Source organism: Sphingobacterium sp. MYb388 (assembly GCF_037479535.1).
GTDB lineage: Bacteria > Bacteroidota > Bacteroidia > Sphingobacteriales > Sphingobacteriaceae > Sphingobacterium > Sphingobacterium anhuiense.
The window spans coordinates 57,672-115,342 of record NZ_JBBGYV010000011.1 but is presented as its reverse complement, the minus strand read 5'-3'; the positions used below and the strand labels follow the sequence as shown (position 1 = coordinate 115,342).

At 39.2% G+C, this 57,671-nt stretch carries 43 protein-coding genes and 2 pseudogenes (1 of these 45 only partly in view); 28 read left to right on the top strand and 17 right to left on the bottom strand.

All coding sequences use genetic code 11. The features are described from left to right. Positions 1 to 377, bottom strand: partial view of a helix-turn-helix domain-containing protein gene (locus WH188_RS24080; RefSeq protein WP_339424751.1) — the start only. Its footprint begins 418 nt before the window's first position; the window shows 377 of its 795 coding nt (coding positions 1-377); the start codon lies at positions 375 to 377; its stop codon lies beyond the left edge, outside the window. A 474-nt stretch (positions 378 to 851) separates the two neighbouring features. Further along, the gene (locus tag WH188_RS24075; protein ID WP_339424750.1) at positions 852 to 1,961 is read right to left on the bottom strand and encodes a hypothetical protein; all 1,110 of its coding nucleotides are present in this window, start codon (positions 1,959 to 1,961) and stop codon (positions 852 to 854) included. Between the two features lie 184 nt (positions 1,962 to 2,145). Between WH188_RS24075 and WH188_RS24070 the strand changes: the two genes are divergently transcribed. Continuing rightward, positions 2,146 to 2,448, top strand: coding sequence for a DUF5675 family protein (locus WH188_RS24070; protein WP_339424749.1), 303 nt, complete (start codon positions 2,146 to 2,148; stop codon positions 2,446 to 2,448). A gap of 248 nt (positions 2,449 to 2,696) precedes the next feature. On the opposite strand, the gene WH188_RS24065 is transcribed toward WH188_RS24070, so the two are convergent. After that, positions 2,697 to 3,119 carry a winged helix-turn-helix transcriptional regulator gene (locus tag WH188_RS24065; protein ID WP_339424748.1) on the bottom strand — a complete coding sequence of 141 codons (423 nt, stop codon included), beginning with the start codon at positions 3,117 to 3,119 and terminating at the stop codon, positions 2,697 to 2,699. Positions 3,120 to 3,221: 102 nt separating this feature from the next. On the opposite strand from WH188_RS24065, the gene WH188_RS24060 reads away from it, so the two are divergent. The 3 genes from WH188_RS24060 to WH188_RS24050 all read left to right on the top strand — a co-directional run bounded on the left by WH188_RS24060 (position 3,222) and on the right by WH188_RS24050 (position 5,307). After that, positions 3,222 to 3,383, top strand: coding sequence for a hypothetical protein (locus tag WH188_RS24060; RefSeq protein ID WP_339424747.1), 162 nt, complete (start codon positions 3,222 to 3,224; stop codon positions 3,381 to 3,383). A gap of 151 nt (positions 3,384 to 3,534) precedes the next feature. Then, positions 3,535 to 4,302: an SDR family oxidoreductase gene (locus WH188_RS24055; protein ID WP_339424746.1), complete on the top strand. Its 768-nt coding sequence runs from the start codon at positions 3,535 to 3,537 to the stop codon at positions 4,300 to 4,302. A gap of 3 nt (positions 4,303 to 4,305) precedes the next feature. After that, positions 4,306 to 5,307 carry an NADP-dependent oxidoreductase gene (locus tag WH188_RS24050; protein ID WP_339424745.1) on the top strand — a complete coding sequence of 334 codons (1,002 nt, stop codon included), beginning with the start codon at positions 4,306 to 4,308 and terminating at the stop codon, positions 5,305 to 5,307. A gap of 46 nt (positions 5,308 to 5,353) precedes the next feature. On the opposite strand, the pseudogene WH188_RS24045 reads toward WH188_RS24050, so the two are convergent. Continuing rightward, positions 5,354 to 5,611 (bottom strand): annotated as a pseudogene (locus tag WH188_RS24045) (transposase); the annotation flags it as partial. Positions 5,612 to 5,742: 131 nt separating this feature from the next. Between WH188_RS24045 and WH188_RS24040 the strand changes: the two are divergent. From WH188_RS24040 to WH188_RS24030, 3 genes and pseudogenes are all read left to right on the top strand, one after another. Beyond that, on the top strand, positions 5,743 to 6,459 hold the full coding sequence (locus WH188_RS24040; protein WP_339424744.1) for a hypothetical protein: 717 nt from the start codon (positions 5,743 to 5,745) through the stop codon (positions 6,457 to 6,459). A gap of 24 nt (positions 6,460 to 6,483) precedes the next feature. Next, positions 6,484 to 6,834 (top strand): annotated as a pseudogene (locus WH188_RS24035) (HNH endonuclease); the annotation flags it as partial. Between the two features lie 17 nt (positions 6,835 to 6,851). Continuing rightward, the gene (locus WH188_RS24030; RefSeq protein ID WP_339424743.1) at positions 6,852 to 7,178 is read left to right on the top strand and encodes a hypothetical protein; all 327 of its coding nucleotides are present in this window, start codon (positions 6,852 to 6,854) and stop codon (positions 7,176 to 7,178) included. Between the two features lie 348 nt (positions 7,179 to 7,526). Here the strand turns inward: WH188_RS24030 and WH188_RS24025 are convergent, their stop codons facing one another. Both WH188_RS24025 and WH188_RS24020 read right to left on the bottom strand, forming a co-directional pair. After that, positions 7,527 to 8,441 (bottom strand): helix-turn-helix domain-containing protein, encoded by a 915-nt coding sequence (locus WH188_RS24025; protein WP_339424742.1) that lies wholly within the window; start codon positions 8,439 to 8,441, stop codon positions 7,527 to 7,529. A gap of 58 nt (positions 8,442 to 8,499) precedes the next feature. Then, positions 8,500 to 9,501, bottom strand: a complete 1,002-nt coding sequence (locus WH188_RS24020) for an aldo/keto reductase (protein ID WP_339424741.1) — start codon at positions 9,499 to 9,501, stop codon at positions 8,500 to 8,502. Between the two features lie 661 nt (positions 9,502 to 10,162). On the opposite strand from WH188_RS24020, the gene WH188_RS24015 reads away from it, so the two are divergent. The 3 genes from WH188_RS24015 to WH188_RS24005 all read left to right on the top strand — a co-directional run bounded on the left by WH188_RS24015 (position 10,163) and on the right by WH188_RS24005 (position 12,542). After that, positions 10,163 to 11,023 (top strand): AraC family transcriptional regulator, encoded by an 861-nt coding sequence (locus WH188_RS24015; protein ID WP_208697071.1) that lies wholly within the window; start codon positions 10,163 to 10,165, stop codon positions 11,021 to 11,023. 84 nt (positions 11,024 to 11,107) lie between these two features. After that, entirely contained in the window at positions 11,108 to 11,914 is an 807-nt protein-coding gene (locus WH188_RS24010) for an inositol monophosphatase family protein (RefSeq protein ID WP_208697072.1), read from the top strand. A gap of 1 nt (position 11,915) precedes the next feature. Continuing rightward, entirely contained in the window at positions 11,916 to 12,542 is a 627-nt protein-coding gene (locus WH188_RS24005) for an NAD(P)-dependent oxidoreductase (RefSeq protein ID WP_339424740.1), read from the top strand. Between the two features lie 272 nt (positions 12,543 to 12,814). On the opposite strand, the gene WH188_RS24000 is transcribed toward WH188_RS24005, so the two are convergent. After that, positions 12,815 to 15,277, bottom strand: coding sequence for a TonB-dependent receptor (locus tag WH188_RS24000; RefSeq protein WP_339424739.1), 2,463 nt, complete (start codon positions 15,275 to 15,277; stop codon positions 12,815 to 12,817). Between the two features lie 136 nt (positions 15,278 to 15,413). Here WH188_RS24000 and WH188_RS23995 point away from each other — a divergent pair, with 136 nt between their 5' ends. From WH188_RS23995 to WH188_RS23910, 18 genes are all read left to right on the top strand, one after another. Further along, positions 15,414 to 16,454 (top strand): sensor histidine kinase, encoded by a 1,041-nt coding sequence (locus tag WH188_RS23995; protein ID WP_168126230.1) that lies wholly within the window; start codon positions 15,414 to 15,416, stop codon positions 16,452 to 16,454. Further along, complete coding sequence (locus tag WH188_RS23990; RefSeq protein WP_232789247.1) at positions 16,448 to 17,170, top strand: LytR/AlgR family response regulator transcription factor; 723 nt, start codon at positions 16,448 to 16,450, stop codon at positions 17,168 to 17,170. Before WH188_RS23995 ends, WH188_RS23990 begins: the two co-directional genes overlap by 7 nt. A 315-nt stretch (positions 17,171 to 17,485) precedes the next feature. Then, positions 17,486 to 18,451: a hypothetical protein gene (locus tag WH188_RS23985; RefSeq protein WP_168126231.1), complete on the top strand. Its 966-nt coding sequence runs from the start codon at positions 17,486 to 17,488 to the stop codon at positions 18,449 to 18,451. Positions 18,452 to 18,949: 498 nt separating this feature from the next. After that, positions 18,950 to 19,615 (top strand): fructose-6-phosphate aldolase, encoded by a 666-nt coding sequence (gene fsa, locus WH188_RS23980; RefSeq protein WP_339424738.1) that lies wholly within the window; start codon positions 18,950 to 18,952, stop codon positions 19,613 to 19,615. Positions 19,616 to 19,620: 5 nt separating this feature from the next. Then, positions 19,621 to 20,478 (top strand): transketolase, encoded by an 858-nt coding sequence (locus WH188_RS23975; protein ID WP_339424737.1) that lies wholly within the window; start codon positions 19,621 to 19,623, stop codon positions 20,476 to 20,478. Positions 20,479 to 20,486: 8 nt separating this feature from the next. Then, positions 20,487 to 21,464: a transketolase family protein gene (locus WH188_RS23970; RefSeq protein WP_339424736.1), complete on the top strand. Its 978-nt coding sequence runs from the start codon at positions 20,487 to 20,489 to the stop codon at positions 21,462 to 21,464. Between the two features lie 137 nt (positions 21,465 to 21,601). Then, positions 21,602 to 22,444, top strand: coding sequence for an alpha/beta hydrolase (locus tag WH188_RS23965; RefSeq protein WP_339424735.1), 843 nt, complete (start codon positions 21,602 to 21,604; stop codon positions 22,442 to 22,444). 109 nt (positions 22,445 to 22,553) lie between these two features. Continuing rightward, positions 22,554 to 25,007, top strand: a complete 2,454-nt coding sequence (locus WH188_RS23960; protein ID WP_339424734.1) for a glycoside hydrolase family 95 protein — start codon at positions 22,554 to 22,556, stop codon at positions 25,005 to 25,007. A gap of 82 nt (positions 25,008 to 25,089) precedes the next feature. Beyond that, positions 25,090 to 26,571, top strand: a complete 1,482-nt coding sequence (locus WH188_RS23955) for a xylulokinase (RefSeq protein ID WP_339424733.1) — start codon at positions 25,090 to 25,092, stop codon at positions 26,569 to 26,571. 6 nt (positions 26,572 to 26,577) lie between these two features. Next, positions 26,578 to 27,906 carry a xylose isomerase gene (xylA, locus tag WH188_RS23950; protein ID WP_021190371.1) on the top strand — a complete coding sequence of 443 codons (1,329 nt, stop codon included), beginning with the start codon at positions 26,578 to 26,580 and terminating at the stop codon, positions 27,904 to 27,906. 236 nt (positions 27,907 to 28,142) lie between these two features. Then, positions 28,143 to 29,996, top strand: coding sequence for a sialate O-acetylesterase (locus WH188_RS23945; protein WP_339424732.1), 1,854 nt, complete (start codon positions 28,143 to 28,145; stop codon positions 29,994 to 29,996). 80 nt (positions 29,997 to 30,076) lie between these two features. Beyond that, positions 30,077 to 32,164 carry a hypothetical protein gene (locus WH188_RS23940; protein ID WP_339424731.1) on the top strand — a complete coding sequence of 696 codons (2,088 nt, stop codon included), beginning with the start codon at positions 30,077 to 30,079 and terminating at the stop codon, positions 32,162 to 32,164. 34 nt (positions 32,165 to 32,198) lie between these two features. After that, a complete protein-coding gene (locus WH188_RS23935; protein ID WP_339424730.1) occupies positions 32,199 to 33,782 on the top strand; it encodes a glycoside hydrolase family 43 protein in 1,584 nt (527 codons plus the stop codon). Positions 33,783 to 34,195: 413 nt separating this feature from the next. Beyond that, positions 34,196 to 35,608: an MFS transporter gene (locus tag WH188_RS23930; RefSeq protein ID WP_339424729.1), complete on the top strand. Its 1,413-nt coding sequence runs from the start codon at positions 34,196 to 34,198 to the stop codon at positions 35,606 to 35,608. A 10-nt stretch (positions 35,609 to 35,618) separates the two neighbouring features. Continuing rightward, on the top strand, positions 35,619 to 36,773 hold the full coding sequence (locus WH188_RS23925; RefSeq protein WP_339424728.1) for an endo-1,4-beta-xylanase: 1,155 nt from the start codon (positions 35,619 to 35,621) through the stop codon (positions 36,771 to 36,773). Between the two features lie 12 nt (positions 36,774 to 36,785). After that, positions 36,786 to 37,754 carry a glycoside hydrolase family 43 protein gene (locus WH188_RS23920; protein WP_339424727.1) on the top strand — a complete coding sequence of 323 codons (969 nt, stop codon included), beginning with the start codon at positions 36,786 to 36,788 and terminating at the stop codon, positions 37,752 to 37,754. A gap of 71 nt (positions 37,755 to 37,825) precedes the next feature. Further along, positions 37,826 to 39,865, top strand: a complete 2,040-nt coding sequence (locus WH188_RS23915) for an alpha-glucuronidase (protein WP_339424726.1) — start codon at positions 37,826 to 37,828, stop codon at positions 39,863 to 39,865. A gap of 137 nt (positions 39,866 to 40,002) precedes the next feature. Beyond that, the gene (locus WH188_RS23910) at positions 40,003 to 41,760 is read left to right on the top strand and encodes a glycoside hydrolase family 43 protein (RefSeq protein WP_339424725.1); all 1,758 of its coding nucleotides are present in this window, start codon (positions 40,003 to 40,005) and stop codon (positions 41,758 to 41,760) included. Positions 41,761 to 41,863: 103 nt separating this feature from the next. Here the strand turns inward: WH188_RS23910 and WH188_RS23905 are convergent, their stop codons facing one another. From WH188_RS23905 to WH188_RS23860, 10 genes are all read right to left on the bottom strand, one after another. Beyond that, a complete protein-coding gene (locus WH188_RS23905) occupies positions 41,864 to 42,697 on the bottom strand; it encodes a sialate O-acetylesterase (RefSeq protein WP_339424724.1) in 834 nt (277 codons plus the stop codon). Positions 42,698 to 42,780: 83 nt separating this feature from the next. Beyond that, entirely contained in the window at positions 42,781 to 43,068 is a 288-nt protein-coding gene (locus tag WH188_RS23900) for a hypothetical protein (protein WP_339424723.1), read from the bottom strand. A gap of 103 nt (positions 43,069 to 43,171) precedes the next feature. Continuing rightward, positions 43,172 to 43,531: a hypothetical protein gene (locus WH188_RS23895; RefSeq protein WP_339424722.1), complete on the bottom strand. Its 360-nt coding sequence runs from the start codon at positions 43,529 to 43,531 to the stop codon at positions 43,172 to 43,174. A 63-nt stretch (positions 43,532 to 43,594) separates the two neighbouring features. Next, positions 43,595 to 44,875, bottom strand: a complete 1,281-nt coding sequence (locus WH188_RS23890; protein WP_339424721.1) for a hypothetical protein — start codon at positions 44,873 to 44,875, stop codon at positions 43,595 to 43,597. Between the two features lie 103 nt (positions 44,876 to 44,978). Continuing rightward, positions 44,979 to 46,688, bottom strand: a complete 1,710-nt coding sequence (locus WH188_RS23885; protein WP_339424720.1) for an endo-1,4-beta-xylanase — start codon at positions 46,686 to 46,688, stop codon at positions 44,979 to 44,981. Between the two features lie 4 nt (positions 46,689 to 46,692). After that, positions 46,693 to 47,727, bottom strand: a complete 1,035-nt coding sequence (locus WH188_RS23880; protein WP_339424719.1) for a DUF5627 domain-containing protein — start codon at positions 47,725 to 47,727, stop codon at positions 46,693 to 46,695. Positions 47,728 to 47,748: 21 nt separating this feature from the next. Then, entirely contained in the window at positions 47,749 to 49,518 is a 1,770-nt protein-coding gene (locus WH188_RS23875; RefSeq protein ID WP_339424718.1) for a RagB/SusD family nutrient uptake outer membrane protein, read from the bottom strand. Between the two features lie 23 nt (positions 49,519 to 49,541). Beyond that, complete coding sequence (locus WH188_RS23870) at positions 49,542 to 52,409, bottom strand: SusC/RagA family TonB-linked outer membrane protein (RefSeq protein WP_339424717.1); 2,868 nt, start codon at positions 52,407 to 52,409, stop codon at positions 49,542 to 49,544. A 36-nt stretch (positions 52,410 to 52,445) separates the two neighbouring features. Continuing rightward, positions 52,446 to 54,356, bottom strand: a complete 1,911-nt coding sequence (locus WH188_RS23865) for a RagB/SusD family nutrient uptake outer membrane protein (protein ID WP_031288013.1) — start codon at positions 54,354 to 54,356, stop codon at positions 52,446 to 52,448. Positions 54,357 to 54,367: 11 nt separating this feature from the next. After that, on the bottom strand, positions 54,368 to 57,538 hold the full coding sequence (locus tag WH188_RS23860) for a SusC/RagA family TonB-linked outer membrane protein (RefSeq protein WP_339424716.1): 3,171 nt from the start codon (positions 57,536 to 57,538) through the stop codon (positions 54,368 to 54,370). Positions 57,539 to 57,671 lie beyond the last annotated feature (133 nt).

Genomic DNA, 57,671 nt, shown 5'->3' with positions numbered 1-57,671 from the left:
TTTGAAATCTGTTCAGTTATATTAGTTTTTAGTAGATCGTCTATGTCAATATGTTGGTTCGTCAGTTCGCTTGCATCTATTCTGAAGATTGATTTAAGTGCGCTCGGCTGAAAGTAAATTCCAATATTTTGGAAACTGTTTATTGCTCTTTGTTCAGTATATCGTGTAGTTTGTCCATATACGAATAATTGTGGTAATTCCTGATTGTTCTTGTCTCGAAATGCCTTTTTGTTAGTTTGAAAAATAAGACCTGGCATACCGTCTGAGATTATCTTAAATATTTTTTCAGAAAAATCCAGACTATTACCCTCCAATACCCAAAAGTAGCGAACATATTTCCGCAGTGGTTCTATTGGATATATTTGTTGATAAAACATGTGTTATTTTTTAACTCTGAAATATAGAGATTTTTATGCTGAAATCAAATTCTATTGTTTTTTCGATCACTGTATGAATTCAATTAGAAAACCGCCGATTAGACTGCCGGAAAGGGCTCTGAATATTAGTAAATACATCGCTCCGGGGCTTGGTGTGGTGGAGATCGTACTGGATGATTAGGAATTGTTGTATTACCATCATGCACATTCTCAAATATAATATCGCAAAAAATCTATAAAAAAACCCTCGAAAAAATATTCGAGGGTTTCAAATTTTAAAATTTATCAAAAAATAAAATTTATGAACAGCTTAAAATTATGCAAAGGCATAATGATCTGCTATGGTACTAAGATACAAAAGTGAAGTTGAAGATGCAACTTAATTGCAATTTAAACTTTATCTACTGTTTGTATTTCTGTTGCTACTAACAGGAAGGAGTAAAATCGTAGATCTTTGTCGCTAAAGTGATTTTTTTACTCTAAACCCAAAGAGAGTGTTGTTATTACTTTTTGAGCATTCGTGGTGTTTGCTTGTAATGTAAGCGTGTAAATTCCAGCTTTCAATGAAGTATTATTTTTGACACTTACCATTCCTGTTCCTTTGTCTATGGTAAATACCGTTTCAGAATCATTAAATACACGAGCATCTTTCTCTATAGAAGAAATTTCAAAGCCGGATATCAATTTCTCTGGAAAAAAAGTGGGTTGAACCATGCTACCACCTTCAACCGAGCTGCGTCTAAAGCTGGTATTGATCTTTTTAATAGATTTGGTAGACGGGTCGAGATATAAATCGCCAAAAAAGAATTCAATTTTTGGAATGTACCTGACCGAAAAACTTGCTGATCCGATAGCGAAACCATCTTTCTCCAATTTAGGATTTAATTCCATGTATTTATCGTTTTCTTGGTTTGGGTTACCTTTCCAATAGACCTTTAGCGCATTGTCCTGCAATGAAAATCCCACCTCTTTTGCTTGTGCTTCAGGAAGCTTTAGTATTAAGTTCTTAGAAGGAACTGGCTTTGCTAAAGTAAAATAACTTTCTGTGTCAGCATATAACGTATTAAGCATTTTCAGTTGGCCTTTTTTTAAGTCGTCAAAATATTTAAATTGAAGATCTTCCAACTCTAAAACACGAATTGACAACAATTTCTGAGCGACTTCTTTACCATCAGTTGATTTGGCGGACACTGTTATGCTGTATTGTGCAGGAATTTTCTTGCCACTCAAGCTGGAGGTGGTTCCATTAGGATATAATTCTTCGCTTTTAATAAACAATTTTCCAGATTTATCTATAAAAATTGCTTTTTCAAGTTGATTGTGCAATGTTATTTGGGGTGTAATCTGTACGTTCTCGGTAGATTCAAAACCGACAGAAAAATTGACCCCATTTCCTTGGTTAACAATGAATGTGTTTAAGTCAATGGTATCATGTTTCCCATACACCAGATTGATGTCTGCGGGTAGGTCAAAGGAAATCTCAGGTAATGCTATTGCGCGGTCTTTTTTACAGCTCATTAAAGCCAACATCAATAATCCATAGACTAAAAAATGCGGAGGTCTCATGTTAAATGTTTCTATCATATCTATTTATTTAATAATAGGCGAAAGTAATAAATAATTCTGAAAAAGCAACAGTGTTGCATTTGTGAAGTTGTATTTTGTGTTATGTATAAAAATTCTGAACAGTTTAGGAATCCATATTTTATAGTCGTACTGGAGGAACATTGAGTTGGCAGCAGGGAATGTAAATAGTTAAAACATAAAAATGTCAACAAAACAAATCTTGCATCTCCAACGGATTTTTAGAGAGCAAGGGTCGAAAGGTATCCTCACTTTTGAAGGTGAGATAATCTGCCGTACTATCGAACTGCCCTGGCGCAATAATTTGGAGAGGCTTAGCTGTATCCCGGTAGGGAGTTATAAACTTGAAAAACGAAAATATACCGGGCACGGTGAGCAGATCGGAATTCCGGCTGTACTAGGTCGCGAAAAAGGAGAGGAGGAGCCTACACCACCAAAGCAGATCTTGCCGAATCAAGAAAAGGAGGTGCGGGATGAAAGGCAATGATATCCGTATCGGAACTCTAGGAGGTAAGCTCTGTTCCATCTGGGCAAGTTTTTCTCTTGCTGATGTTATGCATACTGCCTTGATGGCTGTAGTCGGGACGGACCTGAGCTATGTGACTAGTCGATTTCTAGAGAGAATAAGGAAAAAGTGATCATGATACAGGAGCAGGCAACTAGGTATTTGCTCCTGTAAATATGTTAGGGAGAATTCAACTTTGCTAAACTATATTTAGTGTATAGTATCTCATCCTATAAAAAATCAAGGGTTTTTACAAAATCCAATAATATTTTCTTCTGCTTTTTTATAAAACCTGCTTTGTCTTTTTTTACAGCATTAATAATCTCTTTCCGTTCAACGGGTATCGTGTAATATTTATCTGCCCATAATTGCATCTCAATCAATAATGGGAGTAAATCTATTCCCTTTTTAGTAAGCGTGTATAATACTTTTGCTTTACTTTCCGGATGTTCTAATTTACTGATCAAACCATTTTCCTCGAGCATCAACAATCTTGAAGCCAAGATATTCGTTGCAATCTTTTCCTCAGATTTTAAGAATTCACCATACGTGCATTGCTTCGATAGCATCAAATCCCGGATGAGCAATAATGACCACTTATCTCCTAAAATATCTAGTGAACAGCTGATAGGGCATTGCGATCTATTTTTCATAATAATGTACTTTTTTTTAAAAACACTTGCATTTTGCAAGTTGATATTTATATTTGTACTTGCAAAATGCAAGTAAATTTACGATTTTAAATTATTAATACCATGGAGAACAGTGCAATTTTTGATTCTTACCATAAAAATGGATTACAATTACGCAACCGTATAGTGATGGCTCCCATGACTAGAAGCCGTTCTGATAATCCCGAAAGTAAAGCAACTGAGCTAACGACACTTTATACAAACAGCGTGCTTCTGCCGGATTAATCATTACAACTGGTGCATATTCGCACTCAGATCTGCACAATGGTGAAAAGCGTTTGGCACCTTCGGATGTAAATCCAGGGCAGCAGGTTTTTACTACGGGTCTTCATTTTGTTAACGAATGAAGAACCACTTTAAGCAATTTATATCAATTATGGAACTAAAAGGAAAAACAATACTAATAACAGGGGGAACATCTGGAATAGGGCTGGAGGCCGCAAAACAATTTTTAGAAAAAGGTGTTCATGTCATTATTACAGGACGAAATCAAGCTAAATTGGATGCAGCAAAAGCAATGTACCCCGGTGTCATTCCGATTAAAAGTGATGTCGCTTCTGAGGAAGAAGCACAGTTACTCTTTAAGGAAATCGAAAAACTCGGTGGAATAGATATTTTATATAATAATGCCGGAGTTGGAGTCGAACCTTCTAATCTCGGTATTTCAGATGTAAAACATCTGCAAGGGGCCGCCTATGAGATGAACATCAATTATTTAGGCGTTATTCGTTTGAATAATCTTTTTCTTGATATGTTGAAATCAAGACCTGAAACTGCGATTATCAATACCACATCCCTGTTGAGTTATGTACCTTCTTTGCTTGAAGCAACTTACTCATCATCGAAGACTGCGCTTGCATTTTATACAACAGCTCTACGTGCACATCTTGGAATTTTAAAAAGCCATGTGAAAGTTTTTGAGCTTGTACCACCACTTGTTGCTACAGCAATGACTGAAGATAGAAGTGATCCTAAATTAAGTCCCGAAGAACTGGTAAAAGCTTTAGTTGCTGGATTAGAGAAAGACCGCTTTCACATTCGGGTGGGTTCTTCCAAATTGGTTTATATTTTAAACCGTATCTTCCCTAAACTAACTTTTAATCTTGTTAACCCGAAGAAAATAAATCCCTTATTAAAATCCTGATCAATGAAAGCATTTCGCATTAACCGCTATAGTAAAACAGATACGTTAGAACTTGTTGAAGTTCCGGCACCCAAGATTAATGAGCATGAAGTATTGGTTGAAATCTATGCTGCCAGTATCAATCAATTGGACGCTAAGTTAAAGCATGGCGATTTCAAATTATTATTACCCTATAAAATGCCTCTTACTCTAGGTCACGATGTGGCAGGTGTTATCGTGCAGGTTGGCTCAAAAGTGAAAAACTTTCAGGTCGGCGATGAAATCTATGCTAGGCTTCCCGATTTTAGTATTGGTGGTTTTGCGGAATATGTTGCCATAGATGAAAATGATATTGCTTTAAAACCGACGAATATGACGATGGAAGAGGCCGCTTCTATACCACTCGTTGGTTTAACCGCATGGCAGGCTCTTGTTGAAATTGCTCAGATTAAAAAAGGTCAAAAAGTATTTATTCAGGCCGGATCGGGTGGAGTAGGAACGATTGCTATCCAATTGGCTAAATATTTGGGTGCAACGGTGGCGACCACTGCAAGTAAAAAAAGTTTTGATCAACTGAGCGCGCTAGGAGCAGATCTTCTGATTGATTATAAAACTGAAAAATTTGAAGATATACTCAGTGATTATGATGTTGTATTGCATAGTCAGGATACCAAAACATTGGAGAAATGCTTCGGTATTTTAAAATCAGGAGGGAAAGTTATATCAATCTCTGGTCCTCCTACTGTAGATTTTGCTCAAGATCTGGGTTTAGCCTGGTATATGAAATTGATAATAAGTTTATTGAGTAGGGGCATAGAAAAAAAAGCAAACAAGCTGAAAATTGACTATACTTTTCTATTTATGCGCGCAAACGGCCAACAATTATCCGAAATAACCAAATTGATTGAAGCTAATCAGATAAAAGCTGTTATAGACCAAATTTTCCCATTCGAGAAAACCAATGATGCACTGACTTATGTAGAAAGTGGTCGTGCAAAAGGCAAGGTTGTCGTGACCAGATTGTAAGTGCCCAATTTTTCCTACAGCTAGAATTGGACTTTGCTACGCTTAGTTTTTTTAATACATCCTGTAACATCTGCTTATCCAAGCTCAGATTTGCAACAAGTTTCTTAAGTTGTGCGTTCTCCTCTTCTAACTGACGTAACTTTCGTAGTTCAGAAACTCCTAAACCACCGTATTTCTTCTTCCAATTGTAGAATGTTGCCTCGCTGATACCCAGCTTGCGACATACTTCCTCCACTCGGATCCCGATCTCGGACTGCTTGATAGCAAAAGCAATCTGTGCCTCGGTAAACTTTGATCTTTTCATCGTTTTTCCTCCTATTTAAAATTAGTAATTCTGGTCCAAATTCTATACTTTTAAAATGTCCAGTTTTATGGGAGGAGGTCATAATGACTGTGGCATCAGCCATCGGACCTATTGCAAAAGAAGCTAATGTTATGACTTCAGCAGCTAAGGGGGGATTGGGGGCAATGATGGAAGCTGGAGAAGCTGCCAGATATACAAAATATTGGGAGAGTTATGCTCCAAAGAAAGTTAAGCCAGGTACTTTAAGATTGGATTGGTTAAGACAAAGTGGACGTACAGGACGTATGGAAAGTTCAAGAGTTATCTATGATAACTATGGTCGGCAGATATACAGAGTTGATTTTTCTGAGCATATGAGACCATTAAACCATAGTATTCCTCATTTGCATCAATATCAATATGGTCCGATGTCGAGTTTTGGAAAAGAATCAGTATTTAATTTTTTTTGGAAAATGAAAAGAATAAAAAACGTAGAAAATATTACAAGTATTTATAGTACTTGGAAGCCTTCAGATATAGCATTTGTAAAATCTCTTGAATGGTCAATTCAAAATGTAGTAATGGTTTTTTATTGCCAACTAAGAGAAAGTGTAGATGGATGGCCAAATACTTCAGAAGATTTTTTCGAAGTATCAATAATATTCGAGAATATATCAAGTTTCAAACTTGATTTTAGTAGTGCAGGATTGCAGCTGATTTCAGGTTTCGATATCTTGGATATTTCGGATAATGGTTTGGAGAAAATTAATTTTCAGATTGAGGATTATGAAAATGATAGTATCAATTTTTGTTGTGAAGAAGTTGAAATAAACGAGGTATCTAATCCTGTCAAAATATCAATTGGTTAAGTTGCCGCTAAGACGGTAGGTTCAGTTGCTCAATATTCAGTAGCCTTTGAAATGAAATTAGCAAGTAACCTATATGCTGGAAAGGGGCCTTATTCACATTTTAAAGTTGCTAATACAAGTTTAGCAGAGGCAATGGCTTCTGATGCTAATTTTGCTAATTCGATGAAACAACTTGGGATCACAGTCCCAACAACAAGATTGGGTACAATTACTGGCGGAAAAATTTCAAATTGGGTATGGCATCATAGTACTGAACCTGGGGTTATGCAATTGGTTCCTCAGGCTCAACATACAAATGGAAGTATCTTTTGGAAGATATTACATCCAGGAGGTCGGGGTGGAATGTCTATTTGGGGAGGAGGATATAATAGATAAATTATAAATGTAATTATATGAAATTAGTAGAACTTATTAAATACTTAATTAATCCTGGTCAGTTGGATGAACTCTTTATTCACTTGGGATTAAATTTAGAAGCAGAGGTATATCTAATCTATTTGGAAAGCCGTTTAAATTTAGAATCGGAAGTTTGTATTTTTCCAATTGAGGAAACTGATGATGACCTTATTTTTGAAAAAGATGGAAAGCGCTATATTCAATTGTTTTCAATCGATCATGCTGTTGATCTAATAGAATACGATTTAGATCTTAATAACAAAAATTATTCTGATATAGAAATTGCTAGACAGCTATTAGATTATAGGCAGAAAGATGCTTAAGCTCAAATGAAATGACGATATTGTATAAAATTATGGACAAAAACTTCCAGGTATAATAGCAAAGCGCAATCTCAACAAAATTGTGTTTTGCTTTTATAATGTAGTTTTTATATTTTCTGTTTTTAGGAAAAGTATAAGGAAAAGCCACTTTTGAATTGTAAAAATTAATGCAAGATCTTTAAAAGATTAATCTGCGATAGATGTATTGATATAGATCAATGACATTTTTTTTTGATAGTGGAAGAAAACTGTAAAACATAGCAAATCTATGTTCTCAAATTCAAAATTTATCTGTAGACAACCGCGGTAGATTGACAACGATTTTTAGTTTGTCAACGCAATTTTCGGTCAATTAAATGACTGTCTAAATTCTAAAGGTGATCTTTCGGTTTTCTTTTTGAAAAGTTTATTGAATGATTGGGGATATTCAAAACCTAACTGATAAGCAATTTCACTTACAGATAATTCTGTTGTTGACAATAGTTCTTTGGCTTTTTCCAAGAGCTGGTTTTGAATATGTTGCTGTGTAGTTTGCCCTGTCAAATTTTTCAGCATATCATTGAGATAGTTTGATGATACCGATAGCCGTTCGGCGAAGTACTGAACGGAAGGCAGCCCTGATACACTTAAATCATCATGTTGATAATATGCATTTAATAAATCCTCAAATTTTAAGAATAAATCATTTGACGCTTTTTTACGTGTAATAAACTGACGGTTGTAAAACCGGTTGCAATAATTCAGCAACAAATCAATATGAGAAACAACGACATCTTGTGTGTAGTTGTCTATCATGGCTTCAATTTCCTGTTGAAGATTTAGCATCAGTCCTGAGATTACGGACTCTTCTTTGTCCGAGAGATGCAATGCTTCATTGTTGGCATATGAGAAAAAACCGTATTCTTTAATACGTTTTGCTAAAGCATAACTTTGAATAAAATCGGGATGAAAAACAATCATCCAACCTTCCACTGTTGATGAACTGTTTTGTTCAATCGAAAATAGTTGTTTGGGTGCAAAAAAGGTCATTATCCCATCATCATAATCATAATATTGCTGACCATATTTTACTTTGCCGTCAAAATTCTTTTTCAGATAAATCGTGTAGAAATTATAGACAATCGTTAACATTTCTTCAGCAACACAAGAATTGATCTCATCAAGATTCACCACACTTACTAAAGGATGTGCTGGTTTTTTGATGTTTAAGAAATGATGAAGTTCTGAAACCGTGTTTAGAAAATAAGTTTTATTATTTTTCATTTTATAAATTTATAAAAAAAACAGTGGATAAACGTTAATTTATCCACTGTTTAGCCTGTTACAAATTAACGCCTTTCATACTTTCAGCATCGTATCTTGCTCCTGTTTCTGTACCCAAAGGAATAATACTTTCCAAACGGTTCAGATCGTCTTGCGTCAAAGAAATGCGCGCTGCATCTATATTCTCTTCTACATATTTTACGCGTTTTGTCCCTGGAATTGGCGTGTGACCTTTAGCAATAACCCAAGCAATAGCCAACTGTGCAGAAGTGATATTTTTTTCGACCGCCACTTTCTTAATTTCATTTACCAACTCCACATTTTTGAAAAACTGCTCACCTTGATATTTTGGTATAAATCTTCGGAAATCATTTTCGTTAAAATCTTCTGGCTTTTGTATTGTTCCGTTTAAAAATCCACGCCCTACTGGTGAGTAGGCAATTAAGCTGATGCCTAGTTCTTTCAATGTATCCAGAATGCCCAGTTCTTCAATTTGTCTTTCAAACAAGGAGTATTCGGACTGTACTGCTGTAAGTGGGTGAATCTGATGTGCTCTTCTGATGGTTTCTGAATTTACTTCCGAAAGACCGATATATTTTATTTTTCCTTCTTTTACCAATTCGCCCATCGCTGCTACGGTCTCTTCAATTGGCGTATTCGTGTCCAATCGATGCTGGTAGTACATATCAATATAATCGGTACCCAGATTTTTCAGGGAACGCTCTACGGCTTTTTTTATGTAATTTTTACTGCTATTGAATGCGCCAGTTGCTTGTCCATTGTCGTCAATTTCGAATCCGAATTTTGAAGCTATGATGTATTTTTCTCTATTACCTTTGATCGCTTTTGCTATTAACTGTTCGTTGAGAAAAGGACCATATATATCTGCCGTATCTAAAAAATTGCCACCCAGCTCTAATGAACGATGAATGGTTGCAATCGTCTCTTTTTCATCTGCTTTTCCGTAGATATCTCCACCGAAACCTGTTGTCATACCCATACAGCCAAGACCAATCGGTGGTATAGTAAGTCCTTGACTGCCCAATTTTACTTCTTTCATGTTGCTCATAGTCTATTATTTTTAATTTAAAACAAAATTATGATGAAAGACATGATCAAAAGTGTTCAAATCACGGAAGGTTGTATCCAAAAATTTTGCCCCTAGCCGTTCATCTATTCTGATGATACTGCGGAAGGCTGGATTTATAACGGAAATCATGATGGCATTGGTGGGTGGTGTTGCTGCTGTAGTTTTTGTATATAACAACAATGTTGAAATTAGCTTAGTTGATGATGTTTTAATACTTAAATGAAGTGAACTCGAGTTCTTCTATAATGGAATCGATACAACATTGTAGTTTGAAAAAAACATGAAAAACCAAATTTACAAATTGATCTTTTTTCAAAATGGAATGGATTTGAATTTTCTCAAGAAGTAGGTAGTGTGCATATCTCTCTTCTTAATTTGGTTTTTCAATGATCAAAAGGGGACGCTGTTTGAATTTAAAATTAGAAACTTAAAGGACGTTTAGTTTTTTATTGTACTCGATTTGAATGCTCTTAAAGTAGGAATCGGATCTACTCTATAGCCTCTTAGCTTAATATAACTTTTTGTGCATTTGCCGTTTTAATGAATTTAGAATATAACGCTGATCATACAAATTAAAGGGTTTTATTTTTTAGTTTTGTAACTATTGGACAACAACTTAGAAGCATTAAATTTGAAGTATCAGAAACATAACATTGAACAGTTTGAAATTTTCCCCGATGCCAAAGCGGGTATTTTCGTCCTAAATATGGATAACCGAGAAGTTGGGTCACATAACATTTCGAGACCTCATCGGGATGATCACTGTCAATTAATGATCGCTTTGAGCGGTAACTTTAGATTAAATATTGATTTTGAAAATGTTGAGTTTACTGGTCCAGCGTTACTTTTTGTGTCTCCCGAACAAGTCCATTATATTATGGAAGTAAAAAATCCTCATGGATGGATGTTCAACATTGATGCCTCTTTAATTAACGAAGAATTACTTCAGATCATAGAAAATAAAATCCGTAATCCCCTAATACTTCAAAATGGATCTGCTTTCCATCAGCAGCTTGCATCACTAACAGCGTTAATTGAAAATATACAATTAAACAATAGTAATCACTATACTGAAAAAATTATGCATTCCCTAGTGAACGGTCTTCTAGGTATTATTGCAGGAGAAATTGTAGCTATTTCGCCTATCGCTAAGGAGAAAGAAAATAGGGGTGTTTTGATAAAAGAAAAATTCATAAAATTGCTTAAAGAGCATTTTAAAAATTGGAAACAACCTGCAGAATACGCCTCTGCACTTTCTATTTCAACGTCCCATCTCAATGATACAGTAAAATCTTTAACAGGAGGATCGGTATCCACTCATATTCAAGCAGCATCGATTATGGAAGCCAAAAGATTGCTATATTTTACAGATGGTACTGTTAAGGAGATCGCTTATAAAGTTGGCTATGATGAACCTGCTTATTTTGGGAAACTTTTTAAGAAAATAACCAATCTTACACCTCTTGAGTTTCGGAATAAATTCCGTGATTAGAACTATCTTTCCCTGCTTTGAAACTATTATAAAGTATAATTCTGTAAGTAGTTTTGCATTAATAATTTAACACAGAAAATTGATATGCAAAATGAAATCAATATCCCAATCATCTTAGCTTCTGTAAGAAAGATTGGGGATGCATTTTTAAAACAGTATAAACAAAATACCATACCTCAAAGTATGGATGAACTTTTGAAACAATTAGAAGATATTGATGTATTGTGTCTTACATCTTTGAAAAAAGATCTCACTGCTACTTTTCCCCATATGCCTTGGCATATCGGGGATGAATTTGATACCGAATCGCAAAAGGAGTCAACCATAAAAGGGGATTACTGGCTCTGTGATGCAATGGATGGTGCCATACAATATCTTCAGCATATTCCGGGATGGACAATCAATTTGGCATTTATTCGTGATGGAAAACCATTATTCTCCGTTATCTATGATCCCTTGGCCACTGAAATGTTTTGGGCAAAAGAAGGTGAGGGAGCTTATATGAATGGCAAACCTCTTATGGTTAGTAAGAAAACTGATTTGGGGGTGATGTTGTCAGTCTTTGAATACGGTCATCAAGATAAATCGACAAACCAACTTAATAAAGAAATTGGAATGACAGTTACAAGACTGCTTGATAATTTTGGAATTGTAAGAAATTATGGACCTCACGGATTGCAATTGGCCTATGTGGGCGCTGGAAGAATCGACCTGTTTATTCAGGAAGATATCGATACCTATAACTGGATAGCAGGTATGTTAATCGCTAAGGAATCAGGTGCCGAGATATTGAACGCAGACGGAATTCCCTGGCAATGGGGGAGCGAAAGCCTATTGGTAGCAAGGAAAAGTATCACCGAAAAATATCTTGAAATAAAATCATTAAAATAAAATGAATATAGCAATAATAGGGGCAGGGGCGGGAATTGGCTTACATGCGGTTAAACAGGCTGTTGAAAAAGGACATATGGTAACGGCATTATCGACAAATACGGATCAGCTCCCTACGCATCCCAATCTCATTAAGATAAAAGGAAGTGCAACAGTGTCTGATGATTTGAAAAATGCAATCAAAAATACTGATGCAGTCCTTATAACTGTTGGAACAAAGAATAAAAAGGCAACGACTCTTTTTTCTGATATAGCCAAAGCACTTATAAGCGTTACAGCTGATCTGAACTTTTCTTCGCCTGTTTTGGTCATCACGGGCTTTGGGGCCGGAGAGAGTAAAGGTTATTTAAGTTTCTTTATGCGCACAGTCATTTCATTGTTTCTTAAAGATCAGTATAACAATAAAACCATCATGGAAGATTTGATCACAGCGAGTGCTATAAAATGGGAAATCGTACGACCAGGAATGCTGACGGATGGAGAGTTGACTTCATCTTATCGTGTATTACCCAACCTTAAGAAAGGAATGAAAGTTCGGAAAATATCGCGAGCTGATGTCGCACAATTTTTAATTACCGAAGCCGAAAACCCTAAGATGCTTCACCATTATGTAGCATTAACGAATTAATGATCAAAAAAAGAGACGGGAGTAGTTCTGTCTCTTTTTATTAGTGAAATGAGTGTTTATTTGCTTTTTTAAAAGATATTTGTTTGCAGATATTTCTATCAGAATGAAACTGAAGGAATGAATAATAGATGGTTTAAGAATACACATGCCTGTCGCTTTTAAATAGTAAAACCTGATAAGATATGGGTACCTGGAGATTTCGAACTTTTACTTCAACATTCCCTAATTTTTTATTTCAAAATGATCTAGTCCGGAATGATAGGGGAGCTAACTTACATGTTAGACTCTCCTCCAGATTTCTGATCATCATTTTTGATATTGGAATCGTACTTCTCCCTTTGCGAATTGCTCTTGCCGAACTTCCACGAAAAGTTAATGCCAAAGGATCGAAATGGAATGGCAAAATTTCCATACTGTTCGTATTGATCGGTTTTTGCATATGAACCCAGATTCTTTACTTTTTGAAATGGATCGACCATAGTAAGCCCTAAAGTACCTTTCTTCTTCAGTATTTCTTTTTTTACACTTAAATTCCACATGTTAAAGGAGGCATAATGCCCTTGGAATGTTCGCTCTGGAGCATCAAAAAATATAAAAGACTCGGCTATCCATCCTTTTTTCAGATCTACAGTACCGCTGATAAAGGTCTTGTAATTGATGAAAGTCTTATTGGCCTGATGTGTCAAATTACCGTAGAGATCTTTGGGCTGTATATGGAAGGTGTATAGGTCGATATTTCCTCTCAACGTCAATATTTTAAATAAATCGACAGATGCAAAGATATTAGTTCCAAATGATTGTGTTTCGCCGATATTGGCGAAAGTCTGCAATACGATTGGCTTGCCGTTGTTGTTCGTACTCCTGTAAATGGATTCAATGACATTGCTGTTTCTTCGTCGGTATAGCGAAAGATTAAGCATGTATTTTTTCATAGTGAGATGCGTGCTCAATTCCATGTTATGCGACAGTTCAGGGGCTAATTGTGGGTTTCCCTGTAATTGATTGACAGGGTCTGATTCGTTTCGGAAGGGGTTTAGAAAATATAGACTTGGCCGTTGCATGCGCTGGTTATAACTGATCTTCAAATTTAACTGTTCTGAGACTTTATAGGAGATCACTGCGCTAGGGAGAATATTGTGCTGCTGATCACGAAAACTAGCTTGCTGATCGATGGCTTTAATTTCTGCTCTTGTATACTCATATCGAACTCCGGCTTTAATATCGGTTCTTGTGTTTAAAGGGATCTGTAGCGTCGAATAGATGGCCCCTACATCTTGCCTATAACTGAAATTGTAAGTTCTTTGACTGACATTTAAATAGACATTTTCCTGTCCGATTGTATCGACTTGAATAGTAGATTGGATGTCCCTGAAGATGGCTTTTGCGCCCAATTCTAAAGTGGCCTTTTTGATGGGATGGGTATAATCCAATTGTATCGTTACTTCTTTATTCGCGCCTGCGTTCAGTCCTTTTTCATCAGGACGAAAATTGTTCTGCAGAAAGAAAGATTGATAATTTGTATTGGTGTTATTTTTAGATAATTGAACTGAAAAGTTTAATTCTTGATTTTTCTTCTGAAATTTTCGGATGTAATCGGTACTCCAGTCAAATCCTCCGAAGCGAACTTGGTTGTTATTGATACTGCTGATAGGGGCACTTATTGCATAGCTTGTCTTGAGGAGATTGTCTGTTTGGATAGTGAGCTGATGTATGTTGAAATTGGAAATGAGGAGATTATTGGAATCAAGTTCATAATCTAATGATAGGCTCCCTCTTAAACCATTCCTTTTGTTCCGGCTTTCGGTTTCTTGTTCGATATACTGTTCCTTATTCAAAAGTTCCTGATCAAATGTGATGCGTGTATCAACAGGCCAGCTCCAGGAATTTCCCAAATTTGCATTCATGCCTAATTTGCTCTTTCTGATGCTGATATTTCCATTGAAATTATTCTGTCGCGTTCCTAATCCTCCGGAATATGATCCATGTACTCCATCGGTACTGTTTCGTTTGGTATTGATAATAATTATTCCGGAACCACCTTCTGCGTCATATTTTGATGATGGACTGGTGATCACTTCTATATTTTTTATCTGGTCTGCAGGAATCATTTTTAGGGCGTCTGCCATATTATTATTCATAGCCCCTGAAGGCTTTCCGTCAAGTAATATGCGGACATTTCGATCTCCTTTCAGCGATACATTACCCATTGCATCCACAGATAGTAGCGGTACTTTTCGCAATGCATCAGCCGCATTTCCTCCAGACAGGGTGGGGTCAAGTGCCGTATTATAAATAAGCCGGTCTGTTTTGATTTGTACAAGCGGTGTTTTATGGTATACAGCCACCTGTTGCAACTGATGATTAGCGGCAGACATACCGATCATACCTAAATCAACATTACCGTTATTGATGTTAATGGAGTGTTCTGTACTGGTCGCGTAACCCAATGCGCTCACTTTTAGAAGATAATTGCCGGGCTGAACCGCTGTGATTTTAAAATTTCCTGCTGCATCACCAATGACTGTTTTCATCGGTCTGCCATCAGCAGTATCTTTCCTATACAAATAGATACTTGATGCTGGAATCATTCTTTTTGTTAAAGAATCAACTACTTTTCCTGTAATGGTGTGCGCTTTAAACTGTCGTTTTATTTGTCCAAATGAGCAATGTGGCAGGTTTAAAAGTAGGAGCAGTACTACTGGTTGCATTATATAAAGTACCTTATTTTGTTTCATAATCAATGTTTTCCCAAATGTTCAAACTTTGTTGGACACCGTAAATTTTATTACGCCAACGGGGCGGGAAATGATGTTAAACTAAGATTTATAGATTCACGTAATATTAGGTGCCATTGGTGTAAAAAATTATAAAATGGTTATTAAATTTTTAAATTTGGGTATGACGAATAGAAGGCTTTTGAGCATCGTTTTATTTTTTTGGCTGATTTCATTTTTATACCTTATAATCGGAGCAATTTTATTTTCAAGATCATCCTTTGAAGGGGTGATCTTGATTGTGTTTTCGCAATTACTTTTATTGGGAGAGATCATTGTCTGTCTGTTCTATATCTTCCCAAAATTTTGGCGTGCGAATAAAGCGATTTCTTTAACGGTTAGCGTTATATCATTGCTTTTAACCATTGTATTTTTGAGGTATTCTTTTGAAGAAGTGCTCTTTGTGAAGTATCTTGGATTCAAGCCGAACCCTCATCTTGATCCTTATTATTTCATCTACGATAACTTTTATTTTTCATTACCTGGAGTCTTTATCGCCCTGATTGTGTATCTGGTCGCGAAATCTTTTGAGGTTGAAAAAAAGAACAAAGTGCTTCAGGCGGGGATGGAACAGGCGGAATTGAATTTCTTAAAATCGCAGCTCAATCCTCATTTTCTATATAATACCTTAAATTATATGTATTCCATAGCGTTGCCTTTGTCCGAAAATTTATCAACTGCGATCCTAAAGCTGTCGGATACCATGCGGTACACGCTGGCGCAGAATAAGCGGGATATGCTGACGCTTGGTGAAGAAGTCGTGTTTATTGAAGATTATATTGCCCTCCATAGCATGCAGTTTCATCCTAATTTTTACCATACATTTTTAATAACGGGAGCAATAGACAGGCTCTTATTCCCACCTTTATTGCTTGCTCCATTTGTGGAGAATGCCATTAAACATGGCATAACACATGTTGAAAAGCAACCGGTCAATATCCGTTTAAATGTCACGCCAGCAATATTGGAATTTGAAGTGTCTAATTATATCAATACACAATTTCAGGAAAAGGGCAGTGGTATTGGAATCGCTAATGTTAAACGTCGGCTCGAAATTTTATATCCAGGGAAACATACTTTACATATGGAAAAGAATGATCTGGTTTATCGTATATCTTTAATTGTAAAATTGTGGTAAAGGGTGAGATAGATCGTAAAAGATATCGGTGCATAGCACTGGATGATCAATTGTACGCGACAGGAATTATTGCTGCATATGTTGACAAGACCCCAGATCTGACTTTAATCAAAGCGACCGATGATGCATTTGATGCTTTAAATATGATTATGAGCGGACATGTTGATCTGGTATTTTTAGATATTCAGATGCCGACGATAAACGGTATTCAATTTCTCAAACGTTGCGGAAATAAATGCCGGGTTATTTTAACTACAGCTTATCCGGACTATGCACTGCAAGGTTTTGATCTGGATGTGGTAGACTACCTGCTGAAGCCATTTTCCTATGAGCGTTTTCAAAAGGCTGTAGATAAGTTTCGGTTATTACAATTGGCGTCCATGACGCCGCAGGTTGAAAATGACTATCTGTTATTAAAAGGTGATGCTAAAAATAAATATTATCAGGTTAAATTTTCAGATATCATGTTTATTAAGGGTTTGAATAACTATATATCCGTCTACACGAAGGATCAACATATCATTACTTATATGAATCTGAAAGAAATAATTAATCTGATTCCTACCCGACTTTTCTGTAGGGTGCATCGTTCCTATATTGTATCTTTTAACTATATCAAATTTATAGACGGAAATTCTCTGCTAATTGATGAAGAGAAAATTCCCATCAGTGAAAGCTATAAGGCTACATTTTATTCGAGATTGAAGGAATTTTAATAAGGGGTATGATGTATTTTATAAGGTAAATTTCAAAATGTTATCTTTTTTAATTTCTTAGTAGGGTATAACAAGGTCATCTAAAACATCTTTGTATCTGTTTCGTTCGTGCTATTTTAATTGGTAGTATGATCACACTAAAAATCATAGCACTAATTTAAAAAAATCTCATTAACTCAAGTATTGTCGTAAGTGTAGTTCTCGCGAAAATGGAATTGTTTTTAATTACTGTTTGCTAAAATAAATAGATTTATTACTACTTATTTTAGTTATTTATGTTTATATTAGTGTTTGATAATCAATTAACCATGAATTATGATGAGGCAAAAATTAAGACGTGTTGATGATCCCTTGTGGAAATCGATACTGGAGCAGACTTTTGCAGATTTCCTCCGATTTATGTTTCCCGAAGCTGAATTGTTATTTGACTTGAATAAACCTTTTGAATATCTCGACAAAGAGTTTGAGACCTTATTTCCGCCAGAAAAGAGTAATAAAGGTAAAAGATTTGTCGATAAGTTAGTAAAAGTCTATATGAAAGGTGGAGGTGAGCAATTTATCTTTTGTCATATTGAAGTGCAGTCCAACAAGGGTAATAATGATTTGGAAAAACGGATGTTTGAATATTATTATAAAATCACTGATCGATATCAGGTGCCAGTTTGTGCCATAGCGATATTGACTGATGAGAATAAACATTATAAGCCAAAGTTGTATGAACAAAGTTTTTTAGGAACGACTTTACGGTATGAATTCAATTACTATAAGATTCTAAGTCAAAATGAGGAAGATTTACGGTCTAATCCGAATCCATTTGCTGTTGTGGTATTAACGGCATTTTTGGCTATAATTAATAATAATGTGACCGACGAAGAACTTAAAGATATTAAACATGATCTTTACGATCAAATGATGAAAAGGGATATGGAAAAGACTACACGTCAGGGTATTTATGATTTCCTGGCTTATTATGTTAGTTTTGAAGATAAAGAAATTTTTATTAAATTTGAACAAGAAATCGATACAAAATTAGGAAGGAGCACAACAATGGGTACACGTGAATATTTATTGGAAAAGGCTAAGCGAGAAGGACAGGAGCAAGAACGTGGATTAGCGGCGGTACGCATCAAGAAATTGGAAGCTCTTGCTGAGGCTGAAAGGGAGAAAGCTGAAGTAGAAAAGTTCGAATCAGCTACTAAAATGTTGAATAGTGGTTTTGATATAGCGATGATTTGTGATATTTTATCTCTGACTCCGGAGCAAGTCGAAAAATTGAAATAAAGTTTTACTGAGCTAATATTAAAAAAGGTGCCTTTGGACACCTTTTTTTGTTGATATCAATTCTCTTTTAGAATAAGTATTTGCGCAGGGGTGGCAGTGTACCATAGTAATATGTTTTCGGCTGTAATGTAGTGACATATTGAAAAAGTGACATCGTTAAGACGTAACATATTGACGGAGTAACGGGACAAGGGAGTGACCAGCCGGTTGCTTGTAAGACTGAGGAAAAAGTGATTAAAAAGGAGATTCTTTGTAGCGTCTCCTTTTTTGTTTATGGCTTTTGATATCTACTTCTTCTATTCAACTGTTTTCTGCAAGGAAGACGATTAAACAGCCCATAGCTGTATTTCAGGGTTGCGTTTTGAACATTTTTACCCTTCTTTTTAAGATCTGTTTCATTTTTTGAAAGCCTAAAAGTATAGTTTTGTTTTGCAATTGGAGATTCTGAAAGGCTCATTTGCAGACCAAACCATAAACTACTAAACTTAAATTTAATAAATGAAATTTTTTATTGACACAGCCAATTTGAATGATATTCAGGAAGCCCAAGACTTCGGGGTTCTCGACGGTGTAACGACCAATCCTACATTAATGGCAAAAGAAGGGATAAGCGGTGATGATCTTGTTCAGAAACATTACTTAGCGATCTGTGCTATTGTCGAGGGCGATGTGAGCGCTGAGGTTATTGCAACCGATTATGAAGGAATGATCCTGGAAGGAGAGCAACTGGCAAATTTGGATAGCAAAATCGTGGTCAAAGTACCCATGACTCAAGCGGGTATCAGAGCCATCAAATATTTTAGTAACAAAGGCATAAAAACCAACTGTACATTAGTTTTTTCTGCTGGACAGGCATTATTGGCTGCAAAAGCAGGTGCGACATATGTTTCTCCATTTATAGGCCGTCTGGATGATATTTCTGTCGATGGACTGGGGCTTATCAAAGAAATACGGGAAATATATGATCATTATATCTTTCCTACCCAAATATTAGCGGCATCTGTACGTAACAGTACGCATATATTGGGTTGCGCCAAAATAGGTGCCGATGTTATTACATCGCCCTTGTCTGCCATTCTTTCTCTTTTAAAACATCCCTTAACAGACAGTGGTCTAGCGCAATTTTTAGCGGATCATAAACGGGTAGCTGCTCAAAACAATTAATCGCGATGGAAATCAGTAAAAAAAGTATTTCTGAGCTACAGGCTGTTGTTTCGCAAGTGCGAAGAGATATCGTTCGCATGGTCCATGCCTGCCAATCGGGTCATCCCGGAGGATCTTTAGGGGCTACAGAACTGTTGGTTGCTTTATATTTTGAAGTCATGACCCGGAAAGAGGGATTTGATATGGATGGAAGCGGAGAAGATCTGTTTTTTCTTTCTAATGGCCATATTTCTCCTGTCTTTTATAGTGTACTGGCGAGAGCAGATTATTTTGATGTAGCCGAACTGGCTACGTTTCGCAAGCTTGGATCCCGGTTGCAGGGGCATCCTACCACGCATGAGGGGTTACCAGGTGTGCGTATCGCATCAGGTTCACTCGGTCAGGGTTTATCTGTGGCAATCGGTGCGGCACAGGCTAAAAAACTAAATCAGGATGCAGGACTGGTTTATGTTCTGATGGGTGATGGCGAACTGCAGGAAGGTCAAGTGTGGGAAGCTGCGATGTATGCGCCACATAATAAAGTGGATAACCTGATTGCCATAATTGATTATAATGGTGCACAAATCGATGGTGCGACGAATGATGTTTTGTCTTTGGGTGATCTGCGTGCCAAGTGGTTAGCTTTTGGTTGGCAGGTATTGGAAATACATCAGGGAAATGATATCGCAGCTATACTGGAAGGTCTTAGCCAAGCGCAACAGCAGGCTCGTCAAGGTCTTCCAACTGTTATTTTACTGCATTCTGAAATGGGAAATGGCGTTGACTTTATGATGGGATCACATAAATGGCATGGAGTTGCTCCTAATAACGATCAACTGGCAGATGCTTTGGCACAGAACCCACAAACATTAGGAGATTATTAAGCAAAAAAATGAAAAAATATACATATAGCGAATCTAGGGATACCCGCTCAGGTTTTGGAGCGGGGCTACTGGAAGCAGGTCGTCAAGATGAACATGTAGTGGCACTTTGTGCTGATTTGATCGGGTCACTAAAGATGAACGATTTCATAAAAGAATTTCCGGAAAGATTCTTCCAGATCGGTATTGCGGAAGCCAATATGATGGGAATAGCGGCCGGTCTGACCATCGGGAATAAGATTCCGTTTACGGGTACTTTTGCCAACTTCGCAACCGGGAGGGTGTATGATCAGATACGCCAATCGATCGCTTATTCTGATAAAAATGTAAAGATCGCAGCATCGCATGCAGGATTGACACTGGGAGAAGATGGTGCGACGCATCAGATTTTGGAGGATATCGGTTTGATGAAGATGCTACCAGGGATGACAGTGATCAATCCTTGCGATTATAACCAGACCAAAGCTGCGACGATTGCTGCCGCAAAGTATTTCGGTCCTGTGTATCTCCGTTTTGGAAGACCTGTAGTACCTGTCTTTACACCAGAAGACCAGGAATTTGAAATCGGAAAAGCGGTTATGCTGAACGAAGGGAATGATGTGACTATTATTGCCACAGGACACTTGGTCTGGGAAGCCATTCAAGCAGGTGAGCTTTTAGAGCAATTGGGTATAGATGCAGAGATTATTAATATACACACCATTAAGCCATTGGATGATAATGCGATATTGAATTCAGTTCGAAAAACAGGCTGCGTGGTGACGGCGGAAGAGCATAATCGCTTAGGTGGTTTAGGAGACAGTGTTGCACAGTTGCTTGTCAAGAATATGCCGATCCCACAAGAATATATTGCTGTTGATGATTGTTTCGGTCAATCGGGGACACCTGCACAACTTATGGAAAAATATGGTTTAAATGCGGCGAACATCGTATCTGCAGTAGAGAAAGTGATTTCCAGAAAAGTAGACCAATCTGCACAAGTGTTATAAACCCTTTAATCTTCTGAATTCCATGAATTCAAAAAAATAGGTAAGGAAAAGGTCGGCTCACTCATGCTTATTGAAACCTAAATTGATAAATTATCAATTTACCTAAGTGTTAATATTCAATTATAAACCAAATGATTATGAAAAATATCTGGACGGTGTTATGTGTAGTCCTATCCATTACGGTATTAAAAGCTCAAACCGTTACAGCTCCTGAGGGGTTTGCTTTATATCAACCGGATATTGTACATGGTAAAATAGATACGATTACTTATCCTTCATCAACTGTTGGTATAGAACGGACGGCTTTAGTGTATTTACCTCCTGGGTTCTCAGCAAAGAAATCGTACCCCGTACTTTATCTTTTACATGGGATCGGTGGCGATCAGTTTGAGTGGTTAAACAATGGTACTCCTCATGTTATTCTGGATAATCTGTATGCACAAGGTAAGGTGGAACCGATGATTGTGGTATTGCCCAATGGCCGTGCGATGAAAGATGACCGCGCTATAGGTAATATCATGGATGCGGTTAAAGTTGAGGCTTTTGCGACGTTTCAAAGAGATCTTATTGATGATCTTATTCCATATATCGAAAAAACTTATCCTGTGATTGCTAACCCTTTGAACCGTGCCTTATTTGGATTATCCATGGGGGGAGGTCAAGCTCTAAATTTTGGTCTTGGCAACTTGGATACATTTGCCTGGGTCGGTGGGTTTTCTTCCGCACCCAATACCCTAATGCCTGAGCAACTGATCCCACATCCGCAAGAAGTAAAAGACAAACTCAAGTTACTTTGGCTTTCTTGTGGCGATCAAGATGGTTTAATCACTATTACGAACAGAACACATGATTATTTGAAAAAGCATGAGGTACAGCATGTCTTCTATATCGAGCCGGGTGGACATGATTTTAAGGTTTGGAAGAATGATCTGTATCAGATTTCGCAATTGTTGTTTAAGGAGCGTAGTCAGGGTAAATGATCACATTTTGAATATGTATGTAGGCTATTTGGTTCCTGAAACAGGGTTATAAGTTGACCAATACAGCCTAATCAATGTATAAAATAATAAGTAGAGGAAACAAAATAGCATGATGAGATTGATGGTTGCTAAATTATTTACGATCATAGGGATAGTAATGCTGTCCATATTCGGCTGTGTTGCATATGCGCAGCATAAAAGCTCACTAAAATTGTGGTATGATCAACCTGTCGTTGATCAGATCTGGGAACAGGCATTACCGATCGGGAATGGGCGTCTGGGAGCGATGGTGTATGGTATTCCGGAGCGTGAAGAATTACAGCTTAACGAAGAAACGATTTATGCCGGGGGACCATACCGCAATGATAATCCGAATGCGTTAAACGCACTTCCTCAAATTCAGCAATTGATCTTTGCTGGTAAAACAGAGGCGGCCGATCGCTTAACAAATCAATCATTTTTTACCAAAACCCATGGCATGCCCTATCAGACGGCAGGCAGCGTCATTTTGAATTTTCCTAACCATAAAAATTATCAGAATTATTACCGCGAACTGGATCTCGAAAAAGCTGTCGTGCGGTCGCGCTATACGGTAGACGGTGTCACCTATACGCGTGAAGTGTTTTCTTCTTTTGCTGATGATGTGATTCTAATGGAAATAACCGCTAGTAAAAGGGGAGCTTTAAATTTTGATCTCGAATATGCAAATCCTTCCAGGTACAACATTTATAAATCCGGTCAAAGCCTAATTTTGGAAGGTAGCGGGACATCGCATGAAGGTATTGACGGAAAAATCAGGTATCAAAAGCATACTGCTGTTAAAAATAAGGACGGCCGTGTCACGCTCACGGATAACAAACTGACCGTATCGGGTGCGACATCGGTCGTGATCTATATGGCTGTTGCCACAAATTTTGTGAATTACAAAACCCTTGATGATCAGGAAGCAGTCCGGGCGGCGAGTACATTAGCACTGGCTCAAAAGAAAGCTTTTAAAACGGCATTGAAGCAGCATATCGCAATGTACAGCAAGCAATTCGCACTATTCAATTTAGATCTGGGTCAAACAGCAGGACAAGAAAATCTGACGACGACTAAACGGATTGAAAGTTTCAAAACGACGCAAGATCCAGCTTTGGTGGCGTTATTGGTGCAGTTTGGACGGTATTTATTGATCTGCTCTTCTCAGCCTGGTGGGCAGCCTGCCAATTTGCAGGGGATCTGGAATAGATCGATGAATCCGCCATGGGATAGCAAATATACGGTCAATATTAATACCGAAATGAACTACTGGCCAGCGGAGGTTACTAATCTTTCAGAAACGCATGAGCCCCTTTTTCAGCTTATTAAAGAGTTGAGCGAGAGTGGTCGAGAAACTGCACGGGTACTCTATGGTGCTGATGGATGGGTTACGCACCATAACACAGATCTCTGGCGGGTGACCAGTCCAATTGATTTTGCGGCAGCAGGTATGTGGCCGACAGGCGGAACATGGCTAACGCAGCATTTATGGGAGCACTATTTATACACCGGTGATCAGAAGTTTCTTACTGAAGTGTATCCTGTCATGAAAGGAGCGGCCGATTTTATTCTTTCTATATTTATTGCACATCCTAAGCATAAAGACTGGCTGGTCATTGCACCCTCCATATCTCCCGAGCACGGGCCGATCTCTGCGGGGGTTACCATGGACAATCAACTGGCTTTCGATATCCTTACACGTACGGCATTAGCGAGCGAGATTGTCGATCAAGATGCCGCTTATCAAGCGAAATTAATAAAAGCCGCTCGAAAGCTTCCGCCTATGCAAGTAGGCCGATATGCGCAATTGCAAGAGTGGCTGGAAGATCTTGATGATCCTAAAAGTGACCATCGGCATGTATCGCACTTGTATGGCCTGTATCCGGGAAACCAAATATCGGCGTATCGGACGCCCCAATTATTTGAGGCTGCTGCTAATTCATTGCAGTATCGAGGTGATTTTGCGACAGGTTGGTCTATCGGCTGGAAGATCAATCTATGGGCACGTTTGCTCAATGGGAATAAAGCGTATCAGATCATAGACAATATGTTGACTTTAGCGAATCATAAAAATCCGGATGGACGGACTTATCCCAATATGTTTACAGCCCATCCACCTTTTCAGATTGATGGAAATTTTGGTTTGAGTGCAGGAGTTGCTGAAATGCTGCTACAGAGCCATGATGGAGCGGTGCATGTGCTACCCGCGTTGTCCGAGTTATGGAGCGATGGCGCTGTCTCGGGTATTGTAGCTAGAGGTGGATTTACTGTTGATATGAACTGGAAAGATGGTCAGATTCGGAACATTGCTGTTACCTCAAAAATTGGCGGAAACCTACGTTTACGATCCTACTGGCCACTTAAAGGTAAGGGGTTGAAGAGAGCAGCTGGTGAAAACTCAAATAACCTATTAAACCCTATAGCTGGAAAAGAAGCCCTTGTGTCATCACAAGCGACTTTGAAAGGGCCGCATTTGAAACCAATCTTTGAGTACGATATGGCTACTCAAAGAGGAGAAAAGTATGTTTTTAACGCACAGTAATTGCTTTAAAAGCATGTGAGAAGATAATGTTGACGAACAATAGGGAATAAAGAGACCAAAAAAAATATTAGAAAAATAGGATATGTTATTATTAGGAATAGATTTAGGGACTTCCTCTATTAAAGTTTCGGTTATTGATGCACAGACCAATAGGAGAATTGTGTCTACACAGTACCCCGATAGCGAAGCTGCAATTATTTCGGAACAGCAGGGCTGGGCGGAGCAAGATCCCAATCTGTGGTGGGAGCATACAAAATTGGCGATAAAAAAGCTGAACAGTACAGGACTTTATAATCCGAAGTATATCGGTGCCATTGGAATTGCTTATCAAATGCATGGCCTCGTGATCGTAGACAAGGATCAACGACCACTGCGTAATGCCATTATCTGGTGCGATAGTCGAGCTGTTGCAATAGGCGATCAGGCAATCTCAGATCTGTCTTCGACTGGTTTTTTGGCCTCACATCTCAATTCTCCAGGAAATTTCACTGCTTCAAAGTTAGCCTGGGTGAAACACAATGAACCCGAACTGTATGCGAGGATACATAAATTCATGCTACCGGGTGATTATTTGAGCATGTGTTTAACAGGTGAAATTAATTCTAATATCAGTTCTATATCGGAAGGAATCTTATGGGATTTTAAGAACAATAGGATCTCGGAGACCTTACTTGATTATTACGGTATTGATCAGGATTTAGTTCCGGATATTTTACCTGTTTTCTCAAACTATGGACTGATCAAACCCGAAGTAGCGGATGAACTGAACCTTTCCAGAGATGCTTTCGTGAGTTATAAAGCCGGTGATCAGCCTAATAATGCACTTTCTTTGAATGTATTTGAACCCGGAGAAGTGGCTGCGACTGCTGGTACATCGGGTGTTATATATGCGGTTACGGATCAACTGGTGTATGATCAGGAGTCTCGTGTCAATACATTTGCGCATGTCAACCATAATTCTTCGCAGACAAGCTTAGGAGTGCTGCTCTGTATAAATGGTACCGGTATCCAAAATAGCTGGATGAAAAAAATAACGGCACTGGGCAATGACTATGTACAGATCAATCAATTGGCGTCTAATATCGCCATAGGTTCTGATGGTATCACGGTTTTGCCTTTTGGCAATGGTGCCGAAAGAATGTTAAAAAATAGGATGGTGCATGCCCATATCGAAAATATTGATTTTGTACGTCACGACGAAGCGCACCTGTGGCGTGCCGCTCAAGAAGGAATAGCTTTCTCTTTTCGCTACGGTCTGGATATTTTGAGGCAGAATGGAATAGAACCAAAAGTAATCCGTGCCGGACATGCCAATTTATTTTTAAGCCCCGTATTTCAGCAGTCTTTTGCTGGGGTGACACAGGTAGAAGTCGAGCTTTATGATAATGATGGAAGTGAGGGGGCAGCGCTGGGAGCTGGAATCGGAGCAGAGATATTTGCTTCTCGGAAAGAAGCATTTGCCGGATTGGAGAAACATGCGATCATTGAACCTTCACATATCACTTTATATGATGAGCTGTATGAGAAATGGAAAGATAGTTTAAATAGGAAATTGTTAAATTAATAAAAAATGGAAGTATTATTAGGAAATCAGGAGTATTTCAAAAACATTGGACAGATAAAATATGAAGGGGTAGATTCGGATAATCCACTCGCATTTAGATGGTATGATGCAAATCGTGTGGTAGCAGGAAAAACGATGGCCGAGCATCTAAGATTTGCATGTGCTTACTGGCATTCGTTTAATGGGAATGGATCGGATCCGTTTGGAGGACCGACACAGTTTTTTCCATGGGATGCCAAACCTACGATCATAGACCGGGCAAAAGATAAAATGGATGCCGCATTTGAATTTATGACGAAAATGCAATTGCCTTATTATTGTTTTCATGATGTCGATCTGGTTGATTACACCGATAATGTGGTTGAAAATGAACAAAATTTGGAGCATATCGTCCACTATGCCAAGGAAAAACAAACACAGAGCGGTATCAAATTGCTCTGGGGAACTGCTAACCTGTTTAGCCATCACCGTTATATGAACGGTGCTTCAACCAATCCTGATTTTCATGTACTGGCGCATGGTGGTGCACAGGTAAAAGCCGCTATTGATGCTACGATTGCCCTTGGGGGTGAAAACTACGTGTTCTGGGGGGGACGTGAAGGATATATGTCGCTCTTAAATACAGATATGAAAAGAGAGCAGGACCATCTGGCCCGTTTTTTACATCTGGCTAAAGATTATGCCCGTAAAAATGGTTTCAAGGGTTCGTTCTTTATTGAACCTAAACCCTGCGAGCCATCTAAACATCAGTATGACTTTGATGCGGCAACGGTGATCGGATTTTTGAGAAAGTACGATCTACTGGATGATTTTCAGTTAAACCTAGAAGTGAACCATGCTACTCTGGCTGGGCATACTTTTCAGCATGAATTGCAAGTTGCTGCAGATGCGGGGCTTTTAGGGTCTATCGATGCTAACCGTGGTGATTATCAAAATGGCTGGGATACCGACCAATTTCCAAACGATCTGAATGAACTGACCGAGTCTTTGTTAATTATTTTAGAGGCTGGTGGTTTAAAAGGTGGCGGTGTTAATTTTGATGCTAAGATCCGCAGAAATTCAACCGATCCTGCCGACCTGTTTTATGCCCATGTCGGTGGAATGGACAATTTTGCTCGCGCTTTGGTCATTGCTGACAATATTCTTCAGAAATCTGATTATAAAAAAATACGTTCAGAGCGCTATGCGAGCTTTGATACTGGTGCCGGTGCTGATTTTGAGCAAGGAAAATTGACCTTAGAAGATCTCCGGAACTTTGCTGCTGAAAATGGTGAACCTAAACTTATTAGCGGTAAGCAGGAATATTTAGAGAATTTAATTAACCGTTTTATTTAACCCGTTTTAGTAATTGTTTTTTTTTCGTTTTAGTTATGGGAAGGGCTTCTGCTCTTTTCATAACTTATTTTAATTTTATCAAGTCCATAACCAATTGACCTGTTATTCCTGTCATAAGATGCAGAGCGATGCGCAATCATCGCAATCTTAACACATCCGATGAGATAATAAGCATATGGAGGGGAAGAAACTTAAAACCGCGATTTTTTTATACAAGGAAAATATATAATTGTTCTATGAGAATTATTGCCATTCTGTTCAGCTTTTTTATTTACCAGCATGTCGTTGCCAAGATCAGGCTTCCGGCTTTAATCAGCGATCGTATGGTACTGCAACGCGATGTGGATCTGAAATTGTGGGGCTGGGCAGACAGTGGCGAGAAAGTGACCATCCGTTTTCATGGAAAAATTTACCATACACAACCTGATGCTGCTGGCAAATGGTCTGTGAGCCTGCCTCCGCAGCAAGCCGGGGGACCGTTTCTCATGGAAATTAATGAATTTGTGATTCGGGATATTCTTATTGGCGATGTCTGGCTGGCCTCAGGACAGTCTAATATGGAAACCCCTATAATGCGTTTAGTGGATCGGTATTCCGAGATCAATGTGTCCAATAATCACATGATACGCTATTATAAAGTACCGACACAGGAAGTGATACAGGAAAAAGAGGAGATTGCTTCGGACGCAAAATGGTACTCAGCGACAGCTACTGATGTGATCAATTGGACCGCTTTAGCCTATTTTTATGCGCAGGAAGCATATCGCCATACTGGTGTTCCTGTAGGTATGTTGGTGGTCAGTAAAGGTGGCAGTACCATTCAAAGTTGGATTAATCAAGCGCATTTAAAAGAATTTCCAGCTTTGACCGTCAATAAAGATGCATTAGCTGTTCTAGAAAATGCGGCGGTAGATCAGGGGGCCAATAAATGGTACCATGCAGATTGGGACGATCGTGACTGGAAAATAGCAACGGTGCCAAGCCGCTGGAATGAAACAGGTCTGGATGTTAAAGGTACGGTCTGGTACCGTAAAGATTTTAATTTACCTCCTGATATGGAGGGCAAGCATGCTAAACTTTACTTAGGAACAATGGTCGATCGTGATTCTGTCTTTGTGAACGGCATATTTGTGGGCACTACTTCTTATTTCTATCCTCCCCGCAAATATGATATTCCTGCAGGAATTTTGAAATCGGGAAAAAATAATATCACCATCCGTTTAACAGCTCATGCCAATGATGGTGGCTTTATCCCAGATAAACCATACCGAATGAGCAGTGATGAAATAGAAGTGGACCTTAGGGGAGAATGGAAATATAAAGTTGGCCAAGATTTAAATGTATTGGAGCAGGCAAAAAAACAGCTTCCAAATCTGCAAACCATGGGGTCGATGCTTTACAATGGTATGCTCTATCCATTGCGAGACTATCAGGTGAAGGGGGTGATCTGGTATCAAGGGGAAAGTAATGCAGGAGATCCTAATTATGGGAAGTATTTAAAAGCACTGATCGCAAATTGGCGGACAACATTTCAAAAAGTTGAACTTCCTTTTTTACTTGTGCAGCTCCCTAATTATGCTCCGAAATCTGTCAAGCCACCAGTTGAAAGTGGTTGGGCCCGCGTTCGGGAAGCACAATTGCAAACCGCATTGGAAGTATCTAAAACGGCCTTGACAGTAACTTATGATCTGGGCGAATGGAATGATATTCACCCATTAAATAAAAAAGATCTTGCCTACCGTTTGTTTTTGCAAGCGCGTCGATTGGTCTATGGAGAACAGGTGGTTAGTGAAGGTCCGCTTTATAAAAATATGAAGATCGATGGAAACAAGATTGTTTTGTTTTTCCATCCTAGTGCAGGCGGTTTAAAGAGCCGTGAACATCGTTTAAAACATTTCGCCATAGCTGGCCAAGATAGGGTCTACGTGTGGGCAGATGCAGTTATTCAAGGTAATACGGTCATTGTGAGCAGTAATGAAGTTCCAAACCCTGTAGCCGTTCGTTATGCCTGGAGTGACAATCCGGAAGAAGCAAATCTTCAAAACAAAGCAGGATTACTTGCCTCACCATTTCGTACTGACAATTGGTAGTGAGCTGTGGGGTAGCGGGGCGATGCATGCGGGGGTAATCAATAATATAGCAGAGAAAAATTATGAATAAAACTAAATTTATGTTTAAGAAAAAGTCAGTCTTACTGTTCTGTGCAGGTCTGTTTGCCCTATCGGCAACCGATGTGATGGCACAGCCTAATGCGATAAAAAGTAATCAGACACAAAAGTTTGTTCACAAAGGTGCGGGTAATCCCTATTTGCCACTTTGGGAGCATTTGCCGGATGGTGAACCTCGCGTCTTTGAGGATCCCGATCATCCCGGAAAATACCGTGCTTATATCATCGGATCGCATGATCTACGATTTGACAGTTATTGTGGACCTGATATTCGGATGTGGTCTGCACCTGTTGATGATCTGTCCAGCTGGAGAGATGATGGACCTATTTTCACCTACGAAACTGGTGGGCAATGGGATGTCATGTATGCACCGGACTTAGTTGAAGTAAAAAGAAAGGATGGCCGTAAAGAATATTATCTATATCCGCACAGTCGGGGAGAACACCGCGAAGCTATGGTGGTGAAAGGAGATCGTCCTGATGGACCTTTTAAACCGATCAATTTAACGGAAGATGGTACACGTACGTTGCCTGGAAGCGTGATTGGATTTGATCCGGCTATATTTGTCGAGCAAATAACAGATCGTAATGATCCTGATTTTGAAATCGGATTTAGAGCTTATGCCTACTGGGGTTTTCAACGCTCTTTGGCGGCTCAATTAGATCAAAATACCATGTATACGGTGAGACCGGGAACAAAGATCATCGACCGTTTTATTCCTGCTAGTGCAAGCTATGGTGTGTTAAGGGATCCAAAGGGTACGGAATATGCGCATGTTGTAACGGGAGAGGATTTGGGATCTTTTAACTTCTTTGAAGCTTCTTCGATCCGGAAAGTGGGCAATAAGTACGTGTCGGTATATAGTGGTTATTCGGGTCCTGAATACGGTGTCGGAAGTTCGAACTCTACCTTGCGCTATCTGATTGGTGATTCACCTTTGGGACCCTGGAAGAGCGGGGGTGTGCTGGTCGATTCGCGTGGACCGGTCCTTAATCAAGATGGTACAGCGATAGAAACGAGTAATGCGGGGCATAATACGCATGGCAGTATCGAGGAAATTAATGGGCAATGGTATGTTTTTTACCATAGACCGCCAAGAGGATTTGGATTTGCACGTCAGGCAGTAGTCGCTCCTGTTATCATCGATTGGGACGAAAAACCAGTCGCACAAGGAGGGTCGGTACGCATCAGGGCTTATGATCCGTATGCCGAAAATAAAATGGTGACGGTTAAGGATAGTCAGGGTAAAGAATATAAGGGTGCAGAAGTGACTTCTGAGGGCTTCCATATTTTTGGACTCGATCCTTATCAATACTATTCAGCGGGATATACGGCCCACCTTTCTGATATCAGTACCATGCAAGATTCTTGGGATATATGGGATAATCATATGCCGGTTACAAATCTCAGAAATGGGAGTGTTGTCGGTTTTAAATATTTTGGTTTTGGGGGTCTGAAGCAGGATCAATTTGGACTGAAAGCTTTTGAAGGAACAAAAGAAGGAAACAATACCATGTTTAACCTGTTTATAACTCCAAAATCTAAAAAGTCCTTTAAAGTTAATGTTTGGATGGATGGTCCTTATGATAATGCCACTTGGAAGGGTCAGAAAATAGGGGAAATTGTCGTTCCGGAGAATGCTGCGGGTGAAACGGCAGCATTTAAAATTGATGTTTCCAAATATGTTGATCATCTGGATAAAAAGCATGCGATATACCTGGTTGCGGAAGGGGAAGATCATGAATTCCTGTTTGACTTCATCGGTCTGGGATTTAGTTCAAAGAAACATAAAATTGATCGTCCAATCGTGCCTCAAGTGCGTATCGCTGTCAACGGCAAAGCGCTGGAAATACCGGCTGTACCTGTCCGCTCTACCAATGCAAATGGCATTGTTGACTATGGTCAGTATGAGATTAAAAGTAAAATTTCATCGCAACAAGCAGCTGCACCGGTTGTGACGGCATCTTCGGATAATCCGGCTGTTAAAATTACCATTAATCAAGCAACATCATCTTCGGGAGCTTGTCGGGTAACATTTAACTACAACGGTGTGTCCAAGATTTATAATGTTATATTTACTGCTGATTAAGTCTCTAGATAAACCTAAAAAATAGATAAGTATTATGAAAATTCATGTAACAGGTATATACAGATCATCGTATTGGGTTTTACTTTTGTTTTTATTTATAAATCCAATTTATGGACAGCAAAAGGATCAGAAAGCAAAAAATCCGATCATCTTTGCCGATGTTCCGGATCTGTCGATGATCCGTGTAGGTGATACTTATTATATGAGCAGTACGACCATGCATATGAACCCGGGCTTGCCGCTCATGAAATCCAAAGACTTAGTTAACTGGGAAATGATCGGTTATGGACATCATACTCTTGCTGCTATTGATGAGCTGAATCTGGATCATAACCAAAGTACGTATGGTCGGGGATCATGGGCAAGTAGTTTACGCTTTCATCAAGGAACCTATTATGTCAGCACATTTGCACAGACTACGGGCAAGACTTATATCTATTCGACTCAGGATATCGAAAAAGGACCTTGGGAGCGAAAGGAGTTTAAGCCTGCTTTGCATGACCATAGCCTATTTTTTGAAGGGGATAAAATCTATATGATATGGGGTGGCGGTAAGATCAATATGGTTGAACTGCTGCCCGATTTATCTGGAATAAAACCCGAGACGCAACGGGTATTAATTGAAAACGCAACGTTACCGACTACACCTGTGGGTGCGCAAGGTGGCCTTCCGGCCGAAGGCTCTCAATTTTTTAAAGTAAATGGCAAATACTATCTGTTTAACATTTCCTGGCCTCCAGGTGGGATGCGGTCTGTGATTGTGCACCGAGCCGATAAAATAGATGGACCATATGAGGGGCGGGTGGTTTTGCAGGATCAAGGTGTAGCGCAGGGGGGATTGATTGATATGCCAAATGGTGCCTGGTATGCTTATCTTTTTCAGGATTATGGTGCTGTTGGAAGGATCCCATATCTTGTTCCTGTTACGTGGAAAGCGGGCTGGCCGGTACTGGGTGTGGATGGTAAAGTACCCGAAGTACTGGGTCTTCCAGCCAGCAGGGGATTGATCCCGCATCTCGTTAATTCGGATGATTTTGACCGTAAAGCGGGAGAACCGGATTTACCGCTGGTATGGCAATGGAACCACAATCCTGTTGCGCAGTTATGGTCTGTAAGTGAAAATAAAGGAAACCTGAGGTTAAAGACTGGACGTGTAGATCCGCATTTTTTGCAGGCAAGAAACACCTTGACACAGCGCACCTTTGGTCCCACTTGTGAGGGTGAGACTGCAATCGATGTTTCTGCTATGAAAGATGGCGATTTTGCAGGTTTATCTTTACTGCAGCAAAACTTTGGCTTGCTAGGCATACGCATGGAAGGCGGTCAACATTTTTTAGTGAACAGCAATGCTAAGAAAGGAATCGAAGAAGAGCTGGTACGTATCCCGTTGGATCAGCAGAAAGTTTACCTAAAGGTGAAATGTGATTTTACCAATAAAAGAGATGTTGCTACTTTTTTCTATAGCCTCAATGGTGAAAAATGGGAACCCATAGGAACGGAATTTAAAATGACCTATACCATACCACATTTTATGGGCTATCGATTCGGATTATTTAATTATGCGACTAAAAATGTGGGTGGATTTGTGGATTTTGACTATTTCCACATCCGGCCCTAATTTTTTAACGGTCTTAGGACTTTACGGATTTTATAGCTGTATGTCCTTGCTTTATAAAATAAGCGATTCATCAATCCCCTACGTTATAAGACGTAGGGGATTGATTTTTTAGTGGACATCTGTTCAAAATGTAGGGATGAAACCTACACCATCTAAATTTTTAGTAAAGGGGGTTGTTTTTCCAAAAAACTTTCTTTTTAGCCATTTTCGGCCACCATTTAAACATTTTTATCTATTAATAACACATATGTATCATGTGCTAAATCGTCGTACTTGTAATTTTACAATTGTCATCATGAACTTGTGATACTGAACACATCGATAATCTTAAACATTATTGATGGACCTAAAAAATATCAGGTATGCTTCAGCAGCTGCATGATGCATAAAAACCAATTATTTACAAGACAAAAATGAAAACTGAAACGCAAACTACAGGCGAACAGAAAGGTTTCTATAAACTTTCGTCGTTGCAACGAATAGGATTTGGATCAGGTGATCTGGCGCAAAACCTGATTTACCAAACGGTATCCATGTATCTGCTTATTTTTTACACGAATGTATTTGGGATATCTGCAACAGCGGCGGGAATTATGTTTCTCGTGGTTCGTGTTATTGACGTGATATGGGATCCAATTGTGGGTGCATTTGTTGATAAAAAGAATCCTAAAATGGGAAAATACCGGTCTTATTTAATTCTAGGCGGTATCCCATTAACTGGATTTGCCATACTCTGTTTTTGGAATGGATTTTCTGGATCATTACTCTATGCCTATATAACCTATGTTGGATTATCTATGATTTATACCTTGATCAATGTACCGTATGGCGCACTAAATGCATCGCTGACGCGCGATACGGATGAAGTAACAAAACTGACGTCGACCCGTATGTTTATGGCGAATATGGGTGGCCTGGCAGTAGGATATGGGGTACCTATACTGGTTCAATATCTTTCGCCAAATGGAAAGATCAATTCTCCCGAATCTGCGCAAGCTTGGTTTATTACAATGACGCTCTATGCTATCGCGGGCTTATTGTTATTGGTTTTCTGTTATACGCAAACTAAGGAACGTGTTGTCATGGATGTGAAAGAAACCGAAAATGTAAAAGTTTCGGACCTGTGGACTGCATTTAAACATAATGGACCTTTGCGCATATTGGCATTCTTCTTTATCACTGCATTTGCCATGATGGCGATCGGAAATGCTGCGGGCTCATATTATATGATCTATAATGTCCAAGCACCAGAAATGCTTCCTTATTTTATGGCATTAGGATCTATTCCAGCCTTTATTTTTATGCCACTGGTGCCTGCGATAAAGCGTGCGATAGGTAAAAAGCAACTGTTTTATGTGTTCTTAACAATCGCCATATTAGGAATGATCATGCTTTATATTATTTCTGTCATACCCGCTTTAAGGAGTCAGGTTTGGTTGGTGTTAGTGGCACAATTTATTAAATCCACAGGCATCATAGTAGCTACAGGATATATGTGGGCATTGGTACCCGAAGTGATTTCCTATGGCGAGCATGCGACAGGAAAACGGATTTCAGGTATCGTGAATGCTTTGACCGGTATTTTTTATAAAGCAGGTATGGCCCTGGGGGGCGTCGTACCAGGTCTCGTGCTTGCATATGTCGGTTTTGATAAAGACAATACCATTACGCAATCGGCTTTTGCCGAGCAGGGTATCCTTTGGTTAGTGGTTGTTATACCTGCTATTTTATTACTGGTAGCCATGTTCATTATTTCAAAATATGAATTGGACGATGCGGTGATCGATAAAATAAATCATGAAATAGAATCAAGACACAAGAATTAAATCGTTAAAAATGAATAAAGTAAAGATCGTTTTTTTTGCAGGCATCGCTACATTGGGTTTGGCATGCACCTCGACTAAATCACAACAGGTAACGGGTGATCGAACCATTGAAGACCAAGTTATATTGAAGCATGCTTTCAAGGATAAATTTTATATCGGTACAGCTTTGAATCTGGAACAAATATGGGAACGCAATGCCGCCGCTATTTCGGTGGTAAAAGCTCAATTTAATTCCATCGTGGCCGAAAACTGTATGAAAAGTATGTACCTGCAACCCCGGGAAGGGGAGTTTAATTTTAAAGATGCAGATCGTTTTGTCGCATTGGGAGAGCAGCATGGCATGCATATCATCGGGCATACCTTAATGTGGCATTCGCAGACGCCAACTTGGTTCTTTATCGATGATAAAGGGAAGGATGTCTCGCGTGAAGTGTTGATTGAGAGGATGCGCAAACATATCCATACCGTGGTTGGACGCTATAAAGGACGTGTTCATGGCTGGGATGTGGTCAATGAGGCTGTGCTGGATAATGGTGAACTGCGGAAAAGTAAGTTTTACAATATCATCGGTAAAGATTTTATTAAGCTTGCTTTTCAATTTGCGCAAGAGGCAGATCCTAATGCCGAATTCTACTACAATGATTACTCAACAGCTATTCCTGCTAAACGAAATGGAATTATAAAGCTGGTAAAAGAGGTGCTAGATTCGGGCATCCGTGTTGATGCTATTGGCATGCAAGAACATAATGGATTAGATAATCCTGCCCTAAGTGAAGTGGAAAAGTCAATTGTCGATTTTGCTAATTTAGGGACAAAAGTGATGGTGACGGAAATGGATATTTCTGTATTGCCTCATGTAAATCCCAATATGGGAGCAGAAATCAGTGAAACGTATCAGTATAAAAATGAATTAAATCCATATAAAGAAGGTTTGCCGGATGCTATAGCGAAAGCTTTAGCTAGCCGTTACAAGGATTTTTTTAAATTATATCTAAAACATGACGATAAAATAACGCGTGTAACGGTGTGGGGGGTAGGTGATGGTGATTCGTGGAAAAATGGATGGCCAGTTCCCGGACGGACGGACTATCCTTTGTTATTTGACCGGGAGTATAAACCTAAACCTTTTGTCAAGGATTTAATTGAATTAGCAAAACAAAAATAACCCTATAATTTTATGAATAAAGGACGATATTTAGTACCCAATGATTTTATGGCTGATCCGTCGGCACATGTTTTTGAGAATAAAATTTACATATATCCTTCGCATGACTGGGAAAGTGGTATTCTGGAAAATGATCATGGCGATCATTTTGATATGAAAGATTACCATGTTTTTTCTATGGATGATATGGATGCCGAGGCGGTCGATCATGGCAAAGTATTGGACGTAGCAGATATTCCGTGGGGTGGAAGACAGCTCTGGGATTCGGATGTGGCGACAAAAAATGGTAAATATTATCTTTATTTCTCCTTGAAGGATAAGACCGATGTCTTTAGGCTTGGAGTAGCGGTAAGTGATACGCCATATGGGCCTTTTATTCCGGAGGAGAATCCAATTAAAGCAAGCTACAGTATAGATCCCTGTGCTTTTCAAGATGATGATGGTAGCCATTATCTTTACTTCGGCGGTATATGGGGCGGGCAGCTTCAATATTACAGAAATAACAAAATGACTTATCCGATGGATCTACCGCACTGGCATGATGTAGCGCTATGTCCAAAAGTTGTAAAACTAACGGAGGATATGCTGCAATTTGATGAAGAACCAAAAGATCTTGTTATTTTGGATCAAGAAGGTAATCCCCTTAAACAGGGAGATCTAGAACGCCGTTTTTTTGAAGCTTCCTGGATGCATAAATATGGCGACAAGTATTATTTCTCGTATTCTACAGGCGATACGCATTTATTGTGTTATGCAATCGGGGATAATCCTTATGGTCCATTTACCTATCAAGGTGTGATTCTGACTCCGGTGGTTGGTTGGACCACTCATCACAGTATACTGCAATTTAAAGGGAAATGGTATTTGTTTTATCATGACTGCGTGCCCTCTGGCGGTAAAACCTGGTTGCGGAGTATGAAAGTAGTCGAGCTGGAATATGATGAAAAGGGATTAATCAAGACACTGGATGGGCAAGAATAGTAAAACTGAGGAACTTTTTTAGCTTATCCAATTATCCAATTATCCAATTTTAAACTTGATTCTTTAATCACATGATGAAAATAAGTTGTTTTCTTTTGCTTTTTATTTTCCCTTTTTCTCGTATTCAGGCGGAGGACGGAAGTAAGCTATGGCTCAGGTATGTTCCTGTCTCTAAAGAAATAGCTCAAAGTAGATCCATCACGGTTGCTGCTGAAAACCCAATTGCGGTACGTGCACAACAAGAATTAATTACTTTTTGGAGGGGACAGTCCATTGGATTAGAACTAGATAAAAAATTGCCGTATTTAAAAGATGGTTTTAAAATAACAGGTCATCGAGATCGGATCAAGGTGACCGCACATGAGCCCGCCGGTTTATTATATGCAGCTTACCATCTATTGCAATTACAGGAAACGGATCAACAGGTTTTAAATTTGAATGTGGAAGAAATACCATCGTTTGATATCCGTATGCTCAATCATTGGGACAATCTGGATCGCACCGTTGAACGTGGTTACGCAGGATATTCGTTGTGGCAATGGGATGATCTGCCCGGACAGCTGTCTCCGCGATATGAAGCGTATGCACGTGCTAATGCCTCTATTGGTATCAATGCTACTGTGATTAATAACGTGAACGCTTCACCTCAAATTTTGAGTTCTGAATACTTGCTGAAATTAAAAGGTCTGAGTGATGTTTTTCGCCGATATGGCATCAAAGTTTATTTATCTGTTAACTTTTCATCACCCAAGATATTGGGTGGTACGTCAGATTCAGACCCTTTAAATCCGCAGGTAATTTTATGGTGGAAGAATAAAGTCAAAGAGATATACAGCGTAATTCCTGATTTTGGTGGTTTTTTAGTGAAAGCCAATTCGGAGGGCCAGCCTGGTCCTCAGGACTATGGAAGAACACATGCCGATGGGGCAAATATGCTAGCTAATATTTTAAAACCTTATCAGGGTCTTGTGATGTGGCGGGCGTTTGTTTACAATCCCTCGACCGAGGATCGTGCCAAGCAGGCCTATCAGGAATTTGTGCCACTCGATGGGCAGTTTAGCGATAATGTGATTATTCAAATCAAGAATGGACCGATCGATTTTCAGCCTCGTGAACCCTTTAATCCACTCTTTGGTGCACTTAAAAAAAGTCATGAAATGGTTGAATTTCAGATCACGCAAGAGTATCTGGGATTTTCGAACCATTTGGTTTATTTAGCGCCGCTATTTAAAGAGACATTGGATCATGATACTTATGCGGATGGAAAGGGAAGTACAGTCGCCAGGTTGACGGATGGCACCTTACGGTCTGCGCGAAAGACAGCAATTGCAGCGGTGGCGAATATTGGCGATGATACCAATTGGACAGGTCACCACTTTGCACAGGCGAATTGGTATGCCTATGGAAGACTGGCGTGGAATCATCAGCTCGCGTCTGAACAAATTGCGGAAGAATGGATCGCGATGACATTTTCGAAAGATAAGCAGTTTATAGCTGCTGTGAAAGAAATGATGATGACTTCACGGGAAGCTGCTGTAAATTATATGATGCCACTCGGGCTGCATCATATCTTTGCTTTCGACCATCATTATGGGCCAGAACCGTGGGGCGATCAAAAAGGTGGACGTCCCGATTGGATGCCCTGGTATTATCATCAAGCAGATACGATAGGTGTAGGGTTTGATCGGACAGCAAGAGGGAGCAACGCAATCTCACAATACAGTCCTCATGTCGCGAACATATATGGTGATATCCTGCTATGTCCAGATCAGTATTTACTTTGGTTTCATCATGTGCCGTGGAATTATACGATGAAAAGCGGCTTATCCTTGTGGGATGAATTATGCTATCAATATGATCTCGGGGTAAAGCAGGTACGCGACATGCAAAAAGTATGGGATAGATTGGAAAACCAGGTCGATCAGCAACGTTTTGCTGAAGTGCAATCGAAACTGAAGATTCAAGCTAAAGATGCGGTATGGTGGAAAGATGCCTGTCTCCTTTATTTTCAAACATATTCCAAAAGACCTATACCTTATGATATCGAAAGACCTGTACATGAATTGGAGGATTTGAAGAAGATCAAGCTGAATATGAAACATCATAATTAACGACTTATTGCGCACAGCGGTAAGTGGTTAGTAAGGAAAATGATGGGTTTTCTATGTTGAATGGACGATAGCCTGTTTATCTTATGATGAATTAAAAAATTATTGAAAACATAAATAACAAATATAAGATGCAAATCATGCAACAGAAAAAACATATAAAATTAGGATTACTGTCCTGCCTATTTGCTTTTACTGGACTCTCATCCTGTCAGACAATGCGCGCCGATGAGAGAAAAGAGCCGGTCGGAAAAGTGGTAGGGCAGCCCTTGTACAGTAATTTTAAATACACCGGCAACGATGCTTTCTATAGTGAAAATCCAATAGTGCCGGGTCAATTTTACAGTACTATTTTACAGGGATGCTATCCTGATCCCAGTATCACCAGAAAGGGAGATGATTATTATTTAGTCGCTTCTTCATTTGTGATGTTTCCTGGAGTTCCTATTTTTCATTCCCATGATATGGTGAACTGGAAGCAGATCGGCCATGTACTAAACCGTGAGTCTCAGTTGCAGGTCGGTACTGTAGGTATCAGTGAGGGGGTATATGCGCCGGATATTATGTATAATCCAAATAATGATACCTTTTATATGATCACAACGCAGTTTGCTTCGGGGATCGGTAATATGGTTGTTAAAACCAAAGATCCGAAAGCAAACAATTGGTCTGATCCGATTAAATTACAGTTTGATGGAATTGATCCGGCTTTATTTTTTGATGATAATGGCAAAGCATATGTGGTGCATAATGATGCTCCGGATAAGGGGAAAGAATTATACACAGGCCATCGGGTGATCAAGATCTGGGAATACGATGTCGCGACTGATCAGGTGATCCCGGGCACGAGTAAGATCATCGTTGATGGAGGAGTAGATCTAGCCAAGCAACCTATTTGGATTGAAGCACCGCATATTTACAAGAAAAATGGACAATATTATTTGATGTGCGCTGAAGGGGGAACGGGAGGGAATCACAGTGAGGTTATTTTTTCGAGCAGTCATCCAATGGGGCCTTATACTCCTGCGAAAAATAATCCGATTCTTTCACAGCGTCATCTCCCTGCAGATAGACCCAATAAAGTGGATTGGGCAGGTCATGCAGATCTAGTTCAAACTGCTGATGGGGAATGGTACGGTGTATTCTTAGCGGTTAGACCAAATGAAAAGAATCGGGTCAACACCGGTCGGGAAACATTTGTGCTGCCCGTTGACTGGTCTGGTGAATGGCCGATTTTTAAAGGTGGAATGGAGCCCCTTAAAGCATTGGTGCATACACCAAAAGGGATTGAAAGCAGTAAAGATAAATCCGGATTTTTCCCCAATGGAAATTTCACCTTTAACGACAAATTAAATGAAAAAACGTTGGATGAGCGGTGGATAGCTTTGCGGGGACCTCGTGAAAAGTTCTTAGTGGGTGAAAAGAAGGGATTGGCAATCAAACCTTTTGCTGTTACTGTTCAGGAAAAAAAACCAATTTCGGCACTGTTTTACAGACAGCAGCACATCGCATTTGCAGCGGAGGTAGAAATGGATTATACTCCAGGTTCTGAAAAGGACTTTGCCGGTATTACCTGTTTACAAAGTGAAAAATTCAACTATGTATTGGGTGTTACAAAATCCAATAATGAATATTACATCCAACTCGAACGGACTGAAAATGGCATAACAAAAGTAATTGCGCAACAGAAGCTCATTAGATCGGGTAAAATGAAATTGCGTGTTAGCGCCACAGGCGATGATTATACATTTTCGTATGCGTTAGATGGAAGTTCTTTTCAGCATCTGGGCGGAACGGTATCTGGCGATATTCTGTCAACGGATGTTGCAGGCGGATTTACAGGAGCGATGATTGGACTTTATGCAACATCTGCATATGCAACACCGGTAGAAAAATAGCGTGACGGTCTTTATTGATATGCTTATCAAGGAAATTCGAATATGTATTTTCCCTGATAAGCATATTTTTTAGCTTAATTTAAAGCTTTTGTATTCCTATTGATTAAGGTTTTAAACCCAGCATGACCTGCGCATAATTAATCCCCAGCTTTCTATAGCCTGCAACGCTAAAATGCAGGCCATCTGCCACACCTTCACAATCTTTTGAAGAGACAATATGCGCATTTTTGAGGGTTTGGGGTAACGTGTGAATGATGGTATTCATGCTTGCACATCTGCCGCCTTGATCTGCCGCTAATAATTCTCCCGCTAGAAGTGGTGTTTCCTCTTCCTGCAATGCTAGATCTTCCAATAGGTTATGGTATATTCGGCTTACTTTCTTAGGCCAATTCTGGTCACCTGTATTTGATTCGCCCTGATGGAGTAAAATTCCTTTGATGACACCTGTTTGCTGCGCGATCTTTCCCATTTCAACTAATCTATCGTAGGGATTATTGTCGTACGCAGCTAACATACCCTTCATCCAGTTAGGGGCTTTTTCTACATAATTTGTTACGCTATCCCTATCAAATAATTGGATATGGCAACCACCAATGGAGACATTTATGATTCCAATACGGATGCTATCGGGTAGATTTTCAGCTAAGGTTTTACCAAAATAATCTGCTGGTGTAAGACCTGTATTGCATCGGGTGATAGGAGGTTTGGCGAGATACCATTCTCCTTTTTTACGATTGAAATCCGGGCAGTCAACCGCTTGAAGTGAATAGAAACGGTTATTGACTAAGGTGTCTTGATCTTCAAATTTACTATGACCTTCCATATTGGATTGACCAAAACACAAATAGATATGAAAGTTTTTGTCTTGTGCATAACCAAGCGTGCAAAAAAACAAAAACAATAAAAGAAATTTAAATTTAAGTGTGTTGATTTTCATGTTTTTATATGTTAGAATTTTATAGAGAGGGAAAATTTACCCCTCTCTATACCTCATCAATTATCCAATGGTTTTTATGGTGATTACCACATTAATTCCAATAATCCAATAGAATTGGACGCGCAGTAAATTCCAACTTCCATAGCATACCAATATCCGGAAAATGTTTGATAATTTCCGGTTGAAGCTCCAAAGATATAATTATGAATCGTTGTACTTCCATATTTTAAATATGCCGAACCAGAGGTGGATATATATGACGGTTCACCCGCGCCAGTATAAGTACATCGAAAAGCGATTTCACAATAGCTGTTTATCCAGACAACCTGACTGTTATTGGCAGGGTACATACCCGGAACTGAGGATGCCATTATGCCTATACTATTAGTATAAGCAAAGCTCATGGTCACGCTGGTGACTAATAAGCATAAGATTAAAATGATTTTTTTCATGATTTTTTTGTTTACAAAATGATTAAAACCAACTTACGGTTGCCGTTCCTTGTGCCCCAAGTGGTCCTCCAGCATAAATATATACGGTTAAGGATGACCAATATCTACCAGATCCCCATACCGAATAATTACTTGGACCCGATCCCGCCGACCAACCATACTCTCCAAGTAAAATATCACCAAAGGCAGTCGCAGTTCCAGAAGTTGCGTTACTCCATTCACAGCTGAAAAGGAGATAAGTGCAGTAACTATTGATGTTGACTCCCATTTGAGCATGCTGATTGGGAGTACTTGCGTAAGCAGTGACACTTTGTTGATTAAAGGCATAAGTAGCTGCTGTGCTGCTTAATAGCAGGCTTAAAATTAAAATGATTTTTTTCATGATTTTTTGTTTATAAAATGATTAAATATGAATAATTGATATGGTGTCTTGAATAGGAGTAGTTTAAGTCATCTTATCCACTACTAACTTATAATTGGTTTTTAATCGGTCTATTTGTTTTCGATATTCTTCTTTCTCCTTTTTGATTAAAAATTGCTGCTGTAGACTATTGTTCTGCATTTTGAAATTGGATTGAACATTTTTTTCTTGAGGATGAATGAGAGGAAGTATGACGTGTTCTCTAAAATAATTCACATAAAAACGATTTTTTAGCCAACCTTTGAATAATAGGTATTCGCTATCGTTTTCAGGGGAAAGTTTTTGAGCTTCATCATATAGAAATAGGCTAATTAAATAGTTTTTGATCATCTTCTTGACATCTTCTGTGTTTTGTAGGGAACCAAAATACATAGGCTGATATTGAATAAATTCTTTAAAATCTTTTCCTTTGAATTGCTTCGTATTTCCATGAAAAGTATATTCCATCAAAAGCATGCTGTCGATCATATTGGTCCATTTTTTTTCTCTTTGATCATATTGATGGCATAAATTTGTAATCGCTTGATCATAGAATCTAGGTTTTGTTTCCGCCTGAATGTGCTTTACGCTTTCAAATACAAATTTATTGGTCATTCTTATCGTTATAGCCTGACGCAATTTTTGCTCAATATCTTTATAGGGTTGGACTGGAGCTGGTACTATATTTTTTACCGTCATCACATATGTGCCTTGATCTGTTTCAAAAGGGCCTATGATATCGTTAATTTTAGCTTGGTCAAGTTGTGTCGTGAACACTCCATATGGAAGAAATGGATAGGTTAATATGATCTGATGGAATTGTTCCTTTGGCGTTATCTTTTTTAAATTATTAAATTGATTTTGATTGAACATGCTTTTTTGTAAAGCGCTTGTGTCTTTATCGGAGAATTTGATCAGATCGATCTGATATACAAAAGCACTTTTTTTATAGGCTGCTTGAAATAAACTATCTGAAACTTGTAATTTTGGTTTTACTTTTTTGTTCCAAAGGTATCCGTCCACTTGAGAAATATAAAATTTCAGTGCATAATCCAGACGCTTATGGAGCTCATTGATGGTATCATAACGATGCTCTTTTGCAAATGCTAATAGGTAGGCTTGATCCCGTATTTCTTCAAGTAGTTGGATGGAATCGAGATGATTACGTTTTAGTTTTTCTTTTAGATAATAATATTCATCTTGCTTGAGTGTATATGTACCGACCTGTAATACGACTTCATTACCCTCTTTTTGGGAAGATTGGTGACTACAACTGTACAAGAATAAGAGCAGTAAATAGACAGCTGTTTTTATGATCAATTTCATCTTGATTGTTTGAATGATGTGTTGTAACCCTATCGAATAAAAAGAGGGAAGGGCTTCTATTTTTTTTAACCCTCCCCTCAATTTACCAGATCATTTAATCCTCTTACTTCTGTTTTTGCAAAGCCTCTGCTACCGCTTGATATGCGGGTTTACGAACAAAGGATTCTGTCCATATTCCAATCGGTTCTCCTCTTCTCCAATAAGAATTTTCGCGATCAGGACTGTCCAAAGGACTCCAAATGGTGATTCCATATTGCTGCGCTTTTGGGATAATTTCAAAGAATTTTTCAATGACAAATTTGTACATATCTGCTTGTTGCTGATACATTTCGGCGGTCGCATTGGCCGTTTTGATGTTATCTCCAAGACCGATATCAAGCTCAGATACTTTGATCATTTTGCCCGTTGCGGCGAGCAATTTGTACATATTGACGATCTGATCTTTATTGGCAGTGCTATTGATGTGCATCTGCGTACCGATGCCATCTACCTTGGCACCTTTGCTTTCCACATAATTGACGTAGGCAATTAAACCTTTACATTTATCACCACTACCTTCAAGACCATAATCGTTTATAAAAAGGATATCATTGGGATTTCCATATTTTCGGGCAAGTTGAATGGCTTTTACCGCATAGTCTTTACCCAGATAGTCTTGCCAATAAAATTCGTCCTCTGCAAACTCGGCTTTGCCAATTCCAGTTTTCAGGGCGTACTGATCAGGCCAATCGGACATGGGCTCATTGACCACGTCCCAAGCTTTGACATCATCTTTGGTTACAGACATCATCCCTGAAATAAAAGTTTCCAAGGCGTCGGTAAGTATGGCTTTTTTCTCCTCAGGTGTTTTTTCAATAATTGTTCCGCCAGGTCCGCCATATCCTTCACCTTCGACGGACTGCGAACGGGTTGAATTATTGCCCCATCCAAACCAACCACTTATACCACTTTCAAAATTTCCACCGGCGATGATATCTGCATTAGTGCCCACCTTTTTTAAGGAGACATCGTCTATAAAAATTGTTCCGGCATATTGTCCAAAATTGATGATAAATCGATTACGAACGGCAGTGGTCGTTAATTTAAGTTCGTATTCTTTATATTCAGTGGTGAGTGCAATAGATCCAAAGCTATCACCTGTATAATTGGATGTAGCTTGGAGATCAATGCCAATACTACCTGCCTTACTACCTTTTGCTGCAATTTTTAAAATGTATTCGGTATTTGTTTCAATACCGGCAATATCATATGCTGTCTGTGCTTCCCAGGCGTTTACAACTGATGGATTTGTCATCTTTAGTGCATAGCCCGAAAGTGATGGGACATTGATGCCTCCTGGTACTGGTACTGAGCCAGGGGGCAGTAGTACTGGTGCAATCAGACTATTTAAGTAAACGGCATTCTGCCCTGAATGCCAAGTAAGTGTATGCCCAAAAAGCGCCATGTTATTTTCTTGTGCAGCTTTGATCACACGTTCCAGTTTACTTAAGTTCAGTGTGCCATCGGCTTGTACAATAGAAGCATGTTTCATTTCGTATCCCATGACCATTTCTTCAAAGTTGCGATTTGCTAAACGGTACATCACACCTTTATTGAGGTAATCGTCCATATTGAGTGCTACCCCCCATTTGAAATTTGGATGCGCATTTTTATCGATGTAGGAGATCAATGGGCTATAGGTATCAATATTTTCTTGTACAATAATACTTTCAGGCTTTTCTGTCCCATATTGGAGTATTTCATGTTTTGCGCAGGAACAGAATAGGAGACCAGCTATGAGGCCAACACCTATCTTTGTATGTAATCTTTTCATATTTTTATGGTTTTATTGCGACCGTAAAAGTTTCCATTTTAACACCTCGGTCACGCATGACTAAGGTATCTTTTGTACTCACATTCATCTTTTGCATATCGATTTGATAATCGAGATACAAGACATCACGATCGGTATTTCCCCAACTATTTTTATCACCCTTTTTTACAAAGCTGCCTTTTCCTGATGCTGTGACCCCAGTAGTAGCAGAGCTGATGAGACAATTGTTATTATTGTCAAAAGATAGCATCAGATTACAGTTGATATTTGTGCCGTCAACATCCTTAAATGTTAATGGAAGTATTGTGTTTTTCAAAGACGCTGTCGTCAGGCTTTTTACCTCATCTTTTTCGACGTATGCATTTCTTCTATTTTGAGTTTGGCTGAGGGCATTATTTCCATTTTTACCAACGATGACATCGCGGCCGCGACGGAGGTAATTGCCTTGCCAGGTATTGATATATTTGATAGCGTAGAAGATGTAATCTTTAGGAGCAGTGTCCCAATCATCAGCTACTGCTTTTCGGCGTAAGCTTCCTGCTTTTGGAATTCCGGATAGGATAGAGTCTGCATTCATGACATGGTCTAAACGGATCGGAAGTACATAATGGGTGGTGATAGCTTTAGGGTCAGCAAAGAAATCATCGGTCAGCTGTATTTCCACGCCACCTGTCAAGCTGCCTTTTGGTATCATTATTTTATTGGATGCTAGTGTATAATAATTACTCGGCAAGGGAGTGACAGCTGCACCTGTTGAATTGAATATGATGTTGCTTGTCATCGCGTTGTCTACCGTAAAATCAATGTTGATGTCTTTTTTATTATCGTAAACACCACCTGTTGTAGCCATTACTTTAACTTTACCTTCATTATCTAATGCTGTATCAAATAGGTCTTCACCCATAGTAATAGTCCTTACAGGATATTGATATGCGAAGTATACGGTCTGATATTTAAAATCTGGAAATTCCCAGTCCTGATTTTTACAGGAGGTAAATAGGAATATGAGTATAACGGAAAATATATGTAATTTTTTCATCTGATTATTTTTAAAAATGTTTTACCACCCCATGTTTTGTTCAAGGTTACTGTATTTTAGGATTTCACTGTAGGGAATAGGACCGTATTGCATATAAGGTTCATACACCCGGTTTTCAACATTGAAAATCGTATAGCTATTATTTTGAATACTGACACCGCGTGCCGCTTCAGTGAGATTTTTATTCCATCTTCTGATATCCCAAAAACGAAAACCTTCAAAACATAATTCTAGCCTTCTTTCATTACGGATGAGTTCGCGCATCAGTTCTTTATTGTTTTTGACCTGATTGAGGTAAGGGTCTCCATTGGTTGTCCCTACACCGGCACGTGTCCGGATTGCTTTAATGATATCGTAAGCCGAAAATGATTGTGTCCCAGTACCGGTAGGTCCCCAAGCTTCATTGGCCGCTTCGGCATAGGCGAGATAGATCTCCGTCATACGCAGGCGCGGTGTGATGTGATATTGCCCCGATGTAGAGGAGGGGTTGAGATTGACGTCCTGACGTAAAAGTTTGCGTAAATAATATCCTGTTCGGGTGGAAGTTTCTACTTTATTTAACCCATCATTGGTTGGGCTGTTTACGGTTGTATTGATTGCCGTATTATTAACTCCGGCAGTACCGCCATTGACTAAAATATACTGTTTAAGCCTAGGATCACGATTTTCGTAAGGGGCTTGAGCATTGAATCCACTATTTGCGATATCGGACACTGGATACCCGTTGGCCATTGGAAACGCATCGACCAGATTTTGGGAGGGATTAATCCGCCCACGTCCAAACAAAGTTGGTGGAAATTGATCGGCTTCTAAATTTGATGAAGGATCACCACGGTCTACACGCCATAGTATTTCCGAAGTATTGCGTCCTTCGTTCATAGCATTCACGCTATTTTGCTGATAAAATAATGCGCCTTGAGGGTCTATGCCAGATACACCTCCTTTTTGCTGGATCACAAGACCTGCATAGTTTGCGGCGTCAGCCCAGGTAGTTGTATTGCCACTTGCAAAAGCTGGACTTGCGGCCATAAGCGCAGCTTTGGCCTTGATAGCTTGTATAATTCGTTTACTCATGCGTAAACGAAAATGTTTGCCGAAAACTCGATTATAATCGTCCATTTTAATGGCTAATGCTTGATATTTAGCGGGAACTTCACTTTGCGATGAAATATCTTCATAATCTAGCGGTAATAAGTCCTCCGCTTTTTGAATATCTGCATAAATTTGTTTCATACAGGCTTCAAAAGAGGCTCTTTTATGATTGAAATCGGATGATAATACCTCATGTTCAAGTATAATGGGTACACCCATAAGTTCACCGCTACTCGTTTTTCCTGCGTGGGATTGAAGCAGATGAAACATAAATAAGGCACGGAGACCATATGCTTCACCTTTCATCCGATCACTGAACATGGTGGTGACCTGTTCTGTCGAGGCCCAACTTACTTTGTCCGTTAATGCTAAAAAGTTGTTGATATACTGTATTGCTGATTTGCTATTCCGCCATTGATCAAACGGATTGTTGATTGCAGTCCATTGCCCTGTAGAAATTTTTTGATAATCGTTAATTCTTTCATTAGTTACTGCATCATCTGTGGCCACATCGTTAAATGACCAGCTGTTTGTTGGGACTCTGTTGTAGCCATTTAGTAATAAACCTTGTGCGTACAATGGTCTGTCGTATGCTGTCTCGATATCTAAAATATTTTCGATAGCAGGCTCAAACATATCTTCACATGACGTGAATGAGAGGGCGGAGGAAATGCTGAATATGAATATGATTTTTTTCATGTCAATTAGTTTTCACTGGTAATTTAGAATATGGCCTTTACACCGAAATTGAAAAATCTTGTTCTCGGTGTACCACCTACGTTGAGTTGCATCGTTTCTTTTTCTTTGGCAATGGTCATCAAATTATAACCATTTGTATAGATACCGAGTTCTTTAACGATTCCCTTTCCGATAACACCTGTTGGGAAATCATAGGAAATCTGTACTTTGGAGAGGTCAAATCGATTGGTTTTATACATCCAAAAATCTGAACTTCGTAAATTATTGTCGCTGTTTCCAGTTGTCAATCGTGGATATGTGGCAGTTTCTTTATTTTCTTCCGTCCAACGACCACGTGCTATAATGGAGTATTTATCTTCGCCCTTCATCCAGAAATAAGAGCTGTTTTTCATTTCATATGGACCGTATCTTGCAGTTGCAACAGCAAATAATGTTACATTTTTCCATTTAGCAGTGATATTAAAACCCAGTGAAAATGGAGCTCCTGCCCAACCGGCTTTACCTAAATAAACTTCGTCGCGTGTATCAATAATACCGTCGCCATTTTGATCCTTATACTTAATATCTCCAGGTTTAACTTCTCCAAAAGCGGTTAAAGGTGCTTGGTCTATTTCTGTTTGGTCTCGGTAAAATCCGTCATTTTGAAGTCCCCAGATCGCATCTAAAGGTTTATTAGCACGGTTTTGATATGCACTTTCAAACAATTCATCGCGTTTTACTGCTTTCGTGTCATAATAAAGACCCGTTACTCCTAATGAAAGAAAACTATTGTTAAATGTTTTATTGATATTTAATCCAAAATCTATCCCCTGACGCTCATCTACATTATAATTTATAAATGGTAATTCTGAGTAGGTCGGCCAATAGGACATAAAGTACATCGGATACAGTGTATTTGGCTGTACCAGCATCCCATGCATCTGGTTGTAAAAATAAGAAGCATTAAATGTCACCAAGTTATTGTATAGGCCGGCTTCTATGCCAAAGGTGATCTCCCTACGTTGTGGATAGCGCATATCCATATTTTCACCTCTGAAACGATCAAAAGTGTGTACCAGTTGGCCATCACTCCAACTGTACCATGCCGCATTATTATAGGTGTAATATCCTTTATATAAATAATAATCCTCTATATCGAGGTCGGTATTGATAATACCAGCAGATGCCTTTAATTTTAAGTTGTTAAAAACAGTGTTGTCCTTCATGAATTCTTCTTCACTTATGCGCCATGCCATCGATAAAGTTGGTGAAATGGCTTTACGTTTGGCTTCTGGTAATTTAGCAGAATGTGGCAAAGCAGCACTGAAATCGACATAGTATTTATTTTCAAAATGGTATCCGAGCTGCAAACCTAGGTTAGCATTGCTTTGCTTGTGATAAGCCTCAGACTGTCCAATCTGAAATGCATTGGCCAATACGATTGCAGACACATGATGTTGCTCGTTAAATGTACGTGCATAGTTTAATTGCGCTGTAAAACCTAAAGTTTGTCTGTATGCACTTCCGCCTATATTCTGTACTCCCGAAATACGGTCGTCACCATATTTGGTAAGACTACTGATGAGATCGGTACCATTATAGTTGTTCCAGTTGGCTTGGTATACGGCATAATTATTATTATACGATTGATTATACTGATTTTGATAATCAATAGCCATTGCCGTATTAAATGTTAAACCTTCCAGTACATCATTTAGATTAAAATTCAACCCCGTATTAAACTGAAATTGTCGGTTTAAGTGTCTATTACTTCCGCCTGCATAGATATTGGCAAATGCGTTTGTCTGATCCAATTGACTACCGCCTAATAAGTATTTGTCATCTACAAGAAAGTTACTGTTGTTGACAAAAATTAAGGAGTTTTCGTCGTTTTCTTCAATCATGCTGATCGGTACGAGTGGAGAAAAGCGGTGTGGTCTCCCTGTTGCGGCAGCAGCCCAATAATCTGCATTGACACCCTTGGAAGTATAGAAGCTCGCTGCTGCGTCTACATTTAATGAGATGACTTTGTTTAACTTTACATCAATATTGCCGCGCATATTAAAGCGATTGGAGCTGTTGTTGTCTACTGCCTCACCAAAGTTTAATAATGATCCCGCAGACCAAAATCCAAAATTGGTATAATATTGTGTCCGTTCGTTACCTCCGGAGACTTCTGCTGTGGCATCGTATCTATTGTAACTCTTTTTAATGTAGTCTGAAGAATAATAATCTACATTCGGGTAGCGATAAGGATTCTCTCCCGTGCTATGCTTATAAATATTCTCCTGTGTGTATAGATTAGGAAGTCCGTCGTTGCGTCTGGCCTCATTATAGAGGGTCATATATTCAGCAGAACCGAGATATTTAGGATAACTGATGGGGGTATTGATCCCTGCATTGGTACGAATGTTTATTTTTTGAGTACCTGCTTTTCCACGTTTGGTGGTCATGTAGATGACTCCCTTTGCTGCACGGCTACCATAAAGTGCAATCGCATTTGCATCTTTCAGTACGGAGATCTGATCAATTTCTGTAGGCATAACATTTTCGGCATCTCGAGGAAATCCATCCACTAACAGCAGATAACCTGAAGATCCCCATATGTTTCCATTATAGCCAGAAACAAGTGCATCGAGATTTTCGAGACTATAGGTTGTATAATTTTTTTCCATTAATTGAGCAAGATTAACCGCTTGGACTTCGCCCATGAGATTTTGCTTTTTGACTTTGCGAAAGGCCACTTGTATGAGCGCTGTAGTATCCGTTTGCAGGGTATCTTGTAATCCGAATCTTGCTAGTGATATTGGGGCATTGTTTTTATATGGAAATAAGCGAGATGCCGATGCGTCAAGCGTACCCAAACCGACCATACTCAGGCACAATGCTATTTTTAATTTTTTATATTTCATTGTCTCATAATTTTATGAATTGATCGCTCATTTGAGTTACCATCCAGGATTTTGTGAAAATTCAGGATACATACTGACATCAGATACTTTTAAGGGAAGCCAGTAATGCTTGCTTGTAAATTTTCGTTCTATTAATACTTTTTCTTTCATATTTACCACACGGTTTTGAGTAGGGTCAGCTGTATTAAAAGTCCCCGTTCTATCAAATTCAAGTGCAGTTTTTAGGGTGTATGGGCTTTCCGTAAGTAATAACCATCTTCTCAAATCATTGAAACGATGTCCTTCATAGGCAAGTTCAACTGCTCTTTCGCGGCGTAATTCACTCATAAAGGCATCGGAAGAAGCTAAGAATTTTGTGTTCACAGCATCGACTCCAGCACGTTTACGAATGATATTGACTGCTTCTACCGCAGTTTTATTATAATTTGCCGATTTTCCATTAGCAGAATTATTTCCCATCGATGCCGCTTCGGCATACATGAGGTAGACATCTGCCAGACGCATGTAGGGAACATAGATGTGCATATTCGATCCGTAGTCAAAAGCTCTGTCATAATCGTTTGTTGTTAAAGGAATAAATTTGCGCAGTGTATAACCCGTACGGCTACCATTCTGAATATTACGATAAGATCCATTGGTATAGAGTTGGGCGTATCGGTATTCATTTTCCGGTCTATCCTTGGGAGGTATGGTTCCTTTTATGACCTTAACGCCATCAAAGACGATATCATTGTAAAATCTTGGGTCACGTCCTTTCCAAGGGTATGCTGGATCATAACCGGACTCTGCGTCTGCTTGTGTGAAATCTTTAATCGGTAGACCGTTTGCCATTCCATAGTAATTGACATAATTGGCTGTAGGGACAAATTTGAGAGCATCGCCTTCGGTGATTAAGCTCGGCATATACTGCTTACTGGTTCCATAATGGGTGTTGTTGCCCGCATTGTAAGGACCTCTAAAGATAGCTTCAGTACTTCCTGGGAGTGCCCAATTTTCACTTATTGTATAGAAATTAAGGTGATAATTTTCAAAGTCCACCAATTTATATGGAGCCTGTCCACTTTCGGTCAGTGATAACAATTCTCCAAAAGCTTCCGCTGCTTTTTTGCAGTAATCGGTTTGATAGGTGCGGCTACCGGTCACCGTAAAATTCATCAATGGACTACCCGCCCACAGGTAATTTTTACCTAGATAACCCAAAGCCATTATTTTATTGATGCGCAGCGCGTTTTTCCCCAGTGTCCGCTTTCCCGGATTGGTATCATCCCAATTGATGGGTAAAAGATTGGCAGCTTCACGAAAATCTGCAGCGGCCAAATCTGCACATTCATGGTAATTGAGACGTGGAAGTGTTAGTTTTTCATCACTTGGCAATACTTTATTAATATAGGGCATACCGCCGAAATATTCCATCAACCGATGGTGAAACCAACCTCTAAAGAAAAGCAATTGTCCTTTGATAAGATCCCGTTCTTCCTGAGTGGCTTCGGTCATTTTATCCATATTTTCAAGACCAATGCTAATTTTTCGAAGACCGAACCAAGCAGCATTCCAAAGGTCTTTATTGATATTGCGATCGTTTCCTCCTATAAATTCCGTTGTAAAATCATTTTGTTCCATCCATCCTGCACCCCAGCCATCGTGCTGTGCCTGCCAGGCCCAAAAATTGCCATTATCGATTTTATGGATAAAGTGGTAATCGCCAGCGGTAGAGGTAATCTCGTCTTCGCCCCAGTTCCAGGAATTGGTCCAGTAGAGATTGCTGAAATTAACAATACAATGGTATAGCTCTTCAGTATAGCCTTGGAAATTATTGAAGTTTTTAAACGCTTCTTTTTCTGAAATAATAGATTGTTCTTCTTTGTCGAGGTACTTTTTACAAGAACTCATGTATGAAGAGGAAACTATAACACCAAAAGAAACAATAATTTTTAAATATTTTTTCATCATCATATCGATTAAAAAGTAATGTTCGCGCCTAGGTTAAAACGTTTGACGGTAGGGTAGGCGCCTTGTGAAGCCCATCCTGTACCTGCATAATTGGATTCTCGATCATCGGGCATTTTGGACCAGAATAAAAGGTTATGACCGTTGAGAAAGATGCGAATATGTTGAAATCCCATACGACGTATAAAATTGTTTTCAGCATTCAAGTTGTACGCAATCTCGGCAGTCTTTAATCGGATATAAGATCCATCGTACATAAAACGGCTCCCGGGCGTATAGTTACTCGGAGTAGCAAGCCAACGGGGTAAAGGTACATCTGCGTCTGTTTGCTCCTTGGACCAATAGGATCCTTCGTGATAAGCTAAATTGCGCTGTCTTTCAAAACTATTCAATACGACCTGACGGGTGACATTGTTGACACCATACCATTGTGTCATGATGCTGAAGTTTTTCCAGTCAAATCCGACCGTTAGGTTGTATGTGTTCTGCGGAGTAGAGGGGTAGGCATAGGGTATATTATCTTTGGAATCGATCAATCCATCGCCATTGTAATCCAGTATGTGATAGTTACCAGGTAGTTTATTCCCATCGTTATTATCATGTATGGTACTGGCATATAATTCATCCCAGGTATTGTAATATCCGCCACCGACATGTGTATAGGTTTGACTGATCTGCTTGTCATTGAGCTTTTGATAATCAGGAAGTAATTCGGGACTGTCTCCTTCTATCACTTTATCTTTGGCATGTGTAAAGTTCATATCAGCCCATAATCGCCAGTTTTGATTAATCGCTTTATTGACTTTTAACTCTACTTCATATCCCTTATTGGTCACGATGCCCAAGTTGGCTGCTGGTGCTGCGACACCGAAGTAGTCGGGTATTGCACGGTTATTTCCAGTGATCAACACATCGGTGCGCTTGTCGCTGAATACATTCACCTGACCAGAAATAATTCCTTTAAAAAATGAGAAATCGGTACCAAAGTTGAATTTTCTTACTTTTTCCCAACGTACATTCGGATTACCCAGTTCATTTTCTCTGTACCAAGTATAAGTACTGCGCTCTGGAGCCTCTCCAACAGTCCCCATATGAGACTGACCGCCATATGACCATTGTGTCAAGTACAGATAGCGCCCATTAACATTGTCATCTCCGATATCACCATAGGAAGCACGAAGTTTCAGCATGTCTATAAAGGAAATATTTTTCATGAAATTTTCTTCAGACAATAACCAGCCTATACCTCCAGAATTAAAAAATCCAAATCGGTAACCGCGGGCAAATTTTTCAGATCCGGTATAGGCTCCACTGTAATCAAGCATATACTTTCCTTTGTAATTGTAGGTGGTGCGAAATACCCAGTCTTCACGATAAAACGGCTGCATACTTCCTGTAGCATATTGATTTCGGTTGAATAGACCCATCGCTGTAATGTTATGATCGTTTGCTATTCGGGTTGCATAATCCAATTGCAACTGGTAGAACAGGCGTCTATAGGTCATTCCGTTATTTACTGCTCCCGATTGTTGAGCCCAGTTGATCCCTTCTACAAAGTCAAAACGGCTGCCATCTATATTTTGTCCGTAAACGGCTAGTCCTGTTTCTGGATCAATCCATTTACTTTGTACATTATTATACAGATCGTTAACTCCTCTTCCTGCCTCGACAAATGTATTATCGAGCGATATGCTTCCTCTCACTTTCAACCCATCGACAAACATTTTGAGATCTTGCTCTAATATAAAATCTGACGTTATTTTACTCGTAGTTGTCAGTTCTACTCCGGATGTTGCGAGTGCTTGTGCTGAGTTTATACCGACTTGTGAATCAGGTTTGTAAAATCCCCATGTGCCGTCGGAGTATCTTGGGTAAATGACGTCAGGAGGTACGGTATAGGCGGCGATCCAGTAACTGTAATCATTTCCGCCACCCCAAGGACTTTTTCTTCTTCCATGCGACCCTGCTAGATTTGCTGAAAATTTTGTGGTTGGCGTGAGCTGAAAATCTAAGTTAGACCGCATGTTTAACCGGTTAAAACCATAACCGGGTTTGTAACCGCGATTGTTATCATTTTCGCGAAACATATCGCCTTCGTATAAATAATCGGCACTGGCAAAGTATTTTACAAAATTTGTACCTCCTGCAATATTGAGGTTGCTATTTTGTGAGAAAGCATGTTTCTTGAATAGTTCCTCTGCCCAATTGGTGTTAACATACCGCTCTCTTTCTTCCAGATTGGCCGGGAAGCGGTATTTATTGATCAGATCTTGAGGTTGGTATGAAACCCAACTATTGGGAGAAAGTGCCAATTCGTTTTCGATGACACGATTGCGGAGCATCATGGCATCATATGAATCCATTTTCCCGGGCAATTGGGACACTGTTTTTATGATATTATTCACCGTACCTCTTACGGAAGCTTTTCCTTCTTTACCTCTTTTAGTGGTAATGAGAATGACTCCGTTGGCTCCACGTACACCGTATACGGCAGTAGCGGTTGCATCTTTTAATACGGATACGGTTTCAATCGAACTGATATCGACACTGCTCAAAGGACGTTCGACTCCATCTACCATGGTTAATGGATCGGTATTGTTCCAAGTGCTGCGTCCGCGAATCACAATCCGTGGATCTTCTTCTCCCGGCATCCCGGTACTTGCTGTCGTGACTACCCCAGGGACATTACCGGTCAAGGCCGCACCAACACTGGCTACACCGCCAGCTCTTTCTAAGACTTTCCCAGAGGTTTGTGTCACTGCTCCCACGACAGTTTCTTTTTTCTGGGTGCCGTAACCCACCACAACAATTTCGTCAATATCGATATTGGCACTGTTGAGTACGATCTGTAATTCATTTTTATTATTAATTTGGACTTCTGTTTTTAGGTATCCAACTTTGGTAATAACCAGGGTATTCCTGTTTTTGGGTACCTGAATAGTGAAAGAGCCATTTATATCTGTTGAAATTCCTGTTGTTCCTTCTTTGACTTTAACGGAAGCATTTTCTACTGCTTGTTGCTTTTGGTCAACGACTGTACCCCGGATTTGTCTTAGGTCTTGTGCATATAGCGGCGATGTTGTTGCAAGCAATAAGAGCAGAAGTGCTGAGGTATAGAGCAGGAAAATACCCCATAGTTTTTTCTCATACCAAATGAGTGTGATGGTATATTTAATCATCATAATAATTTTTACTGTTTAGTTATTGGTTTGAAATCATAAATCGGTTTGCTCCATTGTAGCGCATTGATTAAAGGTGATAGTGATCTATCATAGTAGGTTTTAGGGACTGTTCTGTGTGCTCATAATTTTATTT

Excerpts from the sequence above, each read along its gene's own strand:
- WH188_RS24075 (WP_339424750.1), bottom strand. The coding sequence starts at position 1,961 with ATGATAGAAACATTTAACATGAGACCTCCGCATTTTTTAGTCTATGGA.
- WH188_RS24070 (WP_339424749.1), top strand. The coding sequence starts at position 2,146 with ATGTCAACAAAACAAATCTTGCATCTCCAACGGATTTTTAGAGAGCAA.
- WH188_RS24065 (WP_339424748.1), bottom strand. The coding sequence starts at position 3,119 with ATGAAAAATAGATCGCAATGCCCTATCAGCTGTTCACTAGATATTTTA.
- WH188_RS24060 (WP_339424747.1), top strand. The coding sequence starts at position 3,222 with ATGGAGAACAGTGCAATTTTTGATTCTTACCATAAAAATGGATTACAA.
- WH188_RS24055 (WP_339424746.1), top strand. The coding sequence starts at position 3,535 with ATGGAACTAAAAGGAAAAACAATACTAATAACAGGGGGAACATCTGGA.
- WH188_RS24050 (WP_339424745.1), top strand. The coding sequence starts at position 4,306 with ATGAAAGCATTTCGCATTAACCGCTATAGTAAAACAGATACGTTAGAA.
- WH188_RS24040 (WP_339424744.1), top strand. The coding sequence starts at position 5,743 with ATGACTTCAGCAGCTAAGGGGGGATTGGGGGCAATGATGGAAGCTGGA.
- WH188_RS24030 (WP_339424743.1), top strand. The coding sequence starts at position 6,852 with ATGAAATTAGTAGAACTTATTAAATACTTAATTAATCCTGGTCAGTTG.
- WH188_RS24025 (WP_339424742.1), bottom strand. The coding sequence starts at position 8,441 with ATGAAAAATAATAAAACTTATTTTCTAAACACGGTTTCAGAACTTCAT.
- WH188_RS24020 (WP_339424741.1), bottom strand. The coding sequence starts at position 9,501 with ATGAAAGAAGTAAAATTGGGCAGTCAAGGACTTACTATACCACCGATT.
- WH188_RS24010 (WP_208697072.1), top strand. The coding sequence starts at position 11,108 with ATGCAAAATGAAATCAATATCCCAATCATCTTAGCTTCTGTAAGAAAG.
- WH188_RS24005 (WP_339424740.1), top strand. The coding sequence starts at position 11,916 with ATGAATATAGCAATAATAGGGGCAGGGGCGGGAATTGGCTTACATGCG.
- WH188_RS24000 (WP_339424739.1), bottom strand. The coding sequence starts at position 15,277 with ATGAAACAAAATAAGGTACTTTATATAATGCAACCAGTAGTACTGCTC.
- WH188_RS23995 (WP_168126230.1), top strand. The coding sequence starts at position 15,414 with ATGGTTATTAAATTTTTAAATTTGGGTATGACGAATAGAAGGCTTTTG.
- WH188_RS23985 (WP_168126231.1), top strand. The coding sequence starts at position 17,486 with ATGATGAGGCAAAAATTAAGACGTGTTGATGATCCCTTGTGGAAATCG.
- fsa (WP_339424738.1), top strand. The coding sequence starts at position 18,950 with ATGAAATTTTTTATTGACACAGCCAATTTGAATGATATTCAGGAAGCC.
- WH188_RS23975 (WP_339424737.1), top strand. The coding sequence starts at position 19,621 with ATGGAAATCAGTAAAAAAAGTATTTCTGAGCTACAGGCTGTTGTTTCG.
- WH188_RS23970 (WP_339424736.1), top strand. The coding sequence starts at position 20,487 with ATGAAAAAATATACATATAGCGAATCTAGGGATACCCGCTCAGGTTTT.
- WH188_RS23965 (WP_339424735.1), top strand. The coding sequence starts at position 21,602 with ATGAAAAATATCTGGACGGTGTTATGTGTAGTCCTATCCATTACGGTA.
- WH188_RS23960 (WP_339424734.1), top strand. The coding sequence starts at position 22,554 with ATGATGAGATTGATGGTTGCTAAATTATTTACGATCATAGGGATAGTA.
- WH188_RS23955 (WP_339424733.1), top strand. The coding sequence starts at position 25,090 with ATGTTATTATTAGGAATAGATTTAGGGACTTCCTCTATTAAAGTTTCG.
- xylA (WP_021190371.1), top strand. The coding sequence starts at position 26,578 with ATGGAAGTATTATTAGGAAATCAGGAGTATTTCAAAAACATTGGACAG.
- WH188_RS23945 (WP_339424732.1), top strand. The coding sequence starts at position 28,143 with ATGAGAATTATTGCCATTCTGTTCAGCTTTTTTATTTACCAGCATGTC.
- WH188_RS23940 (WP_339424731.1), top strand. The coding sequence starts at position 30,077 with ATGTTTAAGAAAAAGTCAGTCTTACTGTTCTGTGCAGGTCTGTTTGCC.
- WH188_RS23935 (WP_339424730.1), top strand. The coding sequence starts at position 32,199 with ATGAAAATTCATGTAACAGGTATATACAGATCATCGTATTGGGTTTTA.
- WH188_RS23930 (WP_339424729.1), top strand. The coding sequence starts at position 34,196 with ATGAAAACTGAAACGCAAACTACAGGCGAACAGAAAGGTTTCTATAAA.
- WH188_RS23925 (WP_339424728.1), top strand. The coding sequence starts at position 35,619 with ATGAATAAAGTAAAGATCGTTTTTTTTGCAGGCATCGCTACATTGGGT.
- WH188_RS23920 (WP_339424727.1), top strand. The coding sequence starts at position 36,786 with ATGAATAAAGGACGATATTTAGTACCCAATGATTTTATGGCTGATCCG.
- WH188_RS23915 (WP_339424726.1), top strand. The coding sequence starts at position 37,826 with ATGATGAAAATAAGTTGTTTTCTTTTGCTTTTTATTTTCCCTTTTTCT.
- WH188_RS23910 (WP_339424725.1), top strand. The coding sequence starts at position 40,003 with ATGCAACAGAAAAAACATATAAAATTAGGATTACTGTCCTGCCTATTT.
- WH188_RS23905 (WP_339424724.1), bottom strand. The coding sequence starts at position 42,697 with ATGAAAATCAACACACTTAAATTTAAATTTCTTTTATTGTTTTTGTTT.
- WH188_RS23900 (WP_339424723.1), bottom strand. The coding sequence starts at position 43,068 with ATGGCATCCTCAGTTCCGGGTATGTACCCTGCCAATAACAGTCAGGTT.
- WH188_RS23895 (WP_339424722.1), bottom strand. The coding sequence starts at position 43,531 with ATGAAAAAAATCATTTTAATTTTAAGCCTGCTATTAAGCAGCACAGCA.
- WH188_RS23890 (WP_339424721.1), bottom strand. The coding sequence starts at position 44,875 with ATGAAATTGATCATAAAAACAGCTGTCTATTTACTGCTCTTATTCTTG.
- WH188_RS23885 (WP_339424720.1), bottom strand. The coding sequence starts at position 46,688 with ATGAAAAGATTACATACAAAGATAGGTGTTGGCCTCATAGCTGGTCTC.
- WH188_RS23880 (WP_339424719.1), bottom strand. The coding sequence starts at position 47,727 with ATGAAAAAATTACATATATTTTCCGTTATACTCATATTCCTATTTACC.
- WH188_RS23875 (WP_339424718.1), bottom strand. The coding sequence starts at position 49,518 with ATGAAAAAAATCATATTCATATTCAGCATTTCCTCCGCCCTCTCATTC.
- WH188_RS23870 (WP_339424717.1), bottom strand. The coding sequence starts at position 52,409 with ATGAAATATAAAAAATTAAAAATAGCATTGTGCCTGAGTATGGTCGGT.
- WH188_RS23865 (WP_031288013.1), bottom strand. The coding sequence starts at position 54,356 with ATGAAAAAATATTTAAAAATTATTGTTTCTTTTGGTGTTATAGTTTCC.
- WH188_RS23860 (WP_339424716.1), bottom strand. The coding sequence starts at position 57,538 with ATGATGATTAAATATACCATCACACTCATTTGGTATGAGAAAAAACTA.